The organism is Actinacidiphila epipremni, assembly GCF_012034175.1.
Classification (GTDB): domain Bacteria; phylum Actinomycetota; class Actinomycetes; order Streptomycetales; family Streptomycetaceae; genus Actinacidiphila; species Actinacidiphila epipremni.
Map to the genome: position 1 here is coordinate 57152 of NZ_JAATEJ010000011.1, position 56912 is coordinate 114063.

Sequence of the window (56912 nt, forward strand, 5' to 3'; positions counted from 1 at the left end):
GCGCTCGTCGAAGTCGATGTCGACGTCGGGCATGGAGATGCGCTCGGGGTTGAGGAACCGCTCGAAGATCAGGCCGTGCGGGACGGGGTCGAGGTCGGTGATGCCCATCGCGTACGCCACGATCGAGCCGGCCGCGGAGCCGCGGCCGGGGCCGACGGCGATGCCGTTGTTCTTGGCCCACATGATGAAGTCGGCGACGACGAGGAAGTAGCCGGGGAAGCCCATCTGGATGATGGTGTCCATCTCGTACTCGGCGAGCTTCTGCCGGTCCTCGGGGATGCCGGCCGGGAAGCGCCGGGCCATGCCGCGGGCGACCTCCTCGCGGAACCAGGTGACCTCGGTGTAGCCCTCGGGCACGTCGAACTTCGGCATGAGGTTGCGGAACTGGAACATGCCCTCGGTCTCGACCCGCTCGGCGATCAGCAGCTGGCTGTTGCGGCAGCCCTCCTGCCAGGCGTCGGAGCTGTCGATCGCGTACATCTCGGCGGCCGACTTCAGGTAGTAGCCGGAGCCGTCGAACTTGAAGCGGTCCGGGTCCGACATGTTCGAACCGGTCTGGATGCACAGCAGCGTGTCGTGGGCCGCCGACTCCTGGGCGTATGTGTAGTGCGAGTCGTTGGTCACCACGAAGGGCGCCTGGAGCTTCCTGGCGATCTCCTCCAGGCCCTGCCGGGCCCGGCGGTCGATGTCGATGCCGTGGTCCATGATCTCGACGAAGAAGTTCTCCTTGCCGAAGATGTCCTGGTACTCGCCGGCGGCCTTGATCGCCTCGTCCATCTGCCCGAGCCGGATCCGGGTGGAGATCTCGCCCGACGGGCAGCCCGTGGTGCCCATGAGCCCCTCGGAATACTCGCTCAGCAGCTCGCGGTCCATCCGGGGCTTGCGGAAGTAGCCCTCGAAGGACGCGCGGGACTGGGCGCGGAAGAGGTTGTGCAGCCCGGTCTTGTTGCGCGCCCAGATCGTCATGTGGGTGTACGCGCCGGCGCCGGACACGTCGTCGTTCTTCTGGTGCGGGGCGCCCCACTTGACCGGCTTGTTGTAGCGCCGCGACTCCGGCGCCAGATACGCCTCGATGCCCATGACCGGGGTCACACCGGCGGCCTGCGCCTGGTGGAAGAAGTCGTAGGCGCCGTGCAGGTTGCCGTGGTCGGTGATGGCCACATGGCTCATCCCCATCTCGTTGCACGCCTTGAACATGTCCTTCAGTCGCGCCGCTCCGTCCAGCAGCGAGTACTGGGTGTGGACGTGCAGATGAGCGAAGGGCTGGTCGGACAAGGCGCGACACCTCCGGTGGGAACGGCAAGGGCGTCCGCGAGTCTACGACCCGGGTGTGACACCGGGCGGACGGCGGCGGGATCGCGCCGCTCGGCCCGGCGATCCGCGGATCTTAGGTCACATATACAGGTTGCCGTGGCACACTCTGCTGCCATGGAGGAGATACGCCGGCTGCGGGCACTGAGGGCGCTGCGCGCTGCCCTCTTCGCCGCACTGTGCGTGACGCTCTCCTCCACCTCGCACGTCCTGATGGCGAAGGTCCCGCTGCCGCTGCCCGCGGTCGGCGGCGCCTTCGCCGCGGTGTTCGCCCTGGCCTACCTGGTCACGTCCCGGCCCGAGTGCGGCTTCTGGACGCTGGCGGGCCTGATGGTGCCGCTGGAGCTGGCCCTTGACACGCTGCTGACCACCGGGCAGCAGGCCTGCTACGGGCCGGCCGGCGGCCCGGTGACCGGCTCGTGGCGGTCCTTCAACGAGGCGGTGCTCTGCCACGGCGGCCACGTCGGCCGGCTCGGGCCGCAGCACGCGGCGCTCTCGGCGGTACCGGGCAGCGCCGAGGCCACCGCCGCGGTCGCCTCGGCGGGGGCCCTGCCGTGGCTGCTGCTGGCCGGGCACGTCTCGATGGGGCTGCTGGCCGCCTTCTGGCTGCGGCGCGGCGAGAGCGCCGCACACCGGCTGCTGCGGGCCGCGGTGCTCACCGCCTTCCGCCCGCTGCTGCTCGCCGTCGCCGCGGTACGCGCCGACCTCGCGGTGCTGCCGCGCCGGGTGCTGCCGGCCTCCCGTACCGCCGCGGCGGGGCAGCCCGCCGCCCGCTGGCTCCACCACGCCGTCGTACGCCGTGGGCCGCCCGTCCCGGTCGCCCTCTGACCGCCGGACCCCGGCAACCCCCCCACACCACGCGTCTTACGGTATCCACGGAGAAAACTGTCATGAGCCAGCGCAACAGCAAGACCGCCAAGGCCGCCGCGCGCGAGCGGCTGCGCGCCCAGCGCGAGAAGGAGGCCAAGCGGGCCAAGGTCCGCCGCCAGTTCATGGTCGGCGGCGGCGTCGTCGTCCTGCTGGCGATAGCCGGCGGCGTCGCCTTCGCCGTCAACGAGATGAACAAGCCGAAGTACTGGGAGAAGGCGGCCGACAACAAGCTGGTCGCGCCCGCGAACTCCTCGGGCAAGAACGGCACGATCGTCGTCGTCGGCGACAAGGACAACAAGAACGTCGTCCACGAGTACGAGGACCTGCGCTGCCCGTACTGCGCCGCCTACGAGCAGACCGCGGGCGCCGCGGTGCTGCAGGGCGCCAAGGACGGCAAGTACCAGATCAACTACTCCTTCGCGGCCTTCATCGACAACCACGGCGGCACCGGCTCGAAGAAGGCGCTCAGCGCGCTCGGCGCGGCCCTGAACGTCTCGACGGACGCCTTCGAGCAGTACCACACCCTGCTGTACTCCAAGGACGTCCACCCCGACGAGACCGAGGACAAGTTCGGCAACGGCGACACGCTGATCAAGCTCGCCCAGCAGGTGCCCGCGCTGAAGAACAACGCCAAGTTCTCCGACGCGGTGAAGAAGGGCACCTTCGACAAGTGGGCGCTCACCGTCGCCGACGCCTACAACAAGGACCCGGCGTCCGCCAAGGGCACCCCGTACGTCCTGGTCAACGGGCAGCAGGTGGAGGTCAACGGGGTGGCCTCGGACCAGGTGATGGCCGGCATCGAGGCCCAGCTGAAGAAGTAGCCCGGCAGGGCGAGCGGCAGCCCCGCGCCGGCAGCGAGCGCCGCGCGGGGCTTCCTCCGGTCAGCCGTCCAGCTCCTGGAGGAAGTCCCGCGCGACCGCCCAGGTCCGCTCCGCCGCCTCGGCGTCGTAGTCGGGCAGGTCGGGGTCGGTGAACAGGTGGCCCGCGCCGTGGTAGCGGTGGATCTCCACGTCGGCGCCGGCCTTGAGCATCCGCAGGTACCAGGCGTTCAGCCAGTCGTCGGGCTCGAACGGGTCGGGCTCGGCGACATGCAGCTGCACCGGGATGCCGGTCGAGGCGTCGTCGGCGATGTCGGACGTGCCGTGCAGGAGCAGCAGCCCGCGGGCCCGCTCGTCGCCGAGCGCCAGGTTCTGCGCGATGGAGCCGCCGAGCGAGAAGCCGGCGTAGACCAGGCCGCCCTGCGAGTACGGCGCCGCCGCGGCCACCGCGCGGCGCAGCAGCTCGTCGCGGCCGATCTCCTCGCGCAGCTGCATGCCCTCCTCGATCGTCTGCGCCGTCCTGCCGTCGAACAGGTCGGGGACCACCACCTCGTGCCCGGCGGCCCGCAGCCGGTCGGCGGCGGCCGTCACGGCGGGCCGCAGCCCGTAGGTGGAGTGGAACAGGACGATCGTCGTCACAGCGGCTCCCTTGCGGCCTCGTGCGTCCGTGCTGCGTGCAGCATTGGTGCGTGCTGCGTATTACGTGCTACGTGCACGGTTGTTGCTGCTCGTGCTGCCCCCATCGTGCCAGCCGCCACCGGCGCCGCGCCGCCCGGCGTACGGGAGCGGGGCGCTCAGCCGCCCCGTATCGAGCGCAGGTCCAGGTGCCGCAGGACCCGGTCGACGACCTCCGGGTCGTTGCCCGGCTCGCTGCGGGCGGCCAGCACCTCGTGGCGGGCGGCGGACATCATGTCGTCCTGGATCCGCCGCAGCGACCGCACCCGCTTCAGCCGCCGGGCGTGCGACTCGCGGCGCTCCTCGTCGACGATGTCCGGCGAGATGCGGGCACCGAGGTCGAAGGCCCGGCGGTGCAGCATCTCCGACAGCTCCTCGTCGATCGGCTCGCTCTGCTCGATCTCCTTGAGCCGGTTGCGGGCCGCGGCCATCGCGCGGACCGCGAGCGCGTGCTCCAGCTCGTGCTCGGCGTCGATGTCGCTGCTGACGCCGAGCCGCGCCACCAGCCACGGCAGGGTGAGCCCCTGGAGCACCAGGGTGGCCAGCACCACGGCGAAGGCGATGAAGAGCAGTTCGGCGCGGGCCGGGAAGGCGCCGTCGTGGTGGGTCTCCAGCGGGATCGCGAGCGCCAGCGCGACGGAGGCCACCCCGCGCATCCCCGACCACCACATGATCACCGTCTCCCGCCACGTCATGGGGATGTCCTCGTCCATGTCCCGCAGCTTGTGCAGCCGGCGGGCGATCCACGCGGCCGGCAGCAGCCACAGCAGCCGCACCCCGACGACGACGGCGACGACCAGTGCCGCATGCCGGGTCATCGGGCCCCAGTTGCCCGAGCCGACGCTGAACACATGGTGCAGCTCCAGGCCGATGAGCCCGAAGGCGATGCCCGTCACGAGGGTGTCGACGATGTCCCAGAAGGTGTTGCCGGCCAGCCGCGCGGTCACGTCGTCGGCGGCGTAGGCGTATTCGGCCAGGAACAGGCCGCTGGTGAGCACCGCGAGGACGCCGGAGCCGGACAGCTCCTCGGCGAGCGCGTAGGAGGCGAACGGCACCAGCAGCGACAGGCCGACCTGGAGCGTGGGGTCGCCGACCACGCCCATCAGCTTGTTGGCGCCCCAGCCCAGCACCAGCCCGACGGCGACCGCGACGACCGCCGAGAGCACGAACTCCAGCAGCGCGTGCGGCACCGAGAAGTGCCCGGAGACCGCGGCCTCCACCGCCACGTGGTAGAGCACGATCGCGGTGACGTCGTTGAACAGCCCCTCGCCCTCCAGGATGGAGATCATCCGGCGCGGCAGCCCGAGCCGGCCGGCCACCGCGGTCGCCGCTACCGGGTCGGGCGGTGCGACGAGCGCGCCCAGGGTGAAGGCGGCGGCGAGCGTGATGCCCGGCACCACCGCGTCCACGACGGCGGCGACGGCCGCGGTGGTGACGAAGACCAGCGCGACCGCGAGCAGGAAGATCGCCCGCCGGTTCGCCGCGAACTGCCGCCAGGAGGTGCGCTGGACGGCCGCGTACAGCAGCGGCGGCAGCACCAGCGGGAGGATCAGGTCCGGGTCGATGCGGACGTTGGGGACCTGCGGGATCAGCGCGAGCACCCCGCCGAGCAGCGTCATCAGCACCGGCGAGGGCAGGTTGACGCGTTCCGCGAGCGGCACGACGATCACGGCGGCGAGCATGAGCGAGAAGAACAGGGCGAGCTGATCCACGCCCGTCAGCGTGCCACGCGGCGGCCCCGGGGCCGTGGACCCGGCCTACGAACGCCGGGTGCGGCGGATCACCCGGCGCTCGGCCGTCACTGTCCGCTCGCGGCCGTCACCGGCTGTCGTCGCGTACGGTCTCCAGCGCGTGCCGCAGGTCGTCGGGGTACTCGCTCTCGAACTGCACCCAGCTGCCGTCCGCGGGGTGCTCGAAGCCGAGTTGCTTGGCGTGCAGCCACTGCCGGGTCAGGCCGAGGCGGCGGGCCATGGTGGGGTCGGCGCCGTAGGTGAGGTCGCCGACGCACGGGTGGCGGTGGGCGGCCATGTGGACCCGGATCTGGTGGGTGCGGCCGGTCTCCAGCTTGATGTCGAGCAGGCTCGCGGAGCGGAACGCCTCGACGAGGTCGTAGTGGGTGACCGACGGCTTGCCGTCGGCGACGACCGCCCACTTGTAGTCGTGCGTGGGGTGCCGGCCGATGGGGGCGTCGATGGTGCCGCTCAGCGGGTCGGGGTGGCCCTGCACGAGGGCGTGGTAGCGCTTGTCGACGACCCGGTCGCGGAACTGCTGCTTGAGCCGGCTGTAGGCGTTCTCCGACTTGGCGACGACCATCAGGCCGGACGTGCCGACGTCCAGCCGGTGCACGATGCCCTGCCGCTCTGCGGCGCCGGAGGTCGCGATGCGGTAGCCGGCCGCGGCCAGGCCCCCGATCACGGTGGGGCCGGTCCAGCCGGGGCTGGGGTGGGCGGCGACGCCGACCGGCTTCATGACGACCACGACGTCCTCGTCGTCGTACACGATCTCCATGCCGTCGACGGGCTCGGCGACGATCCGCACCGGCGCCGCGGGCGCCGGCATCTCGACCTCCAGCCACGCGCCGCCGTGCACCCGCTCCGACTTGGCGGCCACCGCCCCGTCCAGCGACACCTTGCCGCCCGCGGCGAGCTCGGCGGCCTTGGTCCTGGAGAACCCGAACATTCGGGCGAGGGCGGCGTCGACCCGCTCGCCCTCCAGGCCGTCGGGCACGGGAAGGGAGCGGATTTCGGGAACGGTACTCACGCAACGAGTATGCCGGACGCCGCGTGGCGCCCGGCCCGCAGCGGTGGTGCGCCCGCGGGGCTCAGTCGCGGTGGCGGGTGCCGTCGGGGTCGATGCCGCGGAAGGAGAGCAGGACGATCAGCACGCCGCCGCAGGTGATCGCGGAGTCGGCGAGGTTGAAGACGGCGAAGTGGGCCGGGGCGATGAAGTCCACGACCCGGCCCTGGAAGCCGCCCGGGGAGCGCAGGACCCGGTCGGTGAGGTTGCCGAAGGCGCCGCCGAGCAGCAGGCCGAGGGCGATCGCCCACGGCGTGCTGTACAGCCGGCGCGACAGCCGGACGATGACCACGATCACGCCCACCGCGATCGCCGTGAAGACGATCGTCATGCCCTGCCCCATGCCGAAGGCCGCACCGGCATTGCGCAGCGCGTCCAGCTCCAGGTAGTGGCCGAAGATGTGGACGGGCGCACGGCCTTCGAGGCTGTGCACCACCCACAGCTTCGACAGCACGTCCAGCAGGTACGCGAACGCCGCGACGCCCACCAGCACCAGCACCCGGCGCCTGCGCCGCAGCGCGGCCTGGGCCCGGACCTGGGCGTCGGCGTCCGCGTCGCTGCCGGTGGCGGGGGCCGGCACGGCACCGGTGGCCGGCTCGCCGGCCCGCTGCGGGGTGTCGTCGTCCGGCGTGATGATGGTGCGCTCCGCTTCCGTCACGTGGTCCCTCAGCCCTCAGCCCGTACGTGCCCTACTGCACTGCTGACGAGGGTACGGCACCGGCCCCGGGCCGGTCACCGGCGCTCTTGGCGCTGCTTGTCGTCCAGGCACAGCGTCGCGCGCGGGAACGCCTGCATCCTGGCCTTGCCGATCGGCCTGCCGCACACCTCGCACAGCCCGTACGTGCCCTCGTCGAGCCGCTGCAGCGCCCGCTCGGCCTGCCCGAGCGTCTCGCGGGTGTTGGCGGCCAGCGCCAGCTCGTACTCCCGGCTGATGTTCTTCGCGCCGGTGTCCGCCTCGTCCCCGCCGCTGTCGCTGCCGTCCCGCAGCAGGCCGGCCACGGCCGCCTCGGAGGACGCGATCTCGGCCTGGAGCCTGTCCACCTCCGCGGTCAGCTCCGAGCGGGCCTCCTCGGCCTCCTGCGGGCTCCAGGGGTCCTCCCCGGGCAGTACCGCGAGCTCGCCGGCCCCGGCAATGCCGCGTGCCGCAGGCACGCCGCTCGCGGCCTCAGTGGCCGCCGTCTTCTCCACACCCACAGTGCCAGCTCCCGTCTCGGACTGCTCACGACCGGTGCGCCCGTCGCTCACCGATTTCTTCCCTGCCACGGCCGACTTCCCACCTGCCGTTTTCTTCGGCGCCGCCTTCCCCGTCACCGCCTCTTCAGACGCGGGGGACCCCGCTGTCACCTGCTCGGCCGACGACTTCTTCTGTGCAGCGGTCTTGACCGCCTTCTTCTTCCCGGGCGCCATGGCGCAACGATGCGTGGCATCGGCCCGGGCGGCGCGCTGAGCAGGGCATTCGGGTCAGCCGGGCGGCCGGCCGCAAACCCGGCGGCGGCACCGGCCGCGCCGCCGTACACTGAGCGGCAGCGAACCGGCGTGGATGGGACGAGTAGCGCCGCACGCAGCCATGAGCGACCCGGGGACGGTGGAAGCCCGGGGGTGTGCGCGGGGTGAAGATCAGCCCGGAGCCGCCGGAAGAAAGCCCGCGGGGGGTGTGCGGTGGCCGCATGGCGGCCGGCGCCGGCCGCCCCGGGTGAGTAGAACCGGCATCGCTGACCCCAATGAGGGGGCGGTGGGAGGTCTCCACCGCCAAGAAGGGTGGTACCGCGGGAGCGCTCCGGCGCCCTCGTCCCTTCGACGGAGCCTGTCCCAGTGTCCGCCGGAGGAATCCCCGATGAGCCCGACCAGCCGCCCGCAGTATCGCCAGGTGCCCGCGCAGGTGGACCTGCCCGCGCTGGAGCACGAGGTGCTCCAGCTGTGGCGCGAGCGCAAGACGTTCGCCCGTTCCGTGGAGCAGACCCGGGGCCTGCCCGACTGGGTCTTCTACGAGGGCCCGCCGACCGCCAACGGCATGCCCGGCGCCCACCACATCGAGGCCCGCGTCTTCAAGGACGTCTTCCCTCGCTTCAAGACCATGCAGGGCCACCATGTGATCCGCAAGGCCGGCTGGGACTGCCACGGCCTGCCGGTGGAGCTCGCGGTGGAGAAGGAGCTGGGCTTCACCGGCAAGCAGGACATCGAGGCGTACGGCATCGCGGAGTTCAACGCCAAGTGCCGAGAGTCGGTGACCCGGCACACCGACGCGTTCGCCGAGCTGACCACCCGGATGGGCTACTGGGTGGACCTGGACAACGCCTACCGCACCATGGACCCGGAGTACGTGGAGTCGGTGTGGTGGTCGCTCCAGCAGATCTTCGACAAGGGCCTGCTGGTGCAGGACTACCGGGTCGCCCCCTGGTGCCCGCGCGACCAGACGGGCCTGTCCGACCACGAGCTGGCGCAAGGCTACGAGACGGTCGTGGACCCGTCGGTCTATGTGCGCTTCCCGCTCACCGGCGGCCCGCTGGCCGGCCGCGCCTCGCTGCTGGTGTGGACGACCACGCCGTGGACGCTGGTGTCCAACACCGCGGTCGCCGCGCACCCGGACGTCACGTACGTCGTCGCCACCGACGGCACCGAGCAGCTGGTCGTCGCCGAGCCGCTGCTGGGCAAGGCGCTCGGCGAGGGCTGGGAGCCGACCGGGGAGAGCTTCACCGGCCGGGAGATGGAGCGCTGGACGTACGAGCGGCCGTTCGCCCTCGTGGACATCCCCGACGCGCATTTCGTGCTCAACGCCGAGTACGTCACGACCGAGGACGGCACCGGCCTGGTGCACCAGTCCCCCGCGTTCGGCGAGGACGACCTCAAGGCGTGCCGCGCGTACGGGCTGCCGGTGGTCAACCCGGTGCGCCGGGACGGCACGTTCGAGCCCGAGGTGCCGCTGGTCGGCGGGGTGTTCTTCAAGAAGGCCGACGAGGCGCTGGTCGCCGAGCTCGCCGCGACCGGCAGGCTCTTCCGGCACGTGCCGTACGAGCACAGCTACCCGCACTGCTGGCGCTGCCACACCGCGCTGCTGTACTACGCGCAGCCGTCCTGGTACATCAGGACCACCGCGGTCAAGGACGCGCTGCTGCGGGAGAACGAGCGCACGAACTGGTACCCGGAGTCCGTCAAGCACGGCCGGTTCGGGGACTGGCTGCACAACAACGTCGACTGGGCGCTGTCGCGCAGCCGCTACTGGGGTACGCCGCTGCCGATCTGGACGTGCGAGGAGGGCCACCTCACGTGCGTGGGCTCGCTCGCCGAGCTGACCGAGCTGACCGGCACCGACCAGTCCGGGCTCGACCCGCACCGGCCGTACATCGACGCGGTCACCTTCCCGTGCGGCACCTGCGGCGGCACCGCGACCCGGGTGCCCGAGGTCATCGACGCCTGGTACGACTCGGGGTCCATGCCGTTCGCGCAGTGGGGCTACCCGTACCGCAACAAGGAGATCTTCGAGCGCACCTACCCGGCGCAGTTCATCTCCGAGGCGATCGACCAGACCCGCGGCTGGTTCTACACGCTGATGGCCGTCGGCACGCTGGTCTTCGACCGGTCCGCGTACGAGAACGTGGTGTGCCTCGGCCACATCCTCGCCGAGGACGGCCGCAAGATGTCCAAGCACCTGGGCAACATCCTGGAGCCGATCCCGCTCATGGACCAGCACGGCGCCGACGCGGTGCGGTGGTTCATGGCCGCGGGCGGGTCGCCGTGGGCGGCGCGCCGGGTCGGGCACGGCACGATCCAGGAGGTGGTGCGCAAGACGCTGCTCACGTACTGGAACACCGTCGCCTTCCAGGCGCTGTACGCCCGCACCTCCGGCTGGGCGCCCTCGGCCGCGGACCCGGCGGTCGCCGACCGGCCGCTGCTGGACCGCTGGCTGCTGGGCGAACTCAACGCGCTGGTGCGGGACATGACCGACGCGCTGGAGGGCTTCGACACCCAGCGGGCCGGCAAGCTGCTGTCGGCGTTCGTCGACGACCTGTCCAACTGGTACGTGCGCAGGTCGCGGCGGCGGTTCTGGCACGGCGACGCGGCGGCGCTGCGCACGCTGCACGACGTGGTCGAGACGGTGACCCGGCTGATGGCGCCGCTGGTGCCGTTCATCACGGAGCGGGTGTGGCAGGACCTGGTGGTGCCGGTGGCGCCGGACGCGCCGGACTCGGTGCACCTGGCGTCGTGGCCGGTCGCCGACGAGGCGCTCGTCGACCCGCGGCTGTCGGCGCGGATGCAGCTGGTGCGGCGGTTGGTGGAGCTGGGCCGGGCGACCCGGGCGGAGTCCGGCGTCAAGACCCGGCAGCCGCTGTCGCGGGCGCTGGTCGCCGCGGCGGGCTTCGAGGACCTGGACGAGGAGCTGCGGGCGCAGATCGCCGAGGAGCTGAACGTCTCGTCGCTGGCGTCGCTGTCCGAGGTGGGCGGCTCGCTGGTGGACGCGAGCGCGAAGGCGAACTTCCGGGTGCTGGGCAAGCGGTTCGGCAAGGGCGTGCAGGCGGTGGCGGCGGCGGTGGCCGCGGCGGACGCGGCGGCGCTGTCCGCGCAGTTGCGTGAGCAGGGGGTGACGTCGGTGGTCGTGGACGGGGAGCCGGTGACGCTCTCGCCGGAGGAGGTCATCGTGACCGAGACCCCGCGCGAGGGCTGGTCGGTGGCCTCCGACTCCGGCGCGACGGTCGCCCTCGACCTGGAGATCACCCCCGAGCTGCGGCGGGCGGGCCTGGCCCGCGATGTCATCCGCCTCGTCCAGGAGGCCCGCAAGCAGTCGGGCCTCGACGTCGCCGACCGCATCGCGGTCCGCTGGTCCACGGACTCCGCGGAGGTTGCGGCGGCGCTCGCGGCTCATGCGGGCTTGATCGCCGAGGAGGTCCTCGCCGTCGAGTTCGCCGAGGGCGCCCCGGCGGAAGGTTACGGCTCCCGGTTCCGCGACGAAGCCCTCTCGCTGACCTTCGCCCTCCGCAAGGCCTGAACCCCCACGGCGCGGACGCTCCCAGCGAGGGCTGCGTCCGCGCCGGACGCCGACCACCAGGGGCGCGGGGTGCGAAAAGGGCCGGGCCTCCTGGGTTGGGTAACCCTGGAGGCCCGGCCCTGAAAAGGTCCAGCGCAGTGGTCAGTTGTCGTCCTCGTCGATGAGGAAGCCGCGCATGGGGGTGGGGGCCTGCTGGAGGGGGGAGGGGCCGCCCTGGGGGCGGACCGGGGCCATGGGCTGGGTCATCGCCGGGGACATCTGCTGCTGGCCGCCGTACGTCGGGCCGGGGGTGTGGCCGCCCATGCCCTGGCCGTTGCCGTACGAGGGCGCCGAGCCGTTGTGGCTCATCGCACCCGCGCCGGCGGGAGCCATCCCGCTCATCCCGTTGCTCATGGAGCCGTTGCCCATGGAGTTGCCCCCCATGGTGCCGCCCATCGCGGACGCGGACGGCAGCGACGGCGCCGGCGCGGTGGTGCGCGGCGGGGCGAGCGAGTCGTCGGCCTGGTTCTCCAGCTGGCGCAGCTGCGACTCCAGGTAGGACTTCAGCCGCGTGCGGTACTCCCGCTCGAAGCCGCGCAGGTCCTCGACCTTGCGCTCCAGCGTGGCGCGGGCGGACTCCAGCGAGCCCATCGCGACGCGGTGCTTCTCCTGGGCGTCCCGCTCCAGCGCGTCGGCCTTGGCGCGGGCGTCCCGCTCCAAGCCCTCGGCGCGGCTGCGTGCTTCACCGACGATCTTGTTGGCCTCGGAGCGCGCCTCGGCGATCGCCTGGTCGGCGGTCTGCTGGGCGAGCGAGAGCACCCGGGCCGCGCTGTCGCCGCCGGGACCCTGCTGCTGCATCGGGTGGCCGGGGCCGGGACCCTGCATCGGGTGCTGGCCCATCGGACCCGGGCCCTGCTGCTGCATCGGGTGCTGGCCCATGGGGCCGGGACCCTGCATCGGGTGCTGGCCCATCGGACCGGGACCCTGCTGCTGCATCGGGTGCTGGCCCATCGGGCCAGGGCCCTGCTGCTGGGCGCTGGGACCGGGCGGCAGCTGCGGCATTCCGCCGCCGTGCCCCTGCTGCTGGGGGGGACCCATCTGCTGGGGCATCTGCTGCTGCACCGGCTGCGGTCCGGATATGGCGGCGGGCACAGGTCGGTCCTGCGGCTCGGGCTTGCGCTGGCTCGCCTGGGCCGCGGCACGGGTCGCCGCGGCCAGCTTGGCCCGCAGGTCCTCGTTCTCGCGGAGCAGCCGGGTCAGTTCGGCCTCCACCTCGTCGAGGAAGGCGTCGACCTCATCCTCGTCATAGCCCTCTCGGAGGCGGACGGTCGTGAACTGCTTGTTCCGAACGTCCTCGGGGGTCAACGGCATCTCTTCACCTCAACGTGATCGTCGACATATCGGGAGCCCACACCGTTCACATGAAGCTCCCAACAACGTAGATCAGGATGTAAACGATGATCATCAGTACGAAGAAGGACAGGTCGAGCGCCACGCCCCCGAGGCGCAGCGGTGGGATGAACCGCCGCAGGAGCTTGAGTGGCGGATCGGTGACAGTGTAGGTGCCCTCCAGGACCACCACCATCGCCTTCCCAGGGTGCCATGAACGGGCGAACTGGAAGACGTAATCCATCACCAATCGGAAAATCAGCACAAAGAGGAAGCAGTACAGCGCGATGTACAGCACCTGGAGTGCGACACTCATCGCGCTTCCCTCTCCCCTGCTTCTCGGCCTGCCGGCCGGTCCCTACGGTTGCGTTCGTTCAGCTCTGGTTGAAGAACCCGCCCTCGGCGATCCGGGCCTTGTCCTCCGCCGTGACATCGACGTTAGCAGGCGAGAGCAGAAAGACCTTCTGCGTCACCCGCTCGATGCTCCCGTGGAGGCCGAAGACCAGACCGGCCGCGAAGTCGACAAGTCGCTTCGCGTCCGTGTCGTCCATCTCCGTCAAGTTCATGATCACCGGGGTGCCTTCGCGGAAGTGTTCCCCGATGGTACGGGCTTCGTTGTAGGTCCGGGGGTGAAGTGTCGTGATCCGGTACGGCTCGCGCTCTGACACGACCTTGGGCATGATCACCGCTGCGTTCTTCTCCAGGCTGTGACGTTCGGGTGTGATGGACGCCACGGGGGCGATCCGCGGTTCGCGGGGTGCGGGAGCGTGGACGAGACGGGGCGGTTCGTCCTGCGGCGGCTGGTGCTGGCTCGGCGGCACGTGCTGGCTGTGCGCCCGGCGGACGGGTCGCTCGGGCTCGACGGCGGCCCGCGCCGGGGGCGCCGCCACCTCGGGCTCGAACTCGTCGTCCGGGTCAAAACCCGGGCCGTCGTACCCGTCGTCCTCCACGAGGCCGAGGTAGACCGCCATCTTGCGCATCGCGCCGGCCATGCTCTGCGTCCTCTCAGCGGGGTTGCGGTCCTCGGCCGCCCCCGGGGGACGGCCGCCACACCATATTTATGCTGTGGTCCGACTTGTTTGGTGACGTTACCGGAGCCCGGGACGGACTCCGAGTACCGCCGTTCCGACGCGTACATGTGTCGCTCCGGCCGTCACCGCTTCGTCGAGGTCCTGGCTCATCCCTGCCGAGACCATGGTGGCAGCCGGATGCGTCTCGCGCAGGCGGGATGAGATTTCCATCAACCGGTCGAAGGCGGCGCGGGGTTGGCCCGCGTACGCTCCGGACAGCGGGGCCACCGTCATCAGCCCGTCGAGCCGCAGCCCGGGGGCCGACGCGAGGGCGTCCGCCAGTGCGGGCACCGCGTCGGGCGCCACCCCGCCGCGCTCCCCGCGGTCGCCCGACTCCGCGTCCAGCGCGACCTGGACCAGGCAACCGATGCGCCGCCCGGCGGCGGTTGCCGCGGACGACAGCGCGCCGACCAGCCGGAGCCGGTCGACGGAGTGCACGTGATCAGCGTAACGGACCACGGAACGCGCCTTGTTGGTCTGCAACTGGCCCACGAAGTGCCAGCTGAGCGGGAGATCGGCGGTCGCCTCGGCCTTGGGCCCGGCCTCCTGGTCGCGGTTCTCGGCGACCTCGCGCACCCCGAGCCCGGCCAGCAGCCGTACGTCGGTGGCCGGGTAGGTCTTGGTGACCACGATGAGGGTCACCTCCTTGCGGTCCCGGCCGGCGGTCGCGCACGCGTCGGCGATGCGCTCCTCCACCCGGGCGAGATTCGCGGCGAGTTGGGCGCCGCGCACCGGGTCACCGGCCGCGCCGTTCATCCGATTCGCCCCGTTTTCCGGGGAGTTGGCGTTCACCGGTCACCGTCCAGCCATACGTAGCCGGCCAGCCGCCCGGTGGTCCGGTCGCGGCGGTACGAGAAGTGGTCGGCGGATTCACGGGTGCACACGGTGGGGCCTTCCACGGCGCGCACTCCGGCGCGCAGCAGTTGCGCGCGCACCCCGGCGGCCACATCGAGCGCCGGCGTGCCCCAGCTGGTCTCGGCGTACGCCGCCCGTTCGACGGACGCGACCTCCTCGCGCAGCGCGGCGGGCACTTCATAGCATTTACCGCATACCGACGGGCCGAGAACGGCGGTGGTCCGGTCCGGATCGGCGCCGAGTGTGATCATCGTCTCAACGACGGCGGTGCCGATCCCGGCGGCCATCCCCGGCCGCCCGGCGTGCGCGGCGGCGGCGACCCCGGCGACCGGGTCGGCGAGCAGCACCGGCACGCAGTCCGCGGTGAGCACCCCGAGGGTGAGGTCGGCGCGGGTGGTGACGAGCGCGTCGACGGCCGGCACGGGCGCGTCGCCCCACGGCCGGTCCACCACCGCGACCTCGCGGCCGTGCACCTGGTTCATCCACACCACCCGGCCCGGGTCGCGGCCCAGTTCCCGGGCGGCCCGCTCGCGGTTGGCGGTGACGGCGGCCGGGTCGTCGCCCACGGCCCCGCCGAGATTGAGGCTGTCGTACGGAACGGCGCTCACCCCGCCCCACCGGTCGGTGAAGGCGAAGTGCGCGCCGTTCGCTGTGCTGCGCTGCCCTATCACGTCCGGGCGGTCACTTCAGGAAGTCGGGGACGTCGAGCTCTTCGGCCGCGGTGTCCTGGTACGGCCGGGCCGGCGGCACCACCGGCGGGGTGACCGGGGTGGCGGCCGGGGTCTCGGCGACCGGCTCGGGCTTGCGCTCGCCGGGGGCCGGGACGCTGCCGAGGCCGTCGAAGGACGGGGCCGGGCGCTGCGGGTCGAGCCGGGCCGGGCCGGCCGGACCCGCGCCGGCGGTACCGGAGTCGTGGCCGGCGTAGGAGGAGCCGCCGAGCACCTTGTCGCGGCTGCCCTTGGCCGGCGGCTGCCCGCCGTCGAAGCCGGCCGCGATCACCGTGACCCGCACCTCGTCGCCGAGGGCGTCGTCGATGACCGCGCCGAAGATGATGTTGGCCTCCGGGTGGGCGGCCTCGCTCACCAGCTGGGCGGCCTCGTTGATCTCGAACAGGCCGAGGTCGGAGCCGCCGGAGATGGACAGCAGCACCCCGCGGGCGCCGTCGATGGACGCCTCCAGCAGCGGCGAGGAGATCGCCATCTCGGCCGCGGCCACGGCCCGGTCGTCACCGCGGGCCGAGCCGATGCCCATCAGCGCCGAACCGGCCTCGGACATCACGGACTTCACATCGGCGAAGTCCAGGTTGATCAGGCCGGGGGTGGTGATGAGGTCGGTGATGCCCTGCACACCGGACAGCAGCACCTGGTCGGCGGAGCGGAACGCGTCCAGCACGCTGACCTGGCGGTCCGAGATGGACAGCAGCCGGTCGTTGGGGATGACGATGAGGGTGTCGACGTTCTCCCGCAGCCCCGCGATGCCGTCCTCCGCCTGGTTGGCGCGGCGGCGGCCCTCGAAGGTGAAGGGGCGGGTGACCACGCCGATGGTCAGGGCGCCGAGCGAGCGGGCGATGTTGGCGACCACGGGGGCGCCGCCGGTGCCGGTGCCGCCGCCCTCGCCCGCGGTGACGAAGACCATGTCGGCGCCCTTGAGCACCTCTTCGATCTCCTCGCGGTGGTCCTCGGCGGCCTTCCGGCCGACATCCGGGTTCGCCCCGGCACCCAGGCCACGGGTCAGCTCCCGGCCGACGTCGAGCTTGACGTCGGCGTCGCTCATCAGCAGGGCCTGTGCATCGGTGTTGATCGCGATGAACTCGACGCCCTTGAGACCGACCTCGATCATCCGGTTGATGGCGTTGACGCCACCGCCGCCGATGCCGACGACCTTGATGACTGCGAGGTAGTTCTGCGGTGCTGCCACGTCGAAGGCCTCTCGCCTCGATTTACGAAGTGTGTGGGACGGTCGGTACGCTCGCCGGGCCGCTCCGAACCCTGACCCTGAGGTTTAGGGTTACCAGTATGCCTGTCCCATGTGTTCCTTTGGGACGAGACACTAAGTCGACAAGCGGTGCAGGTTCAACGAACACGCCGAACCTCCGGTTTTTCTTTTGACCCTATGTGATCACGCCGGGCCCAAGTGAACCAGGGGTCGAATACTAGCGAAGCGGACGTCCCGCTCACGTCAACTTCCCGACGCCGCAGGGGCGGTGGGGGCGCTGACGTCGTAGTGCGTGGCGTCCGGCTCAGCCTTCATCAGCGCGGTGAGCACCTGGGCCTTGGTGGCGCTGTCGTCCTGACTCCCCCACATGACGTCCTTGCCGCCGGTGAGTTCGATCGTGACGGCGTCGTAGGAACGCACCTTGATCGCGGTCGCGTGACCGGCCAGCGAATCCGGCAGCCGGCCCGCGACGGTAATCGCGGCCTGCAGCAGTCTTTTTGTTCCGAAATGCCGAAAGCTCGCCGTCTGATCCGGCGTCAATTCCAGCAGCGGCACCCCGGTCGGCCGCCGGTCCACGGTGGCGAACCGGACGCCTTCCCGGTCCACTTCGACGAACTTCCCGCCGCTTTTCAGTACGGCCGACGGTTCGCGTTCGGTGACGTCGATCCGGACGGTGTGCGGCCAGGACCGGTGCACCCGCGCGTCCTTCAGCCGGGGCAGCGCCTTGAGCAGCCGCTTCCTGACCGCCCCGGTGTCGACGGAGACCAGCGCCCCGCCCAGCGGCACCGCGGCGGCCCGGGTGATCTGCGCGCCGGTCAGCGCGCCGGCCCCGCGCACGCTCACCGTGTCCGCGCGCAGCCACGGGGAGCCGTACACCACCCAGGTGCCGCCGCCGAGCAGCACGGTGAGCGCGACGAGCACCAGCAGCGCGATCCGCCGGGCCCGCACGGTCAGCCGCGGGGCGCCGCCGCCCGCCCCGGGCGCGCGCCCCGCGGGCGACGGCACCCGGGGGCGAGCGCCCGCGCGCTGCCCGGGTCGGGCTCCGGTACCGGCACCGGGTCCTGTCACGTCGGCCTCCCGTTGGTTGACGCCCGCCGGGTGTCTATCGTGCCCGGCGGGCGCCCACCGCCTCGTACACCATGCCGACGAGCAGGTCGTCGGCGTCCCTGCGGCCGAACTCGGCAGCGGCGCGGGACATGTCGTAGAGGCGGTGCGGGTCGGTGAGCACCGGCAGGACGTTGCCGAGCACCCACTCCGGGGTCAGTTCCGCGTCGTCGACCAGCAGTCCGCCGCCGGCCTTGACCAGCGGCTGGGCGTTGAGCCGCTGTTCGCCGTTGCCGATCGGCAGCGGCACGTACGCGGCGGGCAGTCCCACCGCGGACAGCTCCGCGACGGTCATGGCGCCGGCCCGGCAGAGCATCATGTCGGCGGCGGCGTAGGCGAGATCCATCCGGTCGACGTAGCTGACCGGGCGATACGGCGGCATGCCGGGCATATTGTCGGCCTTGGGCAGTTCGTTCTTGGGGCCGACCGCGTGCAGGATCTGCACCCCGGACTGCTGGAGCCGGGGCGCGACGGTGGCGATGACCTCGTTGAGCCGGCGGGCGCCCTGCGAGCCGCCGGAGACCAGCAGCGTCGGCAGGTTCTGGTCCAGCCCGAAGGCGTGCCGGGCCTCGGGGCGGGCCGCGGCGCGGTCCAGGGTGGCGATGGAGCGGCGCAGCGGGATGCCGATGTAGCGGGCGTCGCGCAGCTTGCTGTCGGGCGTGGAGACGGCCACCGCGTGGGCGTAGCGCGAGCCGATCTTGTTGGCCAGGCCCGGCCGGGCGTTGGCCTCGTGCACCACGATGGGCACGCCGAGCCGCTTGGCGGCCAGGTAGCCGGGCAGCGCGACGTAACCGCCGAAGCCCACCACGCAGTCGGCCTTGGTGCGCTCCAGGATCTGCTCGGCGGCCTTGATGGTGCCGCGCAGCCGGCCCGGCACGGTGATCAGCTCGGGGGTGGGCCGGCGCGGCAGCGGCACGGCCGGGATGAGGGCCAGTTCGTAGCCGCGCTCGGGTACGAGCCTGGTCTCCAGGCCCCTCTCGGTGCCGAGGGCGGTGACGCCCACGGTCGGGTCCTGCCTGCGCAGGGCATCGGCGAGCGCGAGCGCAGGCTCGATGTGGCCGGCGGTCCCCCCGCCGGCGAGTACGACATGCACCGAAATTCACCGCTCTCCGGACGGCCGTCGGGAGACGTACCGTCGCATCGTCCGTGTCATTGCCCGGCCCGGATTTCTCCGCCCGTTCCGCCCCCGCACGGCCAGCGCGGCCCGGGCCGCCGGCTCGCTCTTGGCGAAGGAGATCAGCAGCCCGATCGCGAACATCGTCGGCAGGAGGGCCGAACCTCCGTAGGAGAACAGCGGGAGCGGGACGCCGGCGATCGGCAGCAGGCCGAGCACCGCACCGATGTTGACCACGGCCTGGGCCGTGATCCAGGTGGTCACGCCACCCGCTGCGAACCTGACGAAAGGGTCTTCCGTCCGACCGGCCACGCGGATACCCGCGTAGCCTAGTGCCGCGAAGAGGGCGAGCACCGACAGTGTCCCCGCCAGGCCCAGTTCCTCCCCCGTCACGGCGAAGATGAAGTCCGTGTGCGGCTCGGGCAGTTCGCCCCATTTCTCCACGCTCGCCCCGAGTCCCGAGCCGAACCAGCCGCCGGAGGCCAGGGCGTAGATGCCGTGCACGGCCTGCCAGCAGCCGTTGCCGGGGTCGGAGGCGGCGATGCAGTGCAGCCGGTCCATCCGGTTGGAGCTGGTGACGATCGCCAGGCCCGCGAGCGCGCCCGCGCCGCCCAGCACGCCGGCGAACAGCCGGGTGGGGGCGCCGGCCAGCCACAGCATGCCGAACAGGATCGCGGTGAGGATCATGGTGGTGCCCATGTCGCCGCCGAGCATGATGAGCCCGAGCAGCAGCACGGTGACCGGCACGAGCGGCACGAGCAGGTGCTTCCACTGCACGAGCAGGCCCTTGTCGCCCTTGCGGGCCAGCAGGTCGGCGCCCCACAGCACCAGGGCGAGCTTGCCGAACTCGCTGGGCTGGATCTGGAACGGGCCGCCGATCGAGATCCAGTTGGTGTTGCCGTTGACCGACTCCCCTATCCCCGGCACCTGCACCAGGCACATCAGGAACACCGAGCCCGCCAGCAGCGGGTACGCCAGCGCGCGGTGCAGCCGCACCGGCATCCGCGAGGCGGCGTAGAGCAGCACCGAGCCGATCGCGACGGCGAGCAGCTGCTTGCGGAAGTAGTACGTGGACGGCAGCCCGTAGCGCAGCGCCTGGATCATCGAGGCGGAGTAGACCATGACCAGGCCGAGCAGGGTGATGAGCGCGCTGCCGCCCAGGATGACGTAATACGCCGTGAGCGGCCGGTCCCACGCCTCCCGCAGCCGTCCCGGCAACCGCGCCGCGGCCCGCAGCGCGGGCGGCGCGACGGCCGGCCGGCCGGGTTGGCGGGGCCGCCTCGGCGGCGCCGGCGCCGGGCGCCCGGCGCCGGGGACCGGGCCGCGGGGCCGGACGGGGCGGGCGTCCTGCCCCGCGGGCTGCCGCCCGCCGGACCGCCCGGCGCCGGGGGCGCGGGGGTGGGGGCGGGCGGGGTCGGTGGGACGGGAGCCGGGTGCGGTCATGGGTGCCCTCCGTCGGTGCGGTCGCGCCGCGGGCCGCGGCGGCCAGGGCGTGGAGTGCGGGCCCCCCGCGCACCGGCCGGGGGCCCGCACCACACCCTAGGAGCGCTCCGCGGGGTCCGGCAGGGCGGCGCGTACCGCGTCGGCGAACATCTCGCCGCGCTGGTTGTAGTTGCTGAACATGTCCATCGAGGCGCACGCGGGCGCCAGCAGGACGGTGTCGCCCGGCACGGCCAACTCCCGTGCCGCGGTGACGGCCGCGGACATCGCCCCAGTGTCGGTCCGTTCCAGGTCCACCACCGGCACCTCGGGCGCGTGTCGCGCCAGAGCCTCACGGATCAGCGCGCGGTCCGCGCCCATCAGCACCGCCGCGCGCAGCCGGCCGGCCGCCGCCCGCACCAGCTCGTCGAACCGGGCGCCCTTGGCGAGGCCGCCGGCGATCCACACGACGTGCTCGTACGCGGTCAGCGACGCCTGCGCGGCATGGGGGTTGGTGGCCTTGGAGTCGTCCACGTACCGCACGCCGTCCCGTTCGGCGACCTCCGCGATGCGGTGGGCGTCCGGCCGGAAGGCCCGCAGCCCGTCCCGTACCGCGGCCGGCGGCACACCGTAGGCGCGGGCGAGGGCCGCGGCGGCGAGCGCGTTGGCGACGTTGTGCGGGGCGAGCGGCTGGACGTCGCTGACCTCCGCCAGCTCCTGGGCGCGCTCCCGGCGCTCGGGCACGAACGCCCGGTCGACCAGCAGGCCGTCCACGACGCCCAGTTCCGACATCCGCGGCGCCTGGAGGGTGAAGCCGATCGCCCGGCAGCCCTCCTCGACGTCCGCCTCCTCGACGAGCTTCTCGGTCGCCGGGTCCGCGGTGTTGTAGACGCACGCGACCTGGTTGCCGTGGAAGACACGGCCCTTGTCCGCGGCGTACGCCGCCATCGAGCCGTGCCAGTCCAGGTGGTCGGGCGCGAGGTTGAGCACCGCGGCGGAGTGCGGGCGGATGCCCGGCGCCCAGTGCAGCTGGTAGCTGGACAGCTCCACGGCGAGCACGTCGTACGTCTGCTCGCCGAGCACCGCGTCCAGCAGCGAGACGCCGATGTTGCCGACGGCGGCGGTCCGCAGGCCCGCCGCGGTGAGGATCGCGGCGAGCATCCGGGTCGTGGTGGTCTTGCCGTTGGTGCCGGTCACCGCGAGCCAGGGCGCGGCGTCCGGGCCGCGCAGCCGCCACGCCAGCTCCACGTCGCCGATGACCTCGACGCCGGCCTTCGCGGCGGCGGCGAACAGCGGGCTCGACGGCTTCCAGCCGGGCGCGGTCACGACCAGCTCGGTGCCCTCGGGGAGGGCCGCGGCGGCGCCGTCGCCGAGCCGGACGGTGATGCCCAGCGCCTCCAGCTCGGCGGCCTCGGCAAGCTGCCGCTCCCCCGCGGTGCCGTTGACGACGGTGACCCGGGCGCCGAGGCCGTGCAGCGCCCTGGCCGCGGGCACGCCGGACACCCCGAGCCCGGCGACGGTGACCGCCAGGCCGCGGAACTGCTCGCCCGCGGGCGTGCCCGCGCCCGTCACGAGGCGGCCACCCAGGCGGCGTAGAAGATGCCCAGCCCCACCGCCATGCACATGCCCTGGACGATCCAGAACCGGACCACGACCAGGACCTCGCTCCAGCCCTTGAGCTCGAAGTGGTGCTGGAGCGGTGCCATGCGGAAGACCCGCTTGCCGGTGAGCCGGAACGAGCCGACCTGGATCACGACCGACATCGTGATGATCACGAACAGGCCGCCGAGGATCGCCAGCAGCAGCTCGGTGCGCGAGCAGATCGCGAGCCCCGCGAGCGCGCCGCCGAGCGCGAGCGAGCCGGTGTCGCCCATGAAGATCTTCGCCGGCGAGGTGTTCCACCACAGGAAGCCGAAACACGCGCCCATCAAGGCCGCCGACACCACCGCGAGGTCGAGCGGGTCGCGTACCTCGTAGCACGCGCCGTTCGCGCTGACCTGGGCGCCGCACCACTGGCCGTACTGCCACACGCCGATGACGGTGTAGGCGGCGAAGGCCATCACCGAGGCGCCGGTGGCCAGGCCGTCGAGGCCGTCGGTGAGGTTCACGCCGTTGGACATCGCCAGGATCATGAACAGCGCCCACACCACGAAGATGACCGGGCCGATCGACCAGCCGAAGTCGGTGGTGAAGGACAGCTTGGTCGAGGCCGGCGTCTGGTTGCGGGAGTCCGCGAAGTTCAGCGACAGCACCGCGAAGGCGATGCCGACGATGAGCTGCCCCGCCATCTTCGCCTTGGCCCGCAGGCCCAGGCTGCGCTGCTTGACGATCTTGATGTAGTCGTCCAGGAAGCCCACCAGGCCGAGCCCGGTGGTCAGGAACAGCACCAGCAGCCCGGACACGCTCGGCCGGTCGCCGGTGATCAGCTTGGTCACCGCGTACGCGATCAGGGTCGCCAGGATGAACGCGATACCGCCCATGGTGGGCGTGCCCCGCTTGCTGTGGTGGGCCTGCGGGCCGTCGTCGCGGATCATCTGGCCGTACCCCTTGCGGGCCAGCAGCCGGATCAGCAGCGGGGTGCCGATCAGCGACAGGAACAGACCGAGAACCCCGGAGACGAGGATCTGCTTCATCGCGCGGCACCCTCGCGTGCCGCCGTACCGCCCAGGCCGTCCTCGGTCAGCGCCAGGGCGACGGCCTCCAGGCCGACCGACCTGGATGCCTTCACCAGCACGACGTCACCCGGCCGCAGCTCTGCGCGCAACAGGTCGATCGCCGCCTCTGCGTCGGACACGTGCACCGACTCCTCACCCCACGAACCCTCGTTATAGGCGCCCATCTGCAGCCACGCGGCTTCCTGGCCGCCCACGCAGACGAGCTTGCTGATGTTGAGCCGGACGGCCAGCCGCCCCACCGCGTCGTGCTCGGCAAGCGCTTCTCCGCCCAGTTCGGCCATCTTTCCCAGCACCGCCCACGTCCGTCCCCCCCGGGTGTGCGCCGACCTGCCCATCGCGGCGAGTGCGCGCAGGGCCGCCCGCATGGATTCGGGGTTCGCGTTGTAGGCGTCGTTGACGACCGTCACGCCGTCGGGGCGCTCGGTCACCTCCATCCGCCAGTGCGACAACGGCTCCGACTCGGAGAGCGCGGAGGCGATCTCCCCTGCGGGCATGCCGAGTTCACTGGCGACGGCGGCTGCGGCGAGCGCGTTCGACACGTGGTGCTCACCGTACAGGCGCAAGGTCACGTCGGCGCACCCGGTGGGTGTTCGCAGGGCGAAGACGGCCTGACCGCGGTCGTTGAGGTGCACGCCGGTGGCCCGTACGTCGGCCTGCTCGCTCTCCCCGAACAGCACGACCCTGGCCTTGGTACGGTCGGCCATCGCGCGCACCAGCGGGTCGTCGGCGTTGAGCACGGCCACGCCGCCGGCGTGCGCGTCCGGCAGCGACTCGACCATCTCGCCCTTGGCCTGGGCGATCTGCTCCTTGCCGCCGAACTCGCCGATGTGGGCGCTGCCGACGTTCAGCACCATCCCGATCCGCGGCGGGGTGAGCCCGGTCAGGTAGGCGATGTGGCCGATTCCGCGGGCGCCCATCTCCAGCACCAGGTGCCGGGTGCCCTCGTCGGCCCGCAGCGCGGTGAGCGGCAGCCCGATCTCGTTGTTGAGCGACCCGGGGGTGTAGACGGTCGGGCCGAGGCGCTCCAGGAGCTGGGCGAGCATGTCCTTGGTGCTGGTCTTGCCGGCCGAGCCGGTGAGCGCCACCACGGTCGTGCCGAGCCGCTCGATGACGTGCCGGGCCAGCGCCCCGAGCGCGGCCTGGACGTCGTCGACGACGATCGCGGGCACGCCGAGCGGGCGGGCCGCGAGCACCGCGACCGCGCCGGCGGCGACCGCGCCCGGCGCGAAGTCGTGCCCGTCGACGCGCTCGCCGGCGAAGGCGACGAACAGCGCGCCGGGCACGACCTCCCGGGAGTCGTGGACGACCGGCCCGGTCACCGTGAGCGCGTCGTCCGGTATGTCGTGGGTGCTCCCGCCGACCGCGCGGGCGACCTCGGCGAGGGAAAGGGGGATCACGATGCCTTCCGGTCCTTCTCGATCGCGGCGCGCAGCACCTCTCGGTCGTCGAACGGGCGCACCTCACCGGCGATGTCCTGGCCCTGCTCATGGCCCTTGCCGGCGACCAGCACCACGTCGCCCGGCTGGGCCTGCGCCACCGCGGCGGCGACCGCGGCGGCCCGGTCGGGCTCGACCACGACATGGCCGCGCTGCTCGGCGGGCACCTCGGCGGCGCCGGCGAGCATGGCGCTGAGGATCGCCAGCGGGTCCTCCGAGCGCGGGTTGTCCGACGTCAGGACGGCGGTGTCGGCGAGCCTGGCCAGCGCCGCGCCCATCGGCCCACGCTTGGTGGCGTCCCGGTCGCCGCCGCAGCCCAGCACGGCGTGGATCCGGCCGCGGGTCGTGGTGCGCAGCGCCCGCAGCACCGACTCGACGGCGTCCGTCTTGTGCGCGTAGTCCACGACGGCCAGATACGGCTGCCCGGCGTCCACCCGCTCCAGCCGCCCGGGCACCCCCGGCACCGCCGCGACGCCCTCGGCGGCGGTGTGCGGGTCGAGCCCGGCGGCGGCCAGCGCGGTGATCGCGGCGAGGGTGTTGGCGACGTTGAAGGGCCCGGGCAGCGGCGCGGTCGCGGCGAACCGCTCGCCCTTGGGGCCGACGACGGTGAAGGTGCTGGTCATCAGGTCGGCCCGGACGTCCTCGGCGCGCCAGTCGGCGTCCAGGCTGCCCTGCGCGGAGTACGTCACGAGCGGCACGGTGGCCTCGGCGACCAGCCGGCGGCCGTACGCGTCGTCGAGGTTGACCACGCCGAGGCGGCTGCGGCGCGGGGTGAACAGCTGCGCCTTGGCCTGGAAGTAGTCCTCCATGCCGGAGTGGAACTCCATGTGCTCCGGGCTGAGGTTGGTGAAGACGGCGACGTCGAAGACCGCGCCGTCCACCCGGCCGAGGACCAGGGCGTGGCTGGAGACCTCCATGACGACCGCGCCGACACCGCGTTCGCGCATCACCGCGAACAGCGCCTGGAGGTCGGTGGCCTCCGGGGTGGTGCGCTCGCTCTTGACGCGCTCCTCGCCGATCCGGGTCTCGACGGTGCCGATGAGCCCGGTGGGGGCGTGGACAGCGGCCCGCAGCCCGCCGTCGACGAGGTAGGACGTGGTGGTCTTGCCGGAGGTGCCGGTGATGCCGATCCGCAAGGTGGTGTCGCCGGGCGCGCCGTAGACGGCGGCGGCCAGGCCGCCCATCACGGCCCGGGGGTCGGGGACGGCCAGCACGGGCAGCCCGGTGGCGGCGGCGCGCTCGGCGCCCGCGGGGTCGGTCAGTACGGCTGCGGCGCCCGCCTGCGCGGCCTGTGCGGCGAAGTCGGCGCCGTGGAAGCGGGCGCCGGGGAGGGCCGCGTACAGGTCGCCGGGGCGGACCGCGCGCGAGTCGTGGGTGATGCCGGTGACCGCGGTGTCACCGCCGGGGTCCGGCACGTCGAGCCGCCGGGCGAGGTCCGCCAGCGGTGTGGGGCGGACCCGCGACGGGCGCGGTGCGCCCGGGGGGCTGAGGGTGGCTTGATCAGGGTTGGGCACGGCGGTGAGGTTACCGGCCCGGCCGGGCTCCGGGCCAAAACGGGCCGGGCGCGGGCGCCGCGGGTCGCGGGTGCCGTGGGGTGGGCGGCCGTGCTGGTCACGGTCGGTGCGTGGCATGATCACCGTGCCTTCGTGCCCGCCGGGCCGGCCGCGGGCGCGGCGGGCTCGGACGGGTCGTAGTCGACCGGCAGCTTCGGCGCGGGCGCGCCGGAGGGCGGCACCCGGAGCGTCTTGAGGGCGAACTGCATGACCTGCTTGAAGACCGGTCCGCAGATGGAGCCGCCGTAGTAGCTGCCCTTGGTCGGGTTCTGGATGACGCAGGAGATGGTGACGCGCGGGTCGTCCGCGGGGGCGAAGCCCATGAAGGAGGCGGTGTAGCCCTTGTACGTGCCGGTTTTCGGGTCCACCCGGTTGGCCGTACCGGTCTTGCCCGCGACGCGGTATCCGTCGATGCGGGCGTTGATGCCGGTGCCCTGCTCGCTGCCGACCACCGACTCCAGCATCTGCGCCAGCGTCGTAGCGGTCCTGGCGCTGACCACCCGGGTCTTCTTCGGCGCCGGGGCCGGGACGAAGCGGCCGTCGGGGCCGGTGACCCCGCGGATGAGGCTGGGCTGGACGCGGACGCCGCCGTTGGCGACGGTGGCGTAGACGGAGGTGGCCTGCAGGGCGTTGAGGGACAGGCCCTGGCCGAAGGGGATCGTGTACTGCTGCGAGGCGTTCCAGTCCTGCGGCTTGGCGAGGATGCCGGGGGTCTCGCCGGGGAAGCCGATGCCGGTGGGGTCGCCGATGCCGAACTTCTTCAGGTAGGAGTAGAGGACCTGGTTGGCCTGGGCCTGGGTCTTGCCGAGCTGCCCGGTGGCCTCGATGGTGCCGATGTTGCTGGACTTGGCCAGGACGCCGTTGAGGGTCAGGTACCAGGTGCCGTGGTCGACGTCGTCGTGGAAGATCCGGTCGGCGCGCGGCAGGGTGCCGGGCACGACGACGTGGGTGGTGGGGGTCGCGGTGCCGGTGTCGATGATCGCGGCCATCGACATGAGCTTGCTGACGCTGCCGGGTTCGTACGCGTCCTGCATCGCGGCGTTGCCGAGGGCGGCGGGGTCGGCGTGCGAGAGGTCGCCGGGGTCGAAGCCGGGGGCGTCGGCCATGGCGAGCACCTGGCCGGTGCGGTTGTCCATGACGATGACGTAGCCGCGGTCGGCCTTGGACTTCGCGACCTGGGCGCTGATGGCGCTCTGGGCGGCCCACTGGATGTCACGGTCGAGGGTCAGCTCGACGTCGGAGCCGGGGACGGCGGGCTGCTGCTGGACGCCGGCGGTGGGGACCTGGCGGCCGTTGGACTGGGCGTAGCGGATCTTGCCGTTCTTGCCGGCGAGCTGCTTGTCGAACATCGACTCCAGGCCGCCGCCGCCCTTGCCCTGGCTGTCGACGAAGCCGAGCACACCGGCGGCGAGGTCACCGCCGGGGTAGACGCGCTTGGTGTGCTGCTCGTCGAAGACGCCGGCCAGGACGTTGGCGCCGGGGTCCTTGACGGCCTTGGCGGCGAGTGCCTTCTTCAGGTCGGAGATCTGGCTCCACACCTGGGGCGACTGCTGGCGGGCGATGATCTGGTAGCGCGAGTTCGGCGTCGAGAGCTGCCGGGCGATGGTGGTGGCGTCGCCGCCGACGATCGGGGCGAGCAACTCGGCTGCGCGGGCCGGGGCGTCCTTCGTCTTGGCCTGGGCCGGGGTGAACAGGTAGGGGTCGGCGGTGATGTCGTACGCGTCCACGGTCGTCGCGAGGGCGACGCCGTCCCGGTCGGTGATCGTGCCTCTGTCCGCCGTGACGTCGTGGGTGACCCAGCGGTTGACGGCGGCCTTGGCGCTGTACGCGGACGCGTCCACCGCCTGCACTTGCAGGAGCCGCACGACGAAGATGCCCATCACGAGGGTGAGTGCGACGCCGACGAGCCGCAACCTCGGCCGTGGCCGCCCGAGCCGCACGACGCGCTGCGCCTGCCTCTGCCGCGGAGCCCGCCCCCCTTGCGCCCGAGGCCGCCGCATCCCCTCTCCGCTCACCACGCACCCCCGAGCGCCTCTACGCTCCGGGCTGCCCCGTCCTGCAGTCGCGCGACCTTCCGCCAGTTCATGGCTTGTCGCGCAGTTCCCCGCGCCCCTGAAAAACGCGAACCCTCACGCGCAAGCGCAGCCCGAAAAGGCGCACGTCTGCGCAGCACGTCGCCCCCCAGCGGCGCGTGGGGGTACCTCCCAGGCGAAGCTCTGGGGGAGAACGGAGCGAGCAACCCACCGGCGACGGAAGATCGCGCGACAGCAGAACGAGGCAGCCCGGCGCGCAGGGGCGCGGGGAACTGCGCGACAAGCCCACCACGGGCGGACGGTCGCGCGGTCACAGGACGGGGCAGCCCGGGGCGACGGGTCAGGGGCAGAAGCATGGTCACCTGCCGGTCGGAGGAGCGGTCGTCGGGGTCGCCGGGGTGGTCCCCGGCGGGGTGGTCGGGGGCGGCGTGGTGGCCGGCGGGGTGGAGGGGCTCGCCGACGAGGCGGTGGGCTTGGGGCTCGGCGGGGGCGGCGGGGCCGTGGCCCGCTGCGGCGTGCCGAGGACAGAGCCGTCCGGCGCGAGGAACGCCGGGTTCCCGCCGGGAACCATCCCGAGCTCCCGCGCCCGGCTCTCCAGAGAGCCGGGCGCCCCGTACTGGTCGACCTCCTGCTGAAGCTGCTGCTGCTCGTCCGTATACCCCGTGGTCTCCTTCTGCAGCTTGTTGAGCTGGAACGAGTCACGGTTGACCGCCGCGTTGAGCAGCAGCAGCGAGATCAGGCCACCGGCGAGCAGGGTCACGACGAGGATGACGAACGGCGTACGCGCGGCGGTTGCGCCGCCCGCCCTGCGGACCGGGCTCATACCGCCTCCTCGCGGATGCGTTCCGCGCCCCGCAGCCGCGCCGGCGCGGCCCTGCGGTTCTCAGCCACCTCGTCCTCGCCGGGCAGCTCCGCCCCGCGGGTGAGCAGCTTCAGCCGCGGCTGGTAGCGCTCGGGCACCACGGGCAGCCCCGGCGGAGCCGTACTGCTCGCGCCGGCCGCGAAGACCTGCTTGACCAGCCGGTCCTCCAGCGAGTGGTAGGAGAGCACCGCGATCCGGCCGGCCACGGCCAGCGCGCCGACCGCCGCCGGGATCGCCCGCTCCAGGACGGCCAGCTCCCCGTTGACCTCGATCCGCAGCGCCTGGAACGTACGCTTCGCGGGGTTGCCGCCGGTGCGCTTGGCGGCCTGCGGCAGCGCGTCCCGGATGAGCTCGACGAGCCGCGCGCTGGTCGTGAACGGCTCGCGCTCGCGCTCCCGTACGACCGCGTCGACGATTTTGCGGGCGAACTTCTCCTCGCCGTACGTGCGCAGGATCCGCACCAGCTCGCCGGGCGGGTAGGTGTTGAGGACCTCGGCCGCGCTCATCCCGGTCGTCTGGTCCATCCGCATGTCCAGCGGCGCGTCCTGCGCGTACGCGAAGCCGCGCTCGGCCTCGTCGAGCTGCATGGAGGACACGCCCAGGTCGAACAGCACGCCCTGCACGCGCGGGATGGACAGCGACGCCAGCACGTCGGGCAGCTCGTCGTAGACGGCGTGGACGAGCGTGGCGCGGTCGCCGAACGGGGCGAGGCGCTGCGCGGAGAGCTTGAGCGCCTCGGGGTCGCGGTCCAGGGCGACCAGCCGGGCGGCGGGGAATGTGCTCAGCAGGGCCTCGCTGTGCCCGCCGAGGCCGAGCGTGGCGTCCACGACGACCGCGCCGGGCTCGGCGAGCGCGGGCGCGAGCAGGTCGAGGCAGCGCCGCAGCATCACCGGGACGTGCCGCGGCGGTGGCGGCTGCGGGGTGGTGTCGCTCATGGGGCCGGCCCTTCTCGGACGGTGCGGGCGCGCGGCCGGTCCCGGGAGGACCGCGGCCGGCGCCGGGGGTGGACGTAGAACCTGGTCCCCGCCCGCTCGGCAGAAACGTTCCCCTGGCACCGGGGAAGTGGTGCCAGCCGAACCGTGGAGCGGGAGGAGGCCGAGCCGTACGTCCGCGCGGGTGAGGACGGGTGAAGGGGTGCGCGCGGGGCAGGTCCGCGCTCACAGTAATCCGGGCGGGACCTCCTGTGACAGCGCCGAAAAGGTGTCCTCCTGGGCGGCCAGGTACTCCGTCCAGGCGGTCGCCGACCAGATCTCCACCCGGGTGTTGGCCCCGATGACCGCGCAGTCGCGCACCAGTCCGGCGTATTCGCGCAGCGGCTGCGGCACGGTGACCCGGCCCTGCTTGTCGGGGACCTCGTCGTGCGCGCCGGCGAACAGCACCCGCAGGTAATCCCGCGCGGAACGCGAGGTCAGGGGCGCCGCCGACAGATGCTCGGTGGCCGCCCGGAAGCCCTCCAGCGGCCACACGCACAGGCAGCGCTCCTGCCCGCGGGTGATCACCAGGCCGTCGGCCAGCGGCTCGCGGAACCGGGCGGGCAGCACCAGCCGGTGCTTGTCGTCCAGGCGCGGGGTGTACGTCCCGAGGAACATCGCACCTCCCGCAGACGCTTTCCGGACGGCCCGGGGCACCACTTCGCGCCACTTTACTCCACCATGCCCCACGGTCAACGGCGGCGCGGCGCGGGCGCGTCACCCTGCCGAGCGACCCCCGGCGCACCGCGCGGACACGTGTGGGTTACGTCACACGCCACTGGAATGGCGGCGGATTCCGCCGTTTCGTCGGAACTCACAACAGGTCGTGCGGGGGTGCGGGCCTTACCGTCGAGACATGTCGATATCTGCTGGATCCTCGGGATCCGACGTATCCCCCGCCCCCGGCGGTCCGGCCGAGCCCGCGGGAGCCGGCGTCACGGCCACCGCCTCGGTCACCGACCGGCTCGTCCAGGCCAACGAGGAGTACGCCGCCGCCTTCGAGGACCCGGGCATGGACGCCCGCCCGGTCCTCCAGGTCGCCGTGGTCGCCTGCATGGACGCCCGTATCGACCTGCACAAGGCGCTCGGCCTGGCGCTGGGCGACTGCCACACCATCCGCAACGCCGGCGGCATCGTCACCGACGACACGATCCGCTCACTGGCCATCAGCCAGCGGGCGCTCGGCACCCGTTCGGTCGTGCTGATCCACCACACCGGCTGCGGCATGGAGACCATCACCGAGGACTTCCGTGCCGAGCTGGAGGCGGAGGTCGGCCAGCGCCCGACATGGGCGGTGGAGTCCTTCACCGATGTCGACCAGGACGTCCGGCAGTCGATGGCGCGGGTGCGGACCTCCCCGTTCCTGCGCCACACCGACGACGTCCGGGGTTTTGTCTTCGACGTGCACACCGGCCGGCTGCGGGAAATCACGAATTAATAACGGCAGCCGAGTGACGACGGGCGCCGCGTAAGGGAAGAATGCAGGGTGCGGACACCGCTCTCCGGCGACGGCGGGCGGTGGCGCACTTCGGGGAGGGCCGGTCCAGGGATGACCGTGTCCCGCGGAACATGGCCTAGGAGCACCGGGTGACGACCTTTGACGCACGCACCAGCCTCACCGATCTGACCACCATCGCGGACCGGGTGCGCCGCAGCGTGGAGAACGTGATCGAGGGCAAGCCCGAGGTCGTGCGGGTGGCGCTGACCGTGCTGCTGGCGGAGGGCCATCTGCTCATCGAGGACGTGCCCGGTGTCGGCAAGACGATGCTGTCCAAGGCGCTGGCGCGGTCCATCGACTGCTCGGTGCGGCGCATCCAGTTCACCCCCGACCTGCTGCCCTCCGACATCACCGGCGTGAGCGTCTTCGACCAGCAGCAGCGGGACTTCGAGTTCAAGCCCGGCGCGATCTTCGCGCAGATCGTGGTGGGCGACGAGATCAACCGCGCCTCGCCCAAGACGCAGTCGGCGCTGCTGGAGTCGATGGAGGAGCGCCAGGTCACCGTCGACGGCACGACGTACGAGCTGCCCAGCCCCTTCATGGTCATCGCCACCCAGAACCCGGTGGAGATGGAGGGCACCTACCCGCTGCCCGAGGCGCAGCGCGACCGCTTCACCGCCCGGGTGTCCATCGGCTACCCGAACCCCGAGGCCGAGCTGAAGATGCTGGACGTGCACGGCGGGGTCTCGCCGCTGGACGACCTGCAGCCGGTCGCGCACGCCCACGAGATCGTCAAGCTCATCGAGGCGGTGCGGCAGGTGCATGTCGCCGACCCGGTGCGGCGCTACGCGGTCGCCCTGGTCGGCGCCACCCGCGACCACCCGGACCTGCGGCTGGGCGCCTCGCCGCGCGCCACGCTGCACCTGATCCGCACCGCCCGGGCCTCGGCGGCCCTGGACGGGCGGGACTTCGTCCTCCCCGACGACGTGCAGGCGCTGGCCGCCGCGGTGCTGGCGCACCGGCTGCTGCCGACCGCACAGGCCCAGCTCAACCGGCGCACCCCGGAGCAGGTCGTGGCCGAGATCCTGCAGCGGGTGCCGGTGCCCGACCCGTCGGCGGGCCGCCGCCCCGGCATGCCGGGCGCCCGGGGGCTGTGATGTCCCACCCCGCCGCCGGCGGGTACCCGCCGCCCCCGCCACCGCCGCCGTCCGCGGCACCGCCGCCCGCCCCGCCGTACGCGCCCACCGCACCGCCGCCGCCCGGGCCGCCGCCGCGGACCGGCGGCTTCCGCACCGCGCTGGGCGGCCTGACCACCCGGGGCCGCTCCTTCGTGGCCGCGGGTGTCGCCGCGGCGATATGCGCGTACGTCCTCGGGCAGCCCGACCTGCTGCGGGTCGGGCTGCTGCTCGCCGTGCTGCCGCTGGTGTGCGTCGCGGTGCTCTACCGCACCCGCTACCGGGTGGCCGGCAGCCGCCGGCTGTCGCCCTCCCGGGTGCCGGCGATGTCCGAGGCCCGGGTGCATCTGCGGGTCGACAACGTCTCCCGTATCCCCACCGGCCTGCTGATGCTCCAGGACCGGGTGCCGTACGTCCTCGGTCCGCGTCCGCGGTTCGTGCTGGACCGGGTCGAGCCCGGCGGCCACCGCGAGGTGTCCTACCGGGTCCGCTCCGACCTGCGCGGCCGGTATCCGCTGGGCCCGCTCCAGCTGCGGCTCAGCGACCCGTTCGGGATGTGCGAGCTGACCCGCTCCTTCAGCGCGTACGACACCCTCACCGTGGTGCCCAAGGTCGAGCCGCTGCCGCCGGTGCGGCTGGCCGGCGAGGCCAACGGGTACGGCGAGAGCCGCACCAGGGCGCTCGCCTTCGCCGGTGAGGACGACGTCATCCCGCGCGGCTACCGGCACGGCGACGACCTGCGCCGGGTGCACTGGCGCTCGACCGCCAAGTACGGCGAGCTGATGGTGCGCCGCGAGGAGCAGCCGCACCGGGCGCGCTGCACGGTGCTGCTGGACACCCGCGACTGGGCCTACTTCGGCTCGGGCCCGGACTCGGCCTTCGAGTGGGCGGTGTCGGCGGCGGCGTCGGTGTCCACCCACATGCTGGAGCGCGGCTACGCGGTGCGGCTGCTGACCGACACCGGCAGCAGTGTGCCGGGCCCGGAGGGCACGGCCGGGTTCGCCGGCGACTCGTCCGACATGGCCGGCGTGCTGCTGGACACCCTCGCGGTGGTCGGGCACTCCGACGGTGAGTCGCTCGCCGCCGCGTACGACGCGCTGCGCAGCGCCAGCGAGGGGCTGATCGTGGCGATCCTCGGCGACATGGACGAGGAGCACGCCACGAGCGTGGCCCGGATCCGGCAGCGCGCGGGCGGCGCGGTGGCGTTCGTGCTGGACAGCGACGACTGGGTGGCGCGGGACGCGGCGGGCCGGCTGGTGCCGGTCACCGACGCCTCGGCGGTGCCCGAGCAGAACGACGGGACGCGGCGGGCGGTGCGGATGCTCCGCGAGGCCGGCTGGACCGTGGTGGAGGTCGGGGCGGGCGACGCACTGCCGGAGCTGTGGCAGCAGGCCGACCGGTACCGGCAGCGGGAGGGGTCGGCGGACGACCCCGGGTCACGGCACGATGCGGGGGCGACGACATGAGTGGACGTGCGCGGCTGACGATCTTCGCGGCGCTGGCCTCCCTGATGGCCGCCTCGGCGCTGCTGCCGCTCGCGACCCCGCGCGGCTGGTTCGTCAAGGCGGCCTTCTGCGTGGTGCTCCAGGCCGCTGTCGGCGCGGGCGCCCGGCGGGTGCCGCTGCCCCGGCCGCTGACGGTGGTGGCGCAGGCGCTGGTGTCGCTGCTGGTGCTGACGCTGATGTTCGCGCGGGCGCAGGCGCTCGGCGGGCTGCTGCCCGGCCCGACGGTCTTCCGGCAGTTCGGGCAGCTGGTGCAGGACGGCATGACCGACGTCACCAACTTCGCGATCCCCGCGCCGGTCACGCCCGGCATCCGCTTCCTGCTGGTCGGCGGCGTCGTCGTGATCGGGCTGGCGGTGGACGCGATAGCGGTGACGTACAACAGCGCGGCTCCGGCCGGGCTGCCGCTGCTGGCGCTCTACGCGGTCGCGGCCGGCCTTGAGGAGGGCGGCAGCCAGTGGCTGTACTTCCTGGTCGCCGCCGCCGGCTATCTGCTGCTGCTGCTCGCCGAGGGCCGCGACCGGCTCTCGCGCTGGGGCCGGGTCTTCGGCGGCGCGCCGCGGCAGGGCGGCTGGTCGGGGCCCGGCGGCGACAGCGGCGGAGCGCCGCTGGCACCGGTGCGCACCGGGCGGCGTATCGGGGCGATGGCGCTGGGCATCGCGCTGATCCTGCCGGTCGCGCTGCCGTCGCTGAGCGGCGGCCTGCTGGACGGCAAGGGCGGCGGGGGCGGTGACGGCCTCGGTACGGGAAACGGCAATGTGACGGCGGTACGGCCCGAGGTCGCGCTCCAGGACTACCTGAACCAGCCCGACAACCGCGAGGTGATGAGCTACCGCACCAACTCCGCCGACGCGGCGGGGATGTACCTGCGGATCGTCGCCCTCGACCAGTTCGACGGCACCCAGTGGTCGGCCTCCAAGGACGACAAGCTCGACATCCCCCCGCAGCTGCCCACCCCGCAGGGCCTGGCGCCCGAGGTGCCGTACACCACCGTCACCACGACGGTCACGGTGGACCGGGACTACGCGCAGGGCTGGCTGCCGATGCCGTACCCGGCCGCGAGCGTGCGGGCCGAGGGGAACTGGCGCTACGAGCCCGAGGGCCGGATGGTCATCGGCGCCGGCGGGCAGACCACGTCCGGCATCCACTACCAGGTCACGAGCCTGCAGCTGGAGCCGACCGCCGCGCAGCTGGCCGCGGCGCCGCCGCCGGGCAAGGAGATCGCCGACAAGTACGAGAAGGTGCCGGACTCGCTGCCGGCGGTCGTGGCGCAGACCGCCCGGCAGGTGACGCGCGGCGCCACCACGGACTACCAGCGGGCGCTCGACCTCCAGCAATATTTCACGTCGGGCGAGTTCGTCTACAACACGCAGGCCAAGTCCGGGACCGGGGTCGACGCGATAGCGCGCTTCCTGCAGACCAAGGAGGGCTTCTGCATCCACTTCGCCTTCACCATGGCGGCGATGGCCCGCACGCTGCACATCCCCGCGCGGGTCGCGGTCGGCTTCACGCCCGGCTCGCTGACCACGTCCGGGACGATGTCGGTGGGCCTGAAGGACGCGCACGCCTGGCCCGAGCTGTACTTCGAGGGCATCGGCTGGACGCGCTTCGAGCCGACGCCCTACCGCGGCACGGCGCCGTCGTACACGGTCTCCACCAGCCCGGCGGGCGGCGGTGAGACGCCCGACCCGACGCAGCACGGCGGGGCGGCGACCGCCCGGCCGGCGCCGACGCAGTCCGCGCAGTGCGCCGACCACACCTCGGCCGACTCCGCCACGTGCGGTTCCGCCGCCGCGGCGGGCGGTGGCGGCTCGGGCGGCAGCGGCCCGGACGCGCTGCGGAACGCCGGTCTCGCGCTGCTGGCGCTGCTGGTCCTGGCGGTGCCGCTGCTGCCACTGGCGTGGCGCAACCGGGTACGGGCCCGGCGGCTCGGCGGCGGGCGGCGCGAGCAGGGGGCCGGGGCGCCGGTCCTGGCCGCGTGGGAGGAGGTGCTGGACACCGGGTGGGACTACGGGATCACGCCGGACGAGTCCGAGACGCCGCGGCGGGCGATGGCCCGGCTCACCGCGGAGGGCGGGCTCGGCGGCAGCGCCGCGCAGGCCGCGCACCGGCTGGCCTCGGCGGTGGAGCGCACCCTCTACGCGCCCGCCCCGCACCCGGCGACGGGCCTGGCCGCGGACGCCCACGCCGTACGGGACGGCCTGCACGCCGCCGCGGGGCGCGGCACCCGGCTGCGCGCCCGCTTCCTCCCCCGCTCCTTCGCCCGCGTCCTGTGGGCCACCTCGGCCCGCACGACCGCCCTCTCCACCCGCCTGACCCTGACCTGGTCCCGCCTGACCACCCCACTGCGCCGCCGGCTGACGCGCGAGGCGTCATAAGCGACTCCCCGCCCTCAGCGCGGTTCCCCCGCCACGCAGGGGGCTGTGAAGGGGCGCGGGGAACTGCGCGAGCAACCGGGGACGGCGGATGGTCTGGCAACAACAGACGCCCCCTCCGGGGCAGCAAAAAGCCCCGCCGGGCGACCCCGGCGGGGCAAGCCTTCGGCGGAACTCAGCGGCCCTGCTGCTCGTCCCTGCGGCGCTGCCACCGCTCCTCGATGCGGTCCATGACCTTGCCCTTACGGGGCTGGTGGCGGCGCCCGATGCGGCGCACCCGGCCGTCGGGGCCGAGCGGCGGCGGAGGCTGGTCCAGCGGCCTGGCCGCCTTGCGCCAGCCGGTGACGGCGAGCACCGCGCAGGCCAGCATCACCAGGAAGCCCGCGACACCGAGCCACGTCAGCTTGGCGATCATGCCGCCCATCAGCAGGGCGACACCCACCAGGAACCCCGCGACCGCCTGGTAGACACGGCGCCGGGTGAAGGTGCGCAGCCCGGTTCCCTCGAGCGCCGACGCGAACTTGGGATCTTCGGCGTACAGCGCTCGCTCCATCTGCTCGAGCATGCGCTGCTCGTGCTCCGAGAGCGGCACGGAGACCTCCTCTTCGTCGGCCGCCGCGAGGCGACCGCTCCGACCCTTTCAGGATAGGCAGGGAATCGCCCCCGTGACACCCGCCCCTGTGCGCCAATCCGACGGGTGCTTCCTTCCCCGTCCTCAGTCGCGTCATGCCAGCATACGGTCATGAATGGCGCCACGGGCGGGCCGGTGACCGACGGCCCGCCCGGCCGGTGACCGACGGCCCTCGCGGGAGGTGACCGACGGCTCTGCCCGCCGGGGACCCGCGGCCCTCGGGGGCGGGACCCGCGGCCCGCTCAGCCGCGCTCGGCGAGCACGTGCAGCTGGGTGGCCACCGCGTGGAAGCCCGGCTCCTGCGCGGCGGCCAGCTCCAGCCGCAGCAGCGCGTCCAGCGCCCCCGGCTCGGTGTCGACCAGCACCCCGGGCACGAGGTCGGCGAAGACCCGCACACCGTGCACGGAGACCGTGCGCAGCCCCGCGTCGGCGACCAGTCCCGTCAGCTCCTCGGTGGTGAAGCGGCGGGGCAGCGAGTCGCCGCCGCCCCAGCGGCCGTCCGGGTCGCGCAGGGCGTGCTGCGCCTCGGCGAAGTGGCCGGCGAGCGCGCGGGCCAGGACGGCGCCGCCGCGCCCGGCGGCGAGCAGGCTGAGCGCGCCGGCCGGGCGCAGCGCCCCGGCGACGTTGCGCACGCCTTCGGCCGGGTCGTCGACGTACTCCAGGACGCCGTGGCAGAGGACCATGTCGTAGCCGCCGGCCTCGACGACGTCGAGCAGGCCCTGCGTGTCGCCCTGCACGCCGCTGACCCGGTCGGTGACGCCGGCCTCGGCGGCGCGCCGCTCCAGGGCGAACAGCGCGTCGGGGCTGGGGTCGACGACGGTGACGCGGTGGCCGAGGCGGGCCACCGGCACCGCGAAGTTGCCGGTGCCGCCGCCGGTGTCCAGCACGTCGAGGACCGGCCGGTCGGCGGCCTTGGCCCGTCGCTCCAGCGCTTCGCGCAGCACCTCCCAGACCACGGCGGTACGCAGGCTGGCTCGGGGGCGCATCGGGTCCACCCCTCCTTGACGGGACATGGCGGACGGCTCCTCGCGAGGCGGTGACGTAACGGCTGGCCCCAACTCTAGGGCGTGCCGGGCGCACCCTGCCGCGGCGGCGCCCCGTCGAGGGCCGGGCGCAGCAGCAGCATCCGCTCCACCAGCCGCAGGAACATCCGCACGTCACGCAGCAGGTCGTCGGCGTCCCGCGCGGAGGCGGCGCCGGCTATGCCGGCCTCGGCCCGTGCCCTGCGGTCGGCGCCCGCGGCGAACAGCGCGCTCCATTCGGACAGCTCCGGGGCGATCTCCGGCAGCACCTCCCAGACGCTGCGGATCCGGCGCCGCCGGCGTGAGCTCTCCTCGGGCCTGCCCCGGGCGGCGAGCACCGCGGCGGCGGTGCGCAGGGCGGCCAGATGAGCGGTGGCGTACCGCTCGTGGGGCGCGTCCAGCCCGGCGGCCTCGGCGAGCCCGAGGTGCGCCTGGGTGAGCAGGTCGAGGGCGGCGGGGGACGCGGTGGCGCGACGCAGCACAGGGTGGACGTCGCTGAGCGGTACTGCCATGGCGAGCCTCACTTTCTCCGTACGTGTGTCCGTACGCCCCATAGTGGGGCCCACCACTGACAATGCGTGTTGACCTGCGGATTTCACCTTCCTCGCAGGGATTTCTGTCGGTTCTTCCTCGAAGATCGGCACTCGCGGCCCGGCCGGCTGCGGCAGGATCGGGCCATGAGCACCACACGACGCCAGGCCACCCGCCGCAAGTTGTACGCGGCGGCCGTCACTCTCATCGCCGAGCAGGGTTTCTCCGCCACCACCGTCGACGAGATCGCCGAGCGCGCCGGGGTCGCCAAGGGCACCGTCTACTACAACTTCGCCAGCAAGAACGACCTGTTCGAGGAGCTGCTGCGGGACGGCGTGGGGCGGTTGCGGGACGCGCTGCGGCAGGCGGCGACGGCGGTGGTGGCGCGCGGCGGCAGCCGGGTGGACGCGCTGGACGCGATGATCCACGCCGGGCTGACCTTCATCGTCCGCTACCCGTCCTTCACGCAGCTGTACGTGGCGGAGCTGTGGCGTACCAACCGGGCCTGGCAGGACACGCTGACGCTGGTGCGCCGGGAGGCGGTGTCGGTGGTCGAGGAGGTGCTGGCGGCGGCGGTCGCGGCCGATGAGCTGAGCGACGAGATCGATGTGCCGCTGACGGCGTCCGCGCTGTTCGGGATGGTGCTGGTGGCGGCGCTGGACTGGCAGGCGTTCCAGCCCGAGCGCAGTGTCGACGACGTGCACGCGGCGCTGTCGCGGCTGCTCCAGGGCCGGGTCGGCGGGGCGCTGGGCGGGCCCGGGCTGCGGGTCTGAGGCGCGGGTCCGAGCTGCCGGCCTGAGCTGCCGGGGCGCGGGTCCGGGGGCGCGGGGGCGCGGCGGGGCCGCTGCGCCGTCCCGGTCCGGCCCGCCCTCCGGACCGTTCCGGACCGGGACAGCGCGGCCCCCATGCCGACCCCCGTTGACGCCCGGGCCGCCGTCCCACCGCCGCCCCGTGTCGGCGGTACGACCGGTGTGGCCCGTCCGCGGCTCCACTCTGGCGTCCCGCACGGCTCGCGCCATCCGTGCGGATACTCAACCGCGCGTCTAGGTAGTGATACTCAGATCCGGGCGCTTTCACGCACGTTCGGTCGACGGCACTGCCCGTGGCGGTCGTTGTGGCTAGCATTCCGGTCATGTCCGTACTCCCGCTGGTGTTCACCAGTGGCTGGGCGAGCGGGATCAACGCCTATGCCGTCGTCTTCCTGATGGGCCTGATGGGCGCGACGGGGCTGTCGGACGAGGTCCCGGCCTCGCTCCAGCGCACCGACGTGCTGGTGGCCGCCGCGCTGCTGTTCCTGTGCGAGGCCGTCGCCGACAAGATCCCGTACGTCGACACGGCGTGGGACGCGGCGCACACCGTGATCCGGCCGGCCGCGGGCGCGGTGGTGGCCGCGCTGCTGGCCGGGCACCACGGCTCGCTGCCGCAGGTCGCGGCGGCGGCGGTGGGCGGGTCGACGGCGCTGGTCAGCCATCTGGTGAAGGCCGGTACGCGGATGGCGGTCAACACCTCGCCGGAGCCGTTCACCAACATCGCGCTGAGCCTGGCCGAGGATCTGACGGTGGCGGCGCTGGTGGTCTTCGCGCTCTTCCACCCGGTGGCGGCGGCGGTGGTCGCAGGCCTGCTGCTGGTGTCCGGCGTGACCATGGTGCTGTTCCTCTTCTCGCGGATCCGGCGCTTCCTGCGCCGCCGCCGGGAGCGCCGGGCGGCCCGCGGCGGGCAGGGCACCCCGGCTGCCGTCTGAGGCCGGGGCCGCCGCTACAGTCCGTGGCATGGCACGGATTGCGGTGATCGGCGCGGGGATGGCGTCGCTGGCGGCGGCGGCCCGGCTGGCGGTCGCCGGGCACCGGGTGGTGGTCCTGGAGCGCACCGGGGACCACGGCGGGGCGCTGGGGCGGCTGGCGCGGGACGGCTTCCGCTTCGACACCGGGCCGGGGCTGCTGACGCTGCCTGCGGTCTACCGCGACCTGTTCGTCAAGACCGGCAAGGCGCCCCTGGAGGATGTCGTCGAGCTGGTGGAGGTCGATCCGGCCGGGCGCCATGTCTTCGCCGACGGCACCGACGTCACGCTGCCCAACGCCTCGCGGTCCGGCACCCTCGCGGCGCTGGACGCCGCGTGCGGGCCGGGCAGCGGCGAGCGGTGGAGCGAGCTGCTGGTGCGGGCCCGCGAGACGTGGGAGGTGATGCGGCGCCCGATGCTGGAGGAGGCGCTGCCGCCGGACCCGCGGGGCTTCGGCCGCGACCCGTATCCGGCGCTGCGCCGCGGTTTCGGGCCGGGCCGGGCCCGCCCGACGCTGGCCCGGGTGGCGGCGGCCGAGCTGCGCGATCCGCGGCTGGTGGCGCTGCTGGAGAGCCATCTGCTGGCGCACGGCGTGGACCCGCGGGTGGGCCCGGCGTCGGCGGCGGTGCTGCCGTACCTGGAGGCGACGTTCGGCGTCTGGTACGTCCGCGGGGGCCTGCGGGCGCTGGCCGACGCGGTCTACGAGCGGTGCCGCGAGCGGCGGGTGGACTTCCGCTTCGACGCCCCCGTGGCCGGGCTGCTGGTGGCCGGCGGCCGGGCGGCCGGGGTGCGGCTGGCGGACGGCGAGGAGGTGCCGGCGGACGTCGTGGTGGCCGGGGCGCCGCTGCCGGCGCCGGCGGCGACGGACCCGGGCGGGGCCGGGCGGGCCTTCCCCGGCCCGGCTGGGGAGCGCGGGCGGTGCACGGTGCACCTGGCGCTGCGCGGCTCGCGCCCGGCGGGCTGCGCGCACCGCACGGTCGTGCACGCGGCCGACCGCGAGCGGGCGCTGGACTGGCTGTTCGCCCGGCACCCGAAGCCGCTGCCGCCCGCGGGCGCGCTGACGGTGACGGTGCTGCGGCCGGACGACCCGGCGACCCGGCCGGACGACGGGCACGAGGCGGTGACGCTGACCGCGGCGGTGCCGGCGCACGGGCCGGGCGGCGCGGGCGGCTCGGGCGGCGCGGGCACGGGGCCCGGGACGGTGGACTGGGACGCGCCGGGTGCGGCGGACGGCTTCGCGGAGCTGATGGTGGCCGCCGCCGAGCGGGCCGTGCCGGGCCTGCGGGAGCGCGAGCTGTGGCGCGAGGTGCGCACGCCGGTGGACGTCGAGCAGCGCACCGGGGCGGCGGGCGGCGCGGTGCCGGCGCCGTCGCTGGCGGGCGCGGCGGGCCTGCTGCTGCGGTCGGCGAACCGGGCGCCGCTGCCGGGGCTGTACGTCGTGGGCGGCTGGGCGCACCCGGGCGGCGGGCTGCCGCACGCCGGGATGTCGGCGGCGATCGCGGCGGACCTGGTGATGGGCGGTCCCGGCGGCAGCCGCTGAGCCGGGCTCGGCCGCGCCTGGCCCGCGTACAAGATCGTTAATCCGGCGGGTGCCCGAATTCAACTGATCGGGGGGTTGTGTCCGCCGGCCCTCCCGGCGCGCCGGGTCGATCACTTAGCGTGATCGGCAGGCCCTTTGGTCGCCGAGCGGAAGGCCCTTGCCGAGATGTCCCAGCCCTTCGAACTCCCGCGGTTCTACGTCCCCTATCCGGCCCGCCTCAATCCCCATCTGGAGCGGGCGCGCGTGCACACCAAAGCGTGGGCGCGCGAGATGGGCATGCTCGAAGGCTCCGGCATCTGGGAGGAGGCCGATCTCGACGCGCACGACTACGCCCTGCTGTGCGCGTACACCCATCCCGACGCCTCGGGGCCGGAGCTGGACCTGGTCACCGACTGGTACGTATGGGTGTTCTTCTTCGACGACCACTTCCTCGACATCTTCAAGCGCAGCCGCGACATGGCGGGGGCGAAGGCGTATCTGGACCGGCTGCCGGACTTCATGCCGCTGGAGGACGGCGCGCCGATGCCCGAGCCGCACAACCAGGTGGAGGCGGGGCTGGCCGACCTGTGGGTGCGCACGGTCCCGGCGATGTCGCAGGACTGGCGGCGGCGCTTCCGGGAGAGCACGCAGTATCTGCTGGAGGAGTCGCTGTGGGAGCTGGACAACATCAGCGCCGGGCGGATCTCCAACCCCATCGAGTACATCGAGATGCGCCGCAAGGTGGGCGGGGCGCCCTGGTCGGCGAATCTGGTGGAGCACGCTGCGGCGGCCGAGGTGCCGGCGGTGGTCGCGGCGAGCCGCCCGCTGCGGGTGCTGCGCGACACGTTTGCCGACGGGGTGCATCTGCGCAACGACCTGTTCTCGTACCAGCGGGAGACCGAGCAGGAGGGCGAGCTGGCCAACGCGGTGCTGGTGCTGGAGCGCTTCCTCGGCATCGGCCCGCAGGAGGCGGCCGAGCTGGTCAACCAGATGCTGACCTCGCGGCTCCAGCAGTTCGAGCACACCGCCCTCACCGAGGTCGAGCCGCTGGCCGGGCAGTACGGCCTGGGGCCGGCCGAGCGGCGGGACGTGGCGGCGTATGTCAAGGGGTTGCAGGACTGGCAGTCCGGCGGCCATGAGTGGCATATGCGCTCCAGCCGCTATATGAACGGGGCGCAGGCCGGCGCCGCGGGCGCGGTGACCGGGAGCGGGACGGGGGCCGGGGGCCTCGGCGGGCCGACCGGGCTCGGCACCTCGGCGGCCGGGGTCCTGGGCTCGCTGGCCGCGACGATGCCGCAGCGGCTGCGGGCGTATCGCCATGTGCCCTACCGGCAGGTGGGCGCGGTGCCGCCGCCGCAGATCCCGATGCCCTTCGCGCTGCGGCTGAGCCCGCATCTGCAGGCGGCCCGCGAGCACTGCGCCCAGTGGTGCGAGCGGATGGGCCTGCTGGGCCCGGAGCCGGGGGTGCCGGTGCCGGGCGGGGTGTGGGACGCGGAGAAGCTGGAAGCGTACGACCTGGCGCTGTGCGCGGCCGGCATCCATCCCGAGGCCACCGAGGAGGGCCTGGACCTGACCACGCAGTGGCTGGCCTGGGGCACGTACGGCGACGACTACTACCCGCAGGTCTTCGGCCGCGGCGGCGACCTGGCCGCCGCCCGGCTCACCACCGACCGGCTGGGGCTGTTCATGCCGCTGGACGGCGAGGCGGTGCCGGCGCCGCTGACCGCGTTCGAGCGGGGCCTGGCCGACCTGTGGCGGCGCACGGCGGGGCCGATGAGCCGCGCCGAGCGGCGGGCGTTCCGTACCGCCATCGAGGAGATGACCGAGAGCTGGCTGTGGGAGCTGGCCAATCTGCGGCAGAACCGCATCCCGGACCCGGTGGACTACATCGAGATGCGGCGGGACACCTTCGGCTCGGGCCTGACGATGAGCCTGTCGCGGATCGGCCACGGCGGCGCCCTGCCGCCCGAGGTGTACCGCTCCCGGCCGGTGCAGGCCATGGAGTCGGCGGCGATGGATTTCGCCTGCCTGCTCAACGACGTGTTCTCGTACCAGAAGGAGATCCAGTTCGAGGGTGAGATCCACAACGCGGTGCTGGTGGTGCAGAACTTCCTGGACTGCGGCCCCGAGCAGGGCATGGACGTGGTGGGCGGGCTGATGGCCGCGCGGATGGCCGAGTTCCAGTACATCACCGAGACGCAACTGCCGGCGCTGTACGAGGAGTTCGGCCTCGACGCGGCGGCGCGGCAGGTGCTCGACGGCTATGTGCAGGAGCTGCGGGACTGGCTGGCGGGCATCCTCAACTGGCACCGCGGCTGCCACCGCTACGAGGAGGAGGCGCTGCTGCGGCACTTCCCCGCGGCTGCGGCGGCGCACATCCCGCCGCCCGGCCCGTCCTGGGGCGTCCCCGCGGGCCTGGGCACGGCGGCGGCCCGGCTGCCGGCGCTGCTGGGGCGTCAGTAGCGGTAGGGGTCGTACGGGTCGGCGTACTGCGGCTGCTGCTCGGGCTGCTGCCCGTACGGCTGCTGCTGCGGGTCGTAGCCGGGCGGCTGCTGCGGGTAGGCCCCGGGGTCGTACGGCTGCTGCGGCGGGACGTAGGGCTGCTGCCCGTCCGCCGGGGGGTAGCCGTAGCCGTACGGGTCGGCGGCCGGCGGCTGCGGGGTCCAGTCGCCGGTGGTGTGCGGGGCGCCCTGGTCGTAGCCGGCGGCGGGCTGCGGGTAGCCGCCCTGGCCGTAGTCGTAGCCGGCCGGCTGCTGCGGGGCGTACCCGGAGTAGTCGTGCCCGGCGGCGGGGTCCGGGGTCCAGCCGTAGCCGTCGCCCTGGCCGCCGCCGTAGCCGTAGCCGCCGCTGTCGCCGTACGGGGAGGCCGCGGCGGGCTGGGCCGGCTGCGGGTCGGGGCTCCAGCCGGCCGGGTCCTGGTAGGGGGCGCCGTAGCCGCCGTGGCCGCGGGTGGCGTACGGGTCGGCGGTGTAGCCGGGGGCGCCGTCGTAGAGCGGGTATTCGCCGCTGTCCTCGTGCAGCGGCATCGGCTGGTAGACGTCCTGCGCGCGGGCGGTCTCCGGGTCGGCGATACGGTCCTGGCCGCCGTCCGGGCCCATCGCCGGCGCGCCCGCGAGGTCGTCCTCCTCGATCGCGCTCACCTGGAGCACGGGCGCGCTGCGCGGCGGCTCACCGCGCCGCAGCCGGTCGGCGAGCGGGCCGCCGCGCAGGGCCCAGCCGGCGGCGAAACCGCGCTTGTAGGACAGGGTCACAAAGCTCTGCCCGATACCGAAGGCGAGCGCGCCCAGCACGATGATCGCGACCTGGTGCATCGCGACCCCGGCGACGACGCCCATGAACCCGGCGAAGGCGAGCGCCCGCCAGCGCAGCCGGGCCTTGTACTGGAGCAGCACCTCGCCGAGCAGCCACAGCGCGACGATGCCGAACGCGATGTAGAGCACCGAGTGACCCATGTGCCCACTTCCTTCACCTGGAAGCCGCAGCGGCGCTCACGCCCGCTGGTGCAGTCCCAGATTCTCGTAGATCTCCAGCGATGCCGTGGAGTGGTTCAGCGTAATGAAGTGGAGCCCGGGGATGTCCTCGGCCATCAGCCGGCGGCACATCTCGGTGGCGTACTCGATGCCGATCGCCCGCACCGCGGCCGGGTCGTCCCGTACGGCGAGGATGCGGGCGGCCAGCTCCGGCGGGAAGGGGGCGTTGCCGAGCTGCGAGAAGCGCTCGATCTGCCGGACGTTGGTGACCGGCATGACCTCGGGGATGATCGGGGTGCGGCAGCCGGCCGCGTCCATCCGGTCGCGCAGCCGCAGATAGGCGTCCGCGTCGAAGAACATCTGGGTGATGGCGAAGTCGGCGCCGGCGCGGCACTTGTCGAGGAAGTGCCGGGTGTCGGCGGCCGGGTCGGTCGAGCGCGGGTGCATCTCGGTGAAGGCGGCGACGCCCACGCAGAAGTCGCCGGACTCCTTGATGAGCCGCACCAGGTCCGCCGCGTACGTCACGCCCTGCGGGTGCGGGACCCACTCGCCCAGCGGATCGCCGGGCGGGTCGCCGCGCACGGCCAGGATGTTGCGGATCCCGGCGTCGGCGAACTGCCCGATGATGTTGCGCAGTTCGGCCACCGAGTGGTTCACGGCGGTCAGGTGCGCGCACGGCGTGAGGGTGGTGTCCGACACGATCCGGTCGGTGGCCCGGATCGTGCCCTCGCGCGACGAGCCGCCGGCGCCGTACGTGACGGACACGAAGGTGGGCCGGACGGCCTCGATACGGCGGATGGCGTTCCACAGCGTCCGCTCGCCCTTGTCCGTCTTGGGCGCGGCGAACTCGAAGGAGTACGAGCGCTGCCCGGACGCGAGCAGCTCACGGATGGTGATCGCGCGGTCCGTGCGTGTGGACGGGGTTCCCAGGGCCATGTATGCAGGCTAGCCGGATTCGGCGACCGAGCGTCACGAGGCGGGCTGATCTGTCCCGCTCCGTCCGATTCCCGTCCAGTCCGTGGACAGCCGGCCCTCACCCGGCTCCGCGGACCGCGGCGGCGAGGGCGCGGGCCGCCGCGTACGGGTCGGCGGCCTCGGTGACGGCCCTGACCACCACGATCCGCCGGGCGCCGGCGGCCAGCACCTCGCCGACGTTGCCGAGGTCGATGCCGCCGATCGCGAACCACGGCCGGTCCGTGCCGAGGCCGGCGGCGTACCGCACGAGGTCCAGGCCGGGCGCCGGGCGGCCCGGCTTGGTGGGCGTCGGCCACACCGGGCCGGTGCAGAAGTAGTCCGCGCCGGGCTGCTCGGCCGCCGCCGCGACCTCCTGCTCGGCGTGGCAGGACCGGCCGATCAGCACCTCGTCGCCGAGCAGCGCGCGGGCCGCCGGCACCGGCAGGTCGCCCTGCCCCAGGTGCAGCACATCGGCGCCGGCCGCGTACGCCACGTCGGCCCGGTCGTTGACCGCGAGCAGCCTGCCGTGCCGCCGGCAGGCGTCGGCGAGGACCGCGAGGGCCGCCAGCTCCTCGCGGGCCTCGATGCCCTTGTCCCGCAGCTGGATCACGTCCACCCCGCCGGCCAGGGCGGCGTCGGCGAAGGCGGCGAGGTCGCCGCGCCCGCTCCTGGCGTCGGTGCACAGATACAGCCGGGCGTCCGCCAGCCGCTCACGCGCGGCACTGCTGCTGGTCATCCGGTCGGGGCTCCCCGGGGGCAGGCGGCGGGGGTGCGCCGCGGGCTACACGGCGAGCGCCTGGGCGCGGCGCTTCACCTCGGTCCCGCGATTCTCCCGCAGGGCCTGCGCGGGGGTGCCGGGCAGGGTGTCGTCGGCGGTGAAGAGCCACTCCAGGGCCTCCTCGTCCGTGAACCCGTCGTCCTTGAGGACGGTGAGGGTGCCGGACAGGCCCTTGATGATCTTCCCGTCGCCGATGAACGCCTCCGGCACCATGAGGACCCGGTTCTCCCCGCGCCGGACCGCGAGCAGCTGGCCTTCCTTGATGAGCGGCCGGATGCGGGTGATGTCCAGGCCCAGGCGCTCGGCGACCTCGGGCAGGGTGAGCCAGGAGGGGACGAGTGCGTCGATGTGTGCGTCAACTGACGAGAAAACAGTCACGGGACAAGCCTGCCACCTGGCACGGACAAGTGCTGCGGGGCGACGCCGTCCGGGCGTCGGCCGTGTCCCGGTGCCCGGGCGCGGCGGGCGGTGCCGGGTCCGCCGCCGGGCGCGGCGGGCCGCCTCAGCGGACCGCGGAGGTGAGCGGGACGGCGGGGTCGGCGGCCCGCGCCGGGTCCAGCGCGGCGGAGCGGGCGATCAGCTTGCGGGCCTGCGCGAGGTCGCGCGGGCGCCCCACCGCCAGCACCGCCGCGAGCCGGCCGTCACCGCGCAGCCAGCACGCCGACCACGCGGGCGCCGCCGGGTCGCCGCGCAGCACGAGCGTGTCCCCGTCGGCGTGGTGCCCAGCGTACTGCACGAACCGCCCGAACTGCTCGGACCAGAAGTACGGCACCGGGTCGTACGGCTCGTCGCCGCCCAGCAGGTTCGCCGCGGCGGTACGCGGGCCCTGGAGGGCGTTGTCCCAGTGGTGCACCAGCAGCCGCTCGCCGTAGCGCGCGGACGGGAAGGACGCGCAGTCGCCGACCGCGAAGACGCCCGGGGCGGTCGTACGGAGCCGGTCGTCGGCCAGGACCGAGCCGTCCGGCGCGAGCCGCACGCCCGAGCCGGCGAGCCAGCCGGTCTCCGGGCGGGCCCCGATGCCGACCACCACGGCCTCGGCCGGGATCCGGCTGCCGTCGGCGAGCACGACCGCGCCCTGCTCCAGCTGCGCGACGGCCATGCCGGTACGGAGCGTGACGCCGGCCTCCTCGTACCACTCCCGCATGGGCGCGGTGACCGCGGCGGGCAGCGCGCTCGCGAGCGGGCGGTCCGCGGACTCCACGACGGTGACCTCGCAGCCCGCCTGCCGGGCGGCGGTCGCGAACTCCGCGCCGATCCAGCCGGCGCCCACGACGACGACCTTTTGCTTGGCGTCCAGCACGGGCCGCAGCGCGGCGGCGTCGTCCAGCGTGCGCAGCAGGTGCACGCCGGGCAGCCCCGTGGTGCCGGGCAGCGCCACCGGGTACGCGCCGGTGGCCACGACGAGGTGGTCGTACCGTACGGCGCCGGCGTCCGTGACGACCTCGCGGTCGTCGGTGCGCAGCGCCTGGGCGCGCACGCCGAGCCGCAGGTCGACGCCGAGGGCGTCGAAGTCGACGTCGAAGCGGACGTCGACGGGGGCGCTGCCGGCGGACCCGAGCAATACGGCTTTCGACAGCGGGGGGCGGTCGTACGGGGGGTGCGGTTCGTCGCCGAGCAGCACGATCGCGTGCCGCGAGCCTTGCTCTCTGAGGGCCACGGCGGTCTGGACGCCGGCCATGCCGGCTCCCACAACGAGGATGACGCTGCGCTCGCTCACGTACTCACCGTAACGCCCCGGTCGTCACCCCTGCGCCGTCCCGCCGCCGCCGCCGCTCCGAGCTGCCCCTTGCGGTCGCGGCGCGATCACCCGCCGGTGAGTGGCTTGTCGCTCCGTTCTCCCCCAGAGCTTCGCCTGGGGGTACCCCCACGCGCCCCTGGGTGGGTGCCCCTTGCGGCCGTCCCGCGACCACCCGCCGGTGGGTGGCTTGTCGCGCAGTTCCCCGCGCCCCTGTTTGCCTGCCCTCGCGCCGCAAAGAGCTGCTCTTGCCGGCGAGGCCGGACTTTCCAGGGGCGCTTGGGGGGTACCCCCAGGCGAAGCTCTGGGGGAGAACGGAGCGCTCGGCCCGATCGCGCCCGCAGACGAAGAACTCCCAGCAAGGGGCACCCACCCAGGGGCGCGTGGGGGTACCCCCAGGCGAAGCTCTGGGGGAGAACGGAGCGACAAGCCACGCACCGGCGGATGGTCGCGCGGCGACCGCAAGGGGCAGCCCGGAGCGCAAGGGGCGCGGGGAACTGCGCGCTCGGCACACCGCCGGGGGACGGGTGCGAGGGGGCAGGGCGGGGTGGGGGCGGGTGCGGCGGTAAGGTGAGGGCGTACTCGCGGGAGCCTGGTGGACCGGGCTGAGAGGGCGGCTGGTGGCCGCCGACCGTAGAACCTGATCCGGGTCATACCGGCGAAGGGAGGAGCGTGGTCCATGCGTACCCAGACGCATGACGTCCTGGTCGTCGGCGGCGGCATCATCGGCCTGGTCACGGCGTGGCGTGCGGCGCAGCGCGGGCTGCGGGTGGCGGTGGCCGACCCCGCGCCGGGCGGCGGCGCGGCGCACGTCGCGGCCGGAATGCTCGCGGCGGTCACGGAGTTGCAGTACGGCGAGCAGGCCCTGCTCGACCTCAATCTCGCCTCGGCCGCGCGTTACCCGGACTTCGCCGCGGAGTTGGGCGACGCCGCGGGCATGGACGCCGGGTACCGCCCGTGCGGCACCCTCGCGGTCGCGCTGGACGCCGACGACCGCGCCCAGTTGCGCGACCTGCACGCCTTCCAGACCTCGCTGGGCCTGGACGCCCAGTGGCTCAGCGGGCGCGACTGCCGCCGCCTGGAGCCGATGCTCGCGCCGGGCGTACGCGGCGGGCTGCGGGTGGACGGCGACCACCAGGTGGACCCGCGGCGGCTGGCCGCGGCGCTGCTGCGGGCTGCGGAACTGGCCGGCGTGGTCTTCCTGCGCTCGCGCGCCGCCCGCCTGGAGTGCGCCGCCGACCGGGTGACCGGCGCGCTGCTCGCGGACGGCACGACGGTCGCCGCCGACCGCACGGTCGTGGCCGCGGGCAGCGAGAGCGGCCGGCTCCCGGGCGTGCCGGCCGACGTCCTGCCGCCGGTGCGGCCGGTGAAGGGCCAGATCCTGCGGCTGCGGATCCCGCCCTCGCACGCGCCGTTCCTGACCCGTACGGTACGGGCGGTGGTCCGCGGCAGCCATGTCTACCTCGTGCCGCGCGACACCGGCGAGCTGATACTGGGCGCGACGAGCGAGGAGTTCGGCTGGGACACCACGGTGACCGCCGGCGGCGTCTACGAACTGCTGCGGGACGCACACGAGTTGGTGCCCGGCATCACCGAACTGCCGCTCACCGAGACGCTGGCGGGCCTGCGCCCCTGCTCCCCCGACAACGCGCCGCTGCTCGGCCGCACCGCGCTGGACGGCCTGCTCCTGGCCACCGGGCACCACCGCAACGGCGTGCTGCTCACCCCGATCACCGGCGACGCGATGGCCGCGGCGCTGACCTCCCCGGACGGCGAACTCCCCGCGTACGCGGCTCCGTTCGGCGCGACCCGGTTCGCCTCCCGGACCCGCGAGCGGCAGGAGCAGGCGGTATGACGATCACCGTCCACGTCAACGGCACACCCCGCACCCTGGACGCCCCGGTCGCCCTCGCCGCCCTCGTCGCGACCTTCACCACCGCCCCCTCGGGCGTCGCCGCCGCCCTCAACGAAACGGTGGTGCCACGCACCCGCTGGGCGGCGACGCCGCTCTCGGACGGCGACCGTGTGGAAGTGCTGACCGCGGTGCAGGGGGGCTGACGCATGGCGCAAACCGCTGTGGACGCCGATGCGTTGACGATCGGCGGGGTCACGTTCGGGTCGCGGCTGATCATGGGGACGGGTGGGGCGCCGAACCTGGAGGTGCTGGAACAGGCGCTGTCGGCCTCTGGCACGGAGCTGACGACCGTGGCGATGCGCCGGCTCGACCCGACGACGCAGGGCTCCGTGCTGTCGGTGCTGGCCCGGCTCGGAATCCGGGTGCTGCCCAACACCGCGGGCTGCTTCACCGCGGGCGAGGCGGTGTTGACCGCTCGGCTCGCGCGGGAGGCGCTGGGCACGGACTGGGTGAAGCTGGAAGTCATCGCGGACGAGCGGACGTTGCTGCCGGACCCGGTCGAACTGCTGGACGCGGCCGAGACGTTGGTGGACGACGGCTTCGTCGTGCTGCCCTACACCAACGACGACCCGGTGCTCGCCCGCAAGTTGGAGGACGTCGGCTGCGCCGCGGTCATGCCGCTGGGCTCGCCCATCGGCTCGGGCCTGGGCATCCGCAACCCGCACAACTTCCAGCTGATCACCGAGCGCGCGACCGTCCCGGTCATCCTCGACGCGGGCGCCGGCACCGCCTCCGACGTGGCGCTCGCGATGGAACTGGGCTGCGCCGCCGTGATGCTGGCCTCCGCCGTCACCCGCGCCCAGCGCCCCGCCCTCATGGCCGAATCCATGCGCCACGCCGTCACCGCCGGCCGCCTCGCCCACCGCGCCGGCCGCATCCCCCGCCGCCACCACGCCCTCGCCTCCTCCCCTGAGGAAGGTCTGGCAACCCTGGACCCCGAACGGCCCGCGTTCTGAGCCGACATACCCGCCGGACGGAGTCCGGCACAGCGGCCCGAAGCAAGCGAAGCGCCCGCGAGGGCCGCACGAAAAGGATCCAGCCCGGAGAGGCCGGCCTTCTGAGCCGGAGCTTTGCCCAGGTCACCCCACCCCCCAATGGTTACGGTTTGGTGGCGTTCGCCACGGCCTGGCCACAGTGCCGCGGCGAACGGGTACGGCGTCGGACCCGGCTCGTAGAATCGGCCATCGTGGACACCACCGTGCAGGATCCGCTGGTCGGGCAGACGCTGGACGGGCGGTACCGGGTCGAGGCCCGGATCGCCGTCGGCGGGATGGCCACGGTCTACCGGGCCGTGGACACCCGCCTCGACCGCGTGCTCGCGCTGAAGGTCATGCACCCGGGGCTGGCCGCGGACACCGGCTTCGTGGAGCGGTTCATCCGCGAGGCGAAGGCCGTGGCGCGGCTGTCGCACCCCAACGTGGTGGGGGTCTTCGACCAGGGCACGGACGGCACGTACGTCTACCTCGCGATGGAGTACGTGGCCGGCTGCACGCTGCGGGACGTGCTGCGTGAGCGCGGGGCGCTGCCGCCGCGGGCGGCGCTGGACATCCTGGAGCCGGTGCTCGCGGCGCTGGGCGCGGCTCATCGCGCGGGCCTGGTGCACCGGGACGCCAAGCCGGAGAATGTGCTGATCGGCGACGCGGGCCGGGTCAAGGTCGCCGACTTTGGCCTGGTCAGGGGCGTGGACTCGCAGACGAGCGCGTCCGGCGCGCTGCTGGGCACGGTGTCGTACCTCGCGCCGGAGCAGATCGGCGGCGGCACGGTCGACGAGCGTACGGACGTGTACGCGTGCGGCGTGATGCTGTACGAGATGCTGACCGGCGCGAAGCCGTACAGCGGCGACACCGCGATGCAGGTCATCATGCGGCGGCTCAACGAGGACGTGCCGCCGCCGTCCGCGGCCGTGCCGGGGCTCGCCCCGCGGCTGGACGCGCTGGTGGCGCGGGCGACCTCGCGGGATCCGGCGGGCCGGCCCGCCGACGCGGTGGCGCTGCTGGCCGAGGTGCGGGCGGTGCGCGCGCAGCTGTCCGCGCAGGAGCTGGACCACCGGCCGGCGGGCGCGCCGGCGCAGGCGGTCGGGGTGGGCCCGGAGGACCCGACGAGCGTCGTGCCGCGGCTGCCGGGCGCCGGGCCGGCCGCTGCCGACGCCGGTGTCGGCGTCGGCGCCGCCGAGGACGAGCTGCACCACACGACGCGGCTGCTGCCGCCGCCCCCGCCGCAGGACCGGCCGCCCGCCGGTGCGGTCCCCGCCGCGCATGCCTCGGCCGCACCGCCGGCCGCCGGCCGGCCCCGCGGCGGGTTCCGGCTGCCGCGCGGCCGGCGCGGGCCGCTCGCGGTGCTGGTGGCGCTGCTGGTGGTCCTCGGGGTCGCCGCCGGCGTCTGGTACATCAACGACGGGCAGTTCACCCACGTCCCCGGCGTGCTGTCGCTGCCGCAGGCCGAGGCGGAGCACAAGCTGGACGCGGCGGGCCTGGACGCCGCGGTGCGGCAGGACTTCTCGCTCACCGTGCCGCGCGGCAGCGTCATCGCCACCGACCCGGAGCCGGGCAAGCGGATCCGCAGCAACGGCACGGTGACGCTGACGGTGTCCAAGGGGCCCCGGCAGGTGAAGGTGCCGGACGTGTCGGGTGCCGCGCTCGCGCAGGCGCAGGCGCAGCTCAAGGCGGCGGGGCTGGTGCCGGGCACGGTGGCGCGGTCGTTCAACGACTCCGTGCCGCAGGGCGCGGTGATCGTGACGGACCCGCCGGCCGGGCGGGAGATGGCCCCGGGCACCCCGGTGACGATCACCGTCTCGCGCGGCTCACCGGTGGACGTACCGGACGTGATCGGGAAGTCGGTCGCCGACGCGCAGCAGCAGTTGCAGGACGCGGGCCTCACGGTGGTGGTGGCCCCGGAGCAGGTCTACTCCGACGAGGCCGACAAGGACACCGTGGCGCTGGAGTCGCCGGACCGGGGCACGCAGGCCGCCAAGGGCGACACGGTGACGATCACGGTGTCGAAGGGGCAGCAGACCTTCGCGGTGCCGGACGTCACGGGCAAGAAGCGGTCGGAGGCGGAGCAGACGCTCAAGGCGGCCGGTTTCGAGGTGCGGGTCATCAGCCTGTTCTTCGGCGACACCGTTTTCAGCCAGTCCCCGGACGGCGGCGACCAGGCCCCGAAGGGCGCGACGGTCACGCTCTGGGTGCGCTGAGGCCGGGGCGCCGCGGCTGCGGCTACCGCGCTACAGCTCCGGGCCGTCGCCCGGCTCCTCCTGGTAGGAGTAGCGCTGCTCGCGCCAGGGGTCGCCGAGGTTGTGGTAGCCGCGCTCCTCCCAGAATCCGCGGCGGTCGGCGGTCATGTATTCCACGCCGCGGACCCATTTGGGGCCTTTCCAGGCGTAGAGCCGGGGGATGACCAGCCGGGCGGGGAAGCCGTGTTCGGCGGTGAGGGGTTCGCCGCCCTTGTGGGTGGCGAATATCGACTGGTCGTCGAGGAAGTCCTCGATCCGCACGTTGGAGCTGAATCCGTATTCGGCCCAGACCATCACATGGGTGACGTCGTCGGCGGGCGGCGCGAGCTTCACCACGGTCGCGGCGGACACCCCGCCCCATTCGACGCCGAGCATCGAGAATTTCGTGACGCAGTGGAAGTCGGCGACGACCGTGTCATAAGGCAGCGCGGAGAACTCGGGGTGGTTCCAGGACGTCGTGCCGCCGTCGGCGGTGGCGCCGAAGACCCGGAACTCCCACCGGTCGGGCTTGAAGCGCGGGACCGGTCCGTAGTGGGTGACCGGCCAGCCGCGCTGGAGCCGCTGGCCCGGCGGCAGCTCCCCCGCGCGACGCTCGTACCGACCCATGCCTCCATGGTGACAGACCCGGCGCGGTGCTCGTGACCAGGCAGCCTGCCGCCCGCGGCGGCACCGGCCGCGGCACCGGCGGGGACGGCGGCGGAGACGGCGGCGGAGACGGTGGCGAGGGCGGCGGACCTGCCGTGCGGCCGTACCGGAAGAATCGGGGCACAGAACGTAAGCGTGCACTTACTGGATCACATCACCGCGCAATGCGAGGATGCGCGCAACCACTTGTCCGGAACGGGAAGGACGGCGTTGCCATGCAGGGCGACCCCGAGGTCATCGAGTTCCTCAATGAACAGCTGACCGCGGAGCTGACCGCGATCAACCAGTACTTCCTGCACGCGAAGCTGCAGGAGAACTACGGCTGGTACAAGCTCGCGAAGCACACCCGTGCCGAGTCGTTCGACGAGATGCGGCACGCGGAGATCCTGACCGACCGGATCATTTTCCTGGAGGGCCTGCCGAACTACCAGCGGCTGTTCCACGTACGGGTCGGGCAGTCGGTCACCGAGATGTTCCGGGCCGACAAGCAGGTGGAGGTCGAGGCGATCGACCGGCTGCGGCGCGGTATCGAGGTGATGCACGCGAAAGGCGACTTCACGTCGAAGAACATCTTCGAGTCGATCCTGTCCGACGAGGAGGACCACATCGACTACCTGGACACCCAGCTGGACCTGGTGGAGAAGCTGGGCGAGGAGCTCTACCTCGCGCAGCAGATCAAGCAGCCCGACGACTAGCCGGCGCCGGGTCGGCCGCGGGGGCCAGGCGGGTGCGGGTGACGCAGCTGTCGCCGCGGCCGAGCAGGGCCTGGATGCGCTTGACGCAGGAGCCGCAGTCCGTGCCGGCCTTGCAGGCCGAGGCTATCTGCCGCGGGGTGCAGCGGCCGTCGGCGGCGTGCTGCTCGACCTGGTCCTCGGTGATGCCGAAGCAGGAGCAGACGTACACGGTCACCGCCGATCGAGGTCTTGCCGGAGCGCTCACAGGAGCTGAGGTAACCCTTACCTTACCTGCCGGCCGGGCGGCGGAGAACGACAAGGGGCGCGGGATCGGTGTGATCCGCGCCCCTTCTCCCCTGACGAGAGCTACTGCCCGCGGTACATCTCCGCGACCAGGAAGGCCAGGTCCAGCGACTGGCTGCGGTTGAGCCGCGGGTCGCACGCCGTCTCGTAGCGCTGGTGCAGGTCGTCGACGAAGATCTCGTCGCCGCCGCCGACGCACTCGGTGACGTCGTCGCCGGTGAGCTCGACGTGGATGCCGCCCGGGTGGGTGCCGAGGCCGTGGTGGACCTCGAAGAAGCCCTTGACCTCGTCGAGCACGTCGTCGAAGCGCCGGGTCTTGTGGCCGGAGGCGGCCTCGAAGGTGTTGCCGTGCATCGGGTCGCAGATCCAGGCGACCTGCGCGCCGGACGCGGAGACCTTCTCCACCAGCGTCGGCAGCTTGTCGCGGACCTTGTCCGCGCCCATCCGCACGATGAAGGTCAGCCGCCCGGGCTCGCGGTCCGGGTCGAGCCGGTCGATGTACGTCAGCGCCTCCTCCGGCGTGGTGCCGGGGCCGAGCTTGACGCCGAGCGGGTTGCTGATCTTCGAGGCGAACTCGATGTGCGCCCCGTCCAGCTGCCGGGTGCGCTCGCCGATCCACACCATGTGGGCGGAGACGTCGTAGAGCCGCCCGGTGCGCGAGTCGGTACGGGTCAGCGCCGTCTCGTAGTCCAGCAGCAGCGCCTCGTGCGAGGCGTAGAACTCGACCGTGCGGAATTCGGCCGGGTCGGTGCCGCACGCGGCCATGAAGTTGAGCGCGTTGTCGATCTCGCGGGCGAGCGCCTCGTAGCGCTGCCCGGACGGCGAGGACTTCACGAAGTCCTGGTTCCAGGCGTGCACCTGGCGCAGGTCGGCGTAGCCGCCGGTGGTGAAGGCGCGCACCAGGTTCAGCGTGGAGGCGGAGGCGTGGTACATCCGCTTGAGCCGCTGCGGGTCGGGCGTGCGGGACTGCGGGGTGAACTCGAAGCCGTTGACGGAGTCGCCGCGGTAGACCGGCAGCGTCACCCCGTCGCGGGTCTCGGTCGGCTTGGAGCGCGGCTTGCTGTACTGGCCGGCGATCCGCCCGACCTTGACCACCGGCACCGAGGCGGCGTAGGTGAGCACCGCTCCCATCTGGAGCAGCGTCTTGAGCTTGTTGCGGATCTGGTCGGCGCCGACCGCGTCGAACGCCTCGGCGCAGTCACCGCCCTGGAGCAGGAACGCCTCGCCCCTCGCGACAGCGCCGAGCCGGGAGCGCAGCTGGTCGCACTCCCCGGCGAAGACGAGCGGCGGATACGAGGCGAGCTCGGCGATCACATCGCGCAGAGCCTCGGGGTCGGGCCACTCGGGCTGCTGCGCCGCGGGAAGAGCGTGCCAGGTGTTGTTCCCGGCGTGG

The 56912-nt window shown here is 73.4% G+C and carries 50 protein-coding genes and 1 riboswitch (2 of these 51 running past the window's edge); of the genes, 16 read left to right on the forward strand and 34 right to left on the reverse strand.

The window, feature by feature from the left end:
• Positions 1-1275 carry the start of a DNA polymerase III subunit alpha gene (gene dnaE, locus HCN08_RS15735; protein ID WP_167983700.1) on the reverse strand. The gene continues 2280 nt to the left of window position 1, outside the view, so only the first 1275 of its 3555 coding nucleotides appear in the window; the start codon lies at positions 1273-1275; its stop codon lies beyond the left edge, outside the window.
• A gap of 153 nt (positions 1276-1428) precedes the next feature.
• On the opposite strand from dnaE, the gene HCN08_RS15740 reads away from it, so the two are divergent.
• Both HCN08_RS15740 and HCN08_RS15745 read left to right on the forward strand, forming a co-directional pair.
• The gene (locus HCN08_RS15740) at positions 1429-2139 is read left to right on the forward strand and encodes a hypothetical protein (protein WP_167983835.1); all 711 of its coding nucleotides are present in this window, start codon (positions 1429-1431) and stop codon (positions 2137-2139) included.
• Positions 2140-2201: 62 nt separating this feature from the next.
• On the forward strand, positions 2202-3002 hold the full coding sequence (locus tag HCN08_RS15745; protein ID WP_167983701.1) for a thioredoxin domain-containing protein: 801 nt from the start codon (positions 2202-2204) through the stop codon (positions 3000-3002).
• Positions 3003-3062: 60 nt separating this feature from the next.
• On the opposite strand, the gene HCN08_RS15750 is transcribed toward HCN08_RS15745, so the two are convergent.
• The 5 genes from HCN08_RS15750 to HCN08_RS36180 all read right to left on the reverse strand — a co-directional run bounded on the left by HCN08_RS15750 (position 3063) and on the right by HCN08_RS36180 (position 7658).
• Complete coding sequence (locus HCN08_RS15750) at positions 3063-3638, reverse strand: dienelactone hydrolase family protein (RefSeq protein ID WP_167983702.1); 576 nt, start codon at positions 3636-3638, stop codon at positions 3063-3065.
• 155 nt (positions 3639-3793) lie between these two features.
• Positions 3794-5386, reverse strand: a complete 1593-nt coding sequence (locus HCN08_RS15755; protein ID WP_167983703.1) for a Na+/H+ antiporter — start codon at positions 5384-5386, stop codon at positions 3794-3796.
• 106 nt (positions 5387-5492) lie between these two features.
• Positions 5493-6434 (reverse strand): RluA family pseudouridine synthase, encoded by a 942-nt coding sequence (locus tag HCN08_RS15760; RefSeq protein WP_167983704.1) that lies wholly within the window; start codon positions 6432-6434, stop codon positions 5493-5495.
• A 61-nt stretch (positions 6435-6495) separates the two neighbouring features.
• Entirely contained in the window at positions 6496-7128 is a 633-nt protein-coding gene (gene lspA / locus HCN08_RS15765; RefSeq protein ID WP_167983705.1) for a signal peptidase II, read from the reverse strand.
• Between the two features lie 74 nt (positions 7129-7202).
• Complete coding sequence (locus HCN08_RS36180) at positions 7203-7658, reverse strand: TraR/DksA family transcriptional regulator (RefSeq protein WP_322974470.1); 456 nt, start codon at positions 7656-7658, stop codon at positions 7203-7205.
• A gap of 646 nt (positions 7659-8304) precedes the next feature.
• Between HCN08_RS36180 and ileS the strand changes: the two genes are divergently transcribed.
• A complete protein-coding gene (gene ileS / locus HCN08_RS15775) occupies positions 8305-11451 on the forward strand; it encodes an isoleucine--tRNA ligase (protein ID WP_167983707.1) in 3147 nt (1048 codons plus the stop codon).
• Between the two features lie 141 nt (positions 11452-11592).
• On the opposite strand, the gene HCN08_RS15780 is transcribed toward ileS, so the two are convergent.
• The 17 genes from HCN08_RS15780 to mraZ all read right to left on the reverse strand — a co-directional run bounded on the left by HCN08_RS15780 (position 11593) and on the right by mraZ (position 30464).
• Positions 11593-12801, reverse strand: a complete 1209-nt coding sequence (locus HCN08_RS15780; RefSeq protein ID WP_167983708.1) for a DivIVA domain-containing protein — start codon at positions 12799-12801, stop codon at positions 11593-11595.
• A 46-nt stretch (positions 12802-12847) separates the two neighbouring features.
• Positions 12848-13135: a YggT family protein gene (locus HCN08_RS15785; protein ID WP_033172393.1), complete on the reverse strand. Its 288-nt coding sequence runs from the start codon at positions 13133-13135 to the stop codon at positions 12848-12850.
• 58 nt (positions 13136-13193) lie between these two features.
• Positions 13194-13811 carry a cell division protein SepF gene (locus HCN08_RS15790; protein WP_167983709.1) on the reverse strand — a complete coding sequence of 206 codons (618 nt, stop codon included), beginning with the start codon at positions 13809-13811 and terminating at the stop codon, positions 13194-13196.
• A 96-nt stretch (positions 13812-13907) separates the two neighbouring features.
• Positions 13908-14645, reverse strand: coding sequence for a YggS family pyridoxal phosphate-dependent enzyme (locus HCN08_RS15795; RefSeq protein WP_167983710.1), 738 nt, complete (start codon positions 14643-14645; stop codon positions 13908-13910).
• A 32-nt stretch (positions 14646-14677) separates the two neighbouring features.
• Positions 14678-15415 carry a peptidoglycan editing factor PgeF gene (gene pgeF, locus HCN08_RS15800; RefSeq protein ID WP_167983711.1) on the reverse strand — a complete coding sequence of 246 codons (738 nt, stop codon included), beginning with the start codon at positions 15413-15415 and terminating at the stop codon, positions 14678-14680.
• 10 nt (positions 15416-15425) lie between these two features.
• Positions 15426-16661: a cell division protein FtsZ gene (gene ftsZ, locus HCN08_RS15805; protein ID WP_167983712.1), complete on the reverse strand. Its 1236-nt coding sequence runs from the start codon at positions 16659-16661 to the stop codon at positions 15426-15428.
• 261 nt (positions 16662-16922) lie between these two features.
• Positions 16923-17747: an FtsQ-type POTRA domain-containing protein gene (locus tag HCN08_RS15810; protein ID WP_167983713.1), complete on the reverse strand. Its 825-nt coding sequence runs from the start codon at positions 17745-17747 to the stop codon at positions 16923-16925.
• A 34-nt stretch (positions 17748-17781) separates the two neighbouring features.
• Positions 17782-18876, reverse strand: coding sequence for an undecaprenyldiphospho-muramoylpentapeptide beta-N-acetylglucosaminyltransferase (murG, locus tag HCN08_RS15815; protein ID WP_167983714.1), 1095 nt, complete (start codon positions 18874-18876; stop codon positions 17782-17784).
• A gap of 6 nt (positions 18877-18882) precedes the next feature.
• Entirely contained in the window at positions 18883-20340 is a 1458-nt protein-coding gene (gene ftsW, locus HCN08_RS15820; protein WP_167983715.1) for a putative lipid II flippase FtsW, read from the reverse strand.
• Between the two features lie 96 nt (positions 20341-20436).
• The gene (murD, locus tag HCN08_RS15825) at positions 20437-21888 is read right to left on the reverse strand and encodes a UDP-N-acetylmuramoyl-L-alanine--D-glutamate ligase (protein WP_167983716.1); all 1452 of its coding nucleotides are present in this window, start codon (positions 21886-21888) and stop codon (positions 20437-20439) included.
• The gene (gene mraY / locus HCN08_RS15830; RefSeq protein WP_167983717.1) at positions 21885-22949 is read right to left on the reverse strand and encodes a phospho-N-acetylmuramoyl-pentapeptide-transferase; all 1065 of its coding nucleotides are present in this window, start codon (positions 22947-22949) and stop codon (positions 21885-21887) included. The genes murD and mraY overlap by 4 nt, the downstream gene beginning before the upstream one ends.
• On the reverse strand, positions 22946-24388 hold the full coding sequence (locus HCN08_RS15835; RefSeq protein ID WP_167983718.1) for a UDP-N-acetylmuramoyl-tripeptide--D-alanyl-D-alanine ligase: 1443 nt from the start codon (positions 24386-24388) through the stop codon (positions 22946-22948). Before HCN08_RS15835 ends, mraY begins: the two co-directional genes overlap by 4 nt.
• Positions 24385-26058, reverse strand: a complete 1674-nt coding sequence (locus HCN08_RS15840) for a UDP-N-acetylmuramoyl-L-alanyl-D-glutamate--2,6-diaminopimelate ligase (protein WP_167983719.1) — start codon at positions 26056-26058, stop codon at positions 24385-24387. The genes HCN08_RS15835 and HCN08_RS15840 overlap by 4 nt, the downstream gene beginning before the upstream one ends.
• Before the next feature lie 2 nt (positions 26059-26060).
• Positions 26061-27980 (reverse strand): peptidoglycan D,D-transpeptidase FtsI family protein, encoded by a 1920-nt coding sequence (locus HCN08_RS15845; protein ID WP_167983720.1) that lies wholly within the window; start codon positions 27978-27980, stop codon positions 26061-26063.
• A gap of 391 nt (positions 27981-28371) precedes the next feature.
• Positions 28372-28836: a hypothetical protein gene (locus HCN08_RS15850; protein ID WP_167983721.1), complete on the reverse strand. Its 465-nt coding sequence runs from the start codon at positions 28834-28836 to the stop codon at positions 28372-28374.
• On the reverse strand, positions 28833-29810 hold the full coding sequence (rsmH, locus tag HCN08_RS15855) for a 16S rRNA (cytosine(1402)-N(4))-methyltransferase RsmH (RefSeq protein WP_167983722.1): 978 nt from the start codon (positions 29808-29810) through the stop codon (positions 28833-28835). The genes HCN08_RS15850 and rsmH overlap by 4 nt, the downstream gene beginning before the upstream one ends.
• A 222-nt stretch (positions 29811-30032) precedes the next feature.
• On the reverse strand, positions 30033-30464 hold the full coding sequence (mraZ, locus tag HCN08_RS15860) for a division/cell wall cluster transcriptional repressor MraZ (RefSeq protein ID WP_167983723.1): 432 nt from the start codon (positions 30462-30464) through the stop codon (positions 30033-30035).
• A 238-nt stretch (positions 30465-30702) separates the two neighbouring features.
• On the opposite strand from mraZ, the gene HCN08_RS15865 reads away from it, so the two are divergent.
• From HCN08_RS15865 to HCN08_RS15880, 4 genes are all read left to right on the forward strand, one after another.
• Entirely contained in the window at positions 30703-31284 is a 582-nt protein-coding gene (locus tag HCN08_RS15865; RefSeq protein WP_167983724.1) for a beta-class carbonic anhydrase, read from the forward strand.
• A gap of 149 nt (positions 31285-31433) precedes the next feature.
• Entirely contained in the window at positions 31434-32441 is a 1008-nt protein-coding gene (locus HCN08_RS15870) for an AAA family ATPase (protein ID WP_167983725.1), read from the forward strand.
• A complete protein-coding gene (locus tag HCN08_RS15875) occupies positions 32441-33925 on the forward strand; it encodes a DUF58 domain-containing protein (protein ID WP_167983726.1) in 1485 nt (494 codons plus the stop codon). Before HCN08_RS15870 ends, HCN08_RS15875 begins: the two co-directional genes overlap by 1 nt.
• Entirely contained in the window at positions 33922-36339 is a 2418-nt protein-coding gene (locus HCN08_RS15880) for a transglutaminase TgpA family protein (RefSeq protein ID WP_167983727.1), read from the forward strand. The genes HCN08_RS15875 and HCN08_RS15880 overlap by 4 nt, the downstream gene beginning before the upstream one ends.
• Positions 36340-36511: 172 nt before the next feature.
• Here the strand turns inward: HCN08_RS15880 and HCN08_RS15885 are convergent, their stop codons facing one another.
• The 3 genes from HCN08_RS15885 to HCN08_RS15895 all read right to left on the reverse strand — a co-directional run bounded on the left by HCN08_RS15885 (position 36512) and on the right by HCN08_RS15895 (position 38501).
• Complete coding sequence (locus tag HCN08_RS15885) at positions 36512-36928, reverse strand: DUF3040 domain-containing protein (protein WP_167983728.1); 417 nt, start codon at positions 36926-36928, stop codon at positions 36512-36514.
• 281 nt (positions 36929-37209) lie between these two features.
• Entirely contained in the window at positions 37210-37980 is a 771-nt protein-coding gene (locus HCN08_RS15890; RefSeq protein ID WP_167983729.1) for a methyltransferase, read from the reverse strand.
• A 47-nt stretch (positions 37981-38027) separates the two neighbouring features.
• A complete protein-coding gene (locus tag HCN08_RS15895; RefSeq protein WP_407648786.1) occupies positions 38028-38501 on the reverse strand; it encodes an SAV_6107 family HEPN domain-containing protein in 474 nt (157 codons plus the stop codon).
• A 165-nt stretch (positions 38502-38666) separates the two neighbouring features.
• Between HCN08_RS15895 and HCN08_RS15900 the strand changes: the two genes are divergently transcribed.
• From HCN08_RS15900 to HCN08_RS15915, 4 genes are all read left to right on the forward strand, one after another.
• A complete protein-coding gene (locus HCN08_RS15900) occupies positions 38667-39293 on the forward strand; it encodes a TetR/AcrR family transcriptional regulator (RefSeq protein WP_167983731.1) in 627 nt (208 codons plus the stop codon).
• Positions 39294-39652: 359 nt separating this feature from the next.
• Positions 39653-40261 carry a DUF4126 domain-containing protein gene (locus HCN08_RS15905; protein WP_167983732.1) on the forward strand — a complete coding sequence of 203 codons (609 nt, stop codon included), beginning with the start codon at positions 39653-39655 and terminating at the stop codon, positions 40259-40261.
• Between the two features lie 28 nt (positions 40262-40289).
• Positions 40290-41837, forward strand: coding sequence for a phytoene desaturase family protein (locus HCN08_RS15910; protein WP_167983733.1), 1548 nt, complete (start codon positions 40290-40292; stop codon positions 41835-41837).
• 165 nt (positions 41838-42002) lie between these two features.
• Positions 42003-44279: a terpene synthase family protein gene (locus HCN08_RS15915; RefSeq protein ID WP_167983734.1), complete on the forward strand. Its 2277-nt coding sequence runs from the start codon at positions 42003-42005 to the stop codon at positions 44277-44279.
• Here HCN08_RS15915 and HCN08_RS15920 read toward each other — a convergent pair.
• The 5 genes from HCN08_RS15920 to HCN08_RS15940 form a co-directional block, all read right to left on the reverse strand.
• Positions 44273-45268, reverse strand: coding sequence for a hypothetical protein (locus HCN08_RS15920; RefSeq protein WP_167983735.1), 996 nt, complete (start codon positions 45266-45268; stop codon positions 44273-44275). The genes HCN08_RS15915 and HCN08_RS15920 overlap by 7 nt on opposite strands.
• Before the next feature lie 36 nt (positions 45269-45304).
• Entirely contained in the window at positions 45305-46222 is a 918-nt protein-coding gene (gene metF, locus HCN08_RS15925; RefSeq protein ID WP_167983736.1) for a methylenetetrahydrofolate reductase [NAD(P)H], read from the reverse strand.
• Between the two features lie 97 nt (positions 46223-46319).
• Positions 46320-46976 (reverse strand): thiamine phosphate synthase, encoded by a 657-nt coding sequence (gene thiE, locus HCN08_RS15930; protein WP_167983737.1) that lies wholly within the window; start codon positions 46974-46976, stop codon positions 46320-46322.
• 45 nt (positions 46977-47021) lie between these two features.
• Entirely contained in the window at positions 47022-47396 is a 375-nt protein-coding gene (locus tag HCN08_RS15935) for an Rv2175c family DNA-binding protein (protein ID WP_167983738.1), read from the reverse strand.
• A 124-nt stretch (positions 47397-47520) separates the two neighbouring features.
• Entirely contained in the window at positions 47521-48735 is a 1215-nt protein-coding gene (locus tag HCN08_RS15940; RefSeq protein WP_322974473.1) for an NAD(P)/FAD-dependent oxidoreductase, read from the reverse strand.
• 592 nt (positions 48736-49327) lie between these two features.
• A riboswitch (TPP riboswitch) is annotated at positions 49328-49438 on the forward strand.
• Here HCN08_RS15940 and thiO point away from each other — a divergent pair.
• From thiO to pknB, 4 genes are all read left to right on the forward strand, one after another.
• Positions 49433-50608, forward strand: a complete 1176-nt coding sequence (gene thiO, locus HCN08_RS15945; RefSeq protein WP_167983739.1) for a glycine oxidase ThiO — start codon at positions 49433-49435, stop codon at positions 50606-50608. Its footprint overlaps the riboswitch before it by 6 nt.
• A complete protein-coding gene (thiS, locus tag HCN08_RS15950; protein WP_206318817.1) occupies positions 50605-50811 on the forward strand; it encodes a sulfur carrier protein ThiS in 207 nt (68 codons plus the stop codon). The genes thiO and thiS overlap by 4 nt, the downstream gene beginning before the upstream one ends.
• 3 nt (positions 50812-50814) lie before the next feature.
• Positions 50815-51624, forward strand: coding sequence for a thiazole synthase (locus tag HCN08_RS15955; RefSeq protein ID WP_167983740.1), 810 nt, complete (start codon positions 50815-50817; stop codon positions 51622-51624).
• 230 nt (positions 51625-51854) lie between these two features.
• The gene (pknB, locus tag HCN08_RS15960) at positions 51855-53858 is read left to right on the forward strand and encodes a Stk1 family PASTA domain-containing Ser/Thr kinase (protein ID WP_167983741.1); all 2004 of its coding nucleotides are present in this window, start codon (positions 51855-51857) and stop codon (positions 53856-53858) included.
• Positions 53859-53888: 30 nt separating this feature from the next.
• Here the strand turns inward: pknB and HCN08_RS15965 are convergent, their stop codons facing one another.
• Complete coding sequence (locus HCN08_RS15965) at positions 53889-54503, reverse strand: sulfite oxidase-like oxidoreductase (protein WP_167983742.1); 615 nt, start codon at positions 54501-54503, stop codon at positions 53889-53891.
• Positions 54504-54757: 254 nt separating this feature from the next.
• Here HCN08_RS15965 and bfr point away from each other — a divergent pair, with 254 nt between their 5' ends.
• On the forward strand, positions 54758-55237 hold the full coding sequence (gene bfr, locus HCN08_RS15970; RefSeq protein WP_167983743.1) for a bacterioferritin: 480 nt from the start codon (positions 54758-54760) through the stop codon (positions 55235-55237).
• On the opposite strand, the gene HCN08_RS15975 is transcribed toward bfr, so the two are convergent.
• Together HCN08_RS15975 and HCN08_RS15980 are read right to left on the reverse strand one after the other, a co-directional pair.
• Positions 55218-55445, reverse strand: a complete 228-nt coding sequence (locus tag HCN08_RS15975) for a (2Fe-2S)-binding protein (RefSeq protein WP_167983838.1) — start codon at positions 55443-55445, stop codon at positions 55218-55220. The two genes, bfr and HCN08_RS15975, sit on opposite strands and share 20 nt — an antisense overlap.
• A gap of 137 nt (positions 55446-55582) precedes the next feature.
• Positions 55583-56912, reverse strand: the 3' portion of a protein-coding gene (locus HCN08_RS15980; protein ID WP_167983744.1) for a class II 3-deoxy-7-phosphoheptulonate synthase. 20 nt of this gene lie beyond the right edge of the window; 1330 of the gene's 1350 nt are visible here — the last part of the coding sequence; its start codon lies beyond the right edge, outside the window; the stop codon is at positions 55583-55585.

Bases quoted from the DNA above. Each gene is read 5' to 3' on its own strand.
- HCN08_RS15840 (WP_167983719.1), bottom strand. From the start codon at position 26,058: ATGCCACGCACCGACCGTGACCAGCACGGCCGCCCACCCCACGGCACC.
- HCN08_RS15890 (WP_167983729.1), bottom strand. From the start codon at position 37,980: ATGTCCCGTCAAGGAGGGGTGGACCCGATGCGCCCCCGAGCCAGCCTG.
- HCN08_RS15850 (WP_167983721.1), bottom strand. From the start codon at position 28,836: ATGAGCCCGGTCCGCAGGGCGGGCGGCGCAACCGCCGCGCGTACGCCG.
- ftsW (WP_167983715.1), bottom strand. From the start codon at position 20,340: ATGACCGCACCCGGCTCCCGTCCCACCGACCCCGCCCGCCCCCACCCC.
- HCN08_RS15795 (WP_167983710.1), bottom strand. From the start codon at position 14,645: ATGAACGGCGCGGCCGGTGACCCGGTGCGCGGCGCCCAACTCGCCGCG.
- thiE (WP_167983737.1), bottom strand. From the start codon at position 46,976: ATGACCAGCAGCAGTGCCGCGCGTGAGCGGCTGGCGGACGCCCGGCTG.
- thiS (WP_206318817.1), top strand. From the start codon at position 50,605: ATGACGATCACCGTCCACGTCAACGGCACACCCCGCACCCTGGACGCC.
- mraY (WP_167983717.1), bottom strand. From the start codon at position 22,949: ATGAAGCAGATCCTCGTCTCCGGGGTTCTCGGTCTGTTCCTGTCGCTG.
- HCN08_RS15790 (WP_167983709.1), bottom strand. From the start codon at position 13,811: ATGGCCGGCGCGATGCGCAAGATGGCGGTCTACCTCGGCCTCGTGGAG.
- HCN08_RS15875 (WP_167983726.1), top strand. From the start codon at position 32,441: ATGTCCCACCCCGCCGCCGGCGGGTACCCGCCGCCCCCGCCACCGCCG.
- HCN08_RS15865 (WP_167983724.1), top strand. From the start codon at position 30,703: ATGTCGATATCTGCTGGATCCTCGGGATCCGACGTATCCCCCGCCCCC.
- HCN08_RS15785 (WP_033172393.1), bottom strand. From the start codon at position 13,135: ATGAGTGTCGCACTCCAGGTGCTGTACATCGCGCTGTACTGCTTCCTC.
- bfr (WP_167983743.1), top strand. From the start codon at position 54,758: ATGCAGGGCGACCCCGAGGTCATCGAGTTCCTCAATGAACAGCTGACC.
- ileS (WP_167983707.1), top strand. From the start codon at position 8,305: ATGAGCCCGACCAGCCGCCCGCAGTATCGCCAGGTGCCCGCGCAGGTG.
- HCN08_RS15745 (WP_167983701.1), top strand. From the start codon at position 2,202: ATGAGCCAGCGCAACAGCAAGACCGCCAAGGCCGCCGCGCGCGAGCGG.
- mraZ (WP_167983723.1), bottom strand. From the start codon at position 30,464: ATGTTCCTCGGGACGTACACCCCGCGCCTGGACGACAAGCACCGGCTG.
- rsmH (WP_167983722.1), bottom strand. From the start codon at position 29,810: ATGAGCGACACCACCCCGCAGCCGCCACCGCCGCGGCACGTCCCGGTG.
- HCN08_RS15780 (WP_167983708.1), bottom strand. From the start codon at position 12,801: ATGCCGTTGACCCCCGAGGACGTTCGGAACAAGCAGTTCACGACCGTC.
- thiO (WP_167983739.1), top strand. From the start codon at position 49,433: ATGCGTACCCAGACGCATGACGTCCTGGTCGTCGGCGGCGGCATCATC.
- HCN08_RS15845 (WP_167983720.1), bottom strand. From the start codon at position 27,980: ATGCGGCGGCCTCGGGCGCAAGGGGGGCGGGCTCCGCGGCAGAGGCAG.
- HCN08_RS15880 (WP_167983727.1), top strand. From the start codon at position 33,922: ATGAGTGGACGTGCGCGGCTGACGATCTTCGCGGCGCTGGCCTCCCTG.
- HCN08_RS15895 (WP_407648786.1), bottom strand. From the start codon at position 38,501: ATGGCAGTACCGCTCAGCGACGTCCACCCTGTGCTGCGTCGCGCCACC.
- HCN08_RS15900 (WP_167983731.1), top strand. From the start codon at position 38,667: ATGAGCACCACACGACGCCAGGCCACCCGCCGCAAGTTGTACGCGGCG.
- HCN08_RS15740 (WP_167983835.1), top strand. From the start codon at position 1,429: ATGGAGGAGATACGCCGGCTGCGGGCACTGAGGGCGCTGCGCGCTGCC.
- HCN08_RS15955 (WP_167983740.1), top strand. From the start codon at position 50,815: ATGGCGCAAACCGCTGTGGACGCCGATGCGTTGACGATCGGCGGGGTC.
- HCN08_RS15965 (WP_167983742.1), bottom strand. From the start codon at position 54,503: ATGGGTCGGTACGAGCGTCGCGCGGGGGAGCTGCCGCCGGGCCAGCGG.
- HCN08_RS15905 (WP_167983732.1), top strand. From the start codon at position 39,653: ATGTCCGTACTCCCGCTGGTGTTCACCAGTGGCTGGGCGAGCGGGATC.
- HCN08_RS15920 (WP_167983735.1), bottom strand. From the start codon at position 45,268: ATGGGTCACTCGGTGCTCTACATCGCGTTCGGCATCGTCGCGCTGTGG.
- HCN08_RS15915 (WP_167983734.1), top strand. From the start codon at position 42,003: ATGTCCCAGCCCTTCGAACTCCCGCGGTTCTACGTCCCCTATCCGGCC.
- HCN08_RS15910 (WP_167983733.1), top strand. From the start codon at position 40,290: ATGGCACGGATTGCGGTGATCGGCGCGGGGATGGCGTCGCTGGCGGCG.
- metF (WP_167983736.1), bottom strand. From the start codon at position 46,222: ATGGCCCTGGGAACCCCGTCCACACGCACGGACCGCGCGATCACCATC.